The sequence below is a fragment of the Pseudomonas putida genome (assembly GCF_003228315.1).
In the GTDB taxonomy this organism is placed as follows: domain Bacteria; phylum Pseudomonadota; class Gammaproteobacteria; order Pseudomonadales; family Pseudomonadaceae; genus Aquipseudomonas; species Aquipseudomonas putida_S.
Window position 1 is genome coordinate 3935858 of record NZ_CP029693.1, and the last position, 56769, is coordinate 3992626.

Consider the following 56769-nt stretch of genomic DNA (forward strand, 5'->3'; position numbering starts at 1 on the left):
CCAGATCCGCCTGGCGGCTGACCACGATGTTCAAGCGGCCCGGCAACGGACGGCCGAGGGAGTCCCAGGTCTTGCGACCCATGATGATCGGCTTGCCCAGGGTGGTGGCCTTGAAGTATTTGAAATCCCCCGGCAGGTGCCAGGGCATGCTGTTGTCGACGCCGATCACGCGGTTTTCACCGAGGGCCGCGATCAGGCTTAAGGGGAGTGATTTAGTCATGCCGGCGAGGATACCAGAGCCTTGCTTTCGCCGATAAGCGCCACAGCGGTTATGCTCACAGCTCAATTAAGCGACGGGATGCCGCGTGACTGAACTGAATAACCTCTGGCTGACAGAAACCATCCGCCTGCGCGAAGAGCACGCAGGTCCCCTGGAAGACCTGGAAGCCAATCGCCTCGCCCGCAGCGCCGGCGGCGACTTGCCGACACGCATTCAACGCCGGGCCCTGTGGCTGGCCGAACGGGATGGTTTGAGCAGCGCGCTCGTGCATTGGCTGCAGGGCGCGCGACTGGCGCTACTCGTGCTGGCGGTGCTGGCCGTGGTCAGCGGCGCCGGCCTGGCGTTTGCCGCACTGGCTGACGGGCAGACGCCGGTCAATGTGTTCTGGGCCTTGGGCAGCCTGCTCGGGCTCAATCTGATTCTGCTGTTGAGCTGGGCATTGGGCCTGGTGTTTGCCGGCGAACACGGCGCCAGCCTCGGGCGCCTGTGGTTGTGGCTCAGCGAAAAACTCGCTCGCGACGCCAAGGCTGCACAACTGGCGCCGGCCCTTCTGTTATTGCTGCAACGACAGAAACTCAATCGCTGGGCCATCGGTGTGCTGGTCAACGGTTTGTGGCTACTGGCGATGCTCAGTGCATTGGTCATTCTGCTGACGCTGATGGCGACCCGGCGCTACGGTTTCGTTTGGGAAACCACCATCCTCGGTGCCGATACCTTTATCACGGTGACTCAGGCCCTCGGCGCCCTGCCGGCCCTGCTCGGCTTCAGCGTGCCGACCGTCGAGATGATCCGCGCCAGTGGCGATGCCGCGCTGAACATCGAAAGCGCCCGTCAAGCCTGGGCCGCGTGGCTGGTTGGCGTGTTGCTGGTCTACGGCGTGTTGCCGCGCCTGCTGCTGGCGCTGTTTTGCCTGTGGCGATGGAAAACCGGTCGGGCAGCCTTGCATCTGGATCTGAACCTGCCGGGCTACGCGCAATTGCGCGAACGCCTGATGCCCACCAGCGAACGCCTGGGCATCAGCGATGCGGCGCCCGAGCAACTTCATCGGGTCGAAAGCGGGGTCAGCGAAGCGCAGAGTGAAGGTGCCTTGCTGGTGGCCATCGAGCTGGACGACCAGCGCCCATGGCCGCCACAACTGCCGAAAAACGTCAGCAACGCCGGCATTCTCGACAGCCGCGAATCACGAAACAAACTGCTCGAACAGTTGAGCCGCTTCCCGCCGGCCCGCCTGGCCATCGCCTGCGATCCGCGACGCTCGCCAGATCGCGGCAGCCTGGCGTTGATCGCCGAACTGGCTCGCAACGCCAGCGCCACCCGCGTCTGGTTGTTGCAGGCGCCGCCCGGCGAAGCGCTGGATGGCGATCGCCTCGGTGATTGGCATGCGGCGTTGCAACAGCTGGAGCTTCAATTCGCCGATAGCGCGCCGTTGAATTGGCTGGAGACCGGTCATGACTAAGCCACTCAAGCTCGCCGTAGTCGGTCATACCAACGTCGGAAAAACCTCGTTGCTGCGCACCCTGACCCGTGACGTAGGCTTCGGCGAAGTCTCCCACCGCCCCAGCACCACGCGGCATGTAGAGGGCGCTCGTTTATCCGTGGACGGCGAACCTCTGCTCGACCTGTTCGATACCCCCGGCCTTGAAGACGCCATCGCCCTGCTCGATTACCTCGAACGCCTGGAGCGACCCGGCGAACGCTTGGACGGCCCGGCACGACTGGCTCGTTTTCTTGAAGGCAGCGAAGCACGGCAGCGTTTCGAACAGGAAGCCAAGGTGCTTCGGCAACTGCTGACCTGCGATGCCGGCCTTTACGTGATCGATGCCCGCGAACCGGTGCTGGCCAAGTACCGAGACGAACTGGAAGTGCTGGCCGGCTGCGGCAAACCACTGCTGCCGGTACTGAATTTCGTCAGCAGCGACAATCACCGCGAACCGGCGTGGCGTGAGGCGCTCGCGCGTCTGGGCCTGCATGCGCTGGTGCGCTTCGACAGCGTGGCGCCGCCGGAGGATGGGGAGCGCCGACTCTATGAAAGCCTCGCGCTCTTGCTCGAACATGCCCGCCCGCAACTGGAGCGGTTGATTGCCGATCAGCAGGCGCAACGGCTGGCGCGACAGCAAAGTGCAGCGCGGCTGATCGCCGAATTATTGATCGACTGCGCCGCCTGCCGCCGCAGTGTGGTCAGCGATGCCGAGCAGGAACAGCAGGCCATCAACGAACTGCGCAAAGCCGTTCGCCAACGGGAACAGCGCTGCGTCGAAGCCTTGCTCAAGCTCTATGCGTTTCGCCCACAGGATGCGGCGGCCAGTGACTTGCCGCTGCTCGACGGTCGCTGGGGCGATGATCTGTTCAACCCGGAAACCCTCAAGCAATTGGGCGTGCGGGTCGGTGGCGGGATCGCGGCGGGCGCGGCTGCCGGGGCCGGGGTCGACTTGCTGGTGGGTGGCATTACCCTCGGTGCCGCTGCACTGGCCGGGGCTATTGCCGGCGGTGCACTGCAAACCGCACGCACTTATGGCAGTCGTCTGTTGGGCAAGATCAAGGGACAGCGGGAGCTTACGGTGGATGACAATGTGCTGCGGCTGTTGGCGCTGCGCCAGCGGCAACTGCTGCAGGCGCTGGAAGCTCGCGGGCATGCGGCGATGGACAGCATTCAGGTGGCGACGCCTCAGGACAAGACCTGGCGCGAGGGGAAACTGCCGGAAGCCTTGAGCAAGGCGCGGGCGCATCCGCAATGGTCGTCGTTAAATGCCCACGCGAAGCTGAGTCAGTCAGAGCGCCAGGAACAAATCGAAGCGCTGGCACAGCAACTGTAGGAGCGAGCCTGCTCGCGATGGACGTCAACGATAACGCTGGCAGCCTGACGCCCAGCGGCGCTCTCTGGTTCATCGCGAGCAGGCTCGCTCCTACAGTTGACCGGGTTATGCAGCCAATAGCCGCAGTGCCTTTTCCTTCAATAGCCCCAAATCCATCACCGGCACATGCATCTCCTTGGCCAGTTCATCCCACTGGCGCATGCGCAGACTCACTTCGCACAACGGATCCTGCTCGAAGGCATCGGCTTCGGCGTCGGTCATCACCCCGCCCTGATACTCCAGGGTCCGGCGACTGGCTTCACTCAAACGCTCGTAGTACCCCGGCTCTCGGAGCGTCAGATAACGCTTGGCCTGAACGTGGTACTCCACCAGCCGTGCCATGCGTTCGCTGAAACCCGCACTGCGCAGGTAATCGGCGCCCAGCCGCTCATGGCTGACCACGCCAAAGCCGCCCATGTTTTCCGCATCTTCAGCGCAGATGTGCCCGATGTCGTGGAAGAACGCCGCGAGCACCACTTCGTCGTCGAAGCCTTCGGCCATCGCGCACTGCGCGGCCTGGGACATGTGCTCGATCTGCGATACCGGCTCGCCAATGTAATCGGCGGCGCCGAAGCGCTCGTACAGGGCGAAGACCTTGGCGACTGCTTGTTCGTTGGGGTTCATCAGAAGTCTCTCGATGAAGTGAAATGTGTGCTGAATGGTAGACCGTCATCGCGGGCAAGCCTTGCTCCCACAGATTCAGTGTCGATCACAAAAATTGTGTACGACCCAGACTCTGTGGGAGCAAGGCTTGCCCGCGATGGGGCCCTAACAGGCTGCGAAGATCTTACTTGGCCGCCACTTTCTCGGACTTGCCGTCATAGCGCTTGCGCCATTCGGTCAGGATCTCGTCGCGATTCTTCGAGGCCCAGGCAAAGTCGTTCTTGATCAAACGCTGCTCATAGTCGGCTGGCAATTCGGTCTGTGGCTTGGCGATGCCCGGTTGTGCGAGTACGGCGAAGTTCTCTTTGTACAGCTCCATCGCTTGCGGGCTGGCCGAGAAGTCGGCGAGTTTCTTCGCTGCGTCTTCATGCGGGGTGCCTTTGATCACGGCGGTGGCTTCGATCTCCCAACCCAGGCCTTCCTTCGGCAGGATGATGTCCAGCGGCGCGCCCTGGCGCTTGAGTTGAACGGCCGGGTATTCGAAGGAAATACCGATCGGGAATTCACCCGCCGCCGCCAGCTTGCACGGCTTGGAACCGGAGTGGACGTACTGGCCGATGTTCTGGTGCAGGTCGTCCATGTACTGCCAGCCCTGCTTCTCGCCGAAGGTCTGCAGCCAGGCGCTGACGTCGAGGAAACCGGTGCCGGACGAGGCCGGGTTCGGCATCACGATCTTGCCTTTGTATTCAGGCTTGGTCAGGTCCTGCCAGCTCACCGGCTTGGTCAGGCCCTGCTTTTCGGCTTCGACGGTGTTGAAGCAGATGGTCGCGGCCCAGACGTCCATGCCGACCCAGGCTGGCGGGTTGGCGGCGTCGCGGTAGTTGCCGCCGATTTTGCCCAGGTCCTTCGGCGCGTAGCTTTGCAGCATGCCTTGCTGGTCGAGGATCGCCAGGCTCGAAGCCGCCAGGCCCCAGACGGCATCAGCCTGCGGACGCTCTTTTTCCGCCAACAGTTTGGCGGTGATGATGCCGGTGGAATCACGCACCCACTTGATCTCGACGTCCGGGTTGGCCTTTTCGAAGGCTTCTTTATAGGACTTCAGCTGTTCGGCTTCGAGAGCGGTGTACACCGTCAACTCGGTTTTTGCCGCGAAGGCATTCAGGCTGAAAGCGGTGAGGACAGCAGCGGCCAGGGCCATAGGCTTGAACATGATCTTTTCCTGTTTTTTGAGTTGAGGGCTTGGGTTTTCTAAGAACAGCGAATCAATGACCGGGCGCGGTCTGCCGCCAGGCCTGGGAGCGACGCAGCAAGCCGCGCGAAGCCCAGGCCAGCAGCAGGGACACGCCCGCCGAGGTGAACAGAATCAAGGTCGACATCGCTGCCGCGCCGCCGACGTTGCCGGCGTCGTCCATGTTCAGCACGGCCACCGCCGCAAGGATGGTGTCGGGGCTGTAGAGGAAGATCGCCGCCGAGACGGTGGTCATGGCCGAGACGAACAGGTAGCGCACGATGTCCAGTAGCGCCGGCAGGCAGATCGGCACGGTGACCCGCAGGTAGTGCCGGTACAGCGGCGCCTTGAGCGACAGCGCGGCGGCTTCGAACTCGGCGTCGAGCTGGCGCAGTGCCGTGGTGGCGGTCATCTGGGCGGTGGTCAAATAGTGAGCAATGGTGCAGACCACCAGCAGCGTCATGCTCCCGTAGAACACATGAAGCGGGTTGCCGGTGAGGTTGAAAAAGAAGACGTAACCCAGGCCAAGCACCAGACCCGGCACAGCCATCGGTACGAAACTGAGCATGCGCAGGGTCAGATTCAGGCCGCGCTGGCCCCTGGTTTTTTCCATCAGGTAGGCACCGGTGAAGATCAGCGCACTGCCGATCAGCGCCGTGTACAACGCCATCTTCACGCTGTTGCCGTAGGCCAGCCAGCCACCGCCGGCGGTGTCATTAAATTGGTAGTGGTTGAGCGACAGCGACAGGTTGTACGGCCAGAACTTCACCAGCGAGGAGAACACCGCCATGCCGAACACCAGCATCAGCGCGGCGCAGATCAGCAGCACGATGGCCAGGTAGCAACCGTCGCGCAGCTTCGACGGCGCCGGTTTGAAGACCTGCGCCCGGCCGCTCATGGAGTCGCCATGGCGTCGACGCAGCCAGGCATCGACGCCGAAGCTGAACAGCGCCGGCAGCAGCAACACCATGCCGATCAGAGCGCCACGACCGAACTGTTGCTGGCCGACCACGGCCTTGTAGGCTTCCAGCGCCAGTACCTGGTAGTCACCGCCCACCACCACGGGCACGCCGAAGTCGGTGATGGTCAAAGTGAAGACGAGACAGAACGCGGCGAACACCGCCTGACGAGTGGCCGGCCAGGTGATGCTGCGGAAAGCTTTTGCCGGACTGGCGCCCATGCTCGAAGCAGCATCGAACAGGCGCGCATCCGCCAGGGACAGGGCCGACAGCAGAATCATCAAGGCATGTGGGAAGGTGTAGATGACCTCACCCAGAACGATGCCCCAGAAGCCGTAGATATTGTCCGAGAGCAAACCGCGCAGCATGCCCTGGTTGCCGAACAGATAGACCAGCGCGATCCCGGGCAGCATCGACGGTGCCATCAGCGGCAATAGCGAGATGCCGCGCCAGATGCCTTTACCCGGAATCAAGGTGCGTTGCAGGGCGTAGGCAAACAGGTAGGCCAGCGGTACGACGATGGCCGCGACGCTGAGGGAAACCTTCAGGCTGTTGCCCAGCAGCCAGTGGAAATTCTCACTGGTCACCAATTCCTTCGCTGCAACCCAACCGCCTCCCTGTCCGGCTTCGGAACTGAAGCCACGCCAGAAGATCGCGAGCAGCGGCATCAGCACGGCGACGCCGAGCAGCACCAGCAACAGGACCTTGCCGCCGACCACGAAAATCCGGTCGCCGATTTCGGCACGAGAGACCTGCCGCATCTGCTTGCGTGGCAGCGGCAGCGCGATATTCGCGCTCATCAGGCGAACACCTGCAGGCTGCGCGGTGGCAAGGCGACCATGATCTGTTGCGCGCCAAGACGCGGCATGGCTTCCGGCGCCAGTTCGGCCAGCAAGGCGTGGCCTGGCAGATGATCAAGTTCGAAGCTCATGCGGCAGCGGTTGCCGAGGAAGGTGATTTCGCGAACCTTGGCCGGGAACAGGTTTTCTTCGTGCACCAGCGGATTGACGTTGATCGCTTCCGGACGGCAGAACAGACGGCCCGAAGTGGTCTTGGCGCTGCCATCGACCAGGCGCATGTTCATCCCGCCGACCCGTGCGTGGCTGTCGCTACTGCTGTCGAACGGCAACCAGTTGCCCTGGCCGACGAACTCCGCCACGAATAGCGTGGCCGGGCGGTTGTAGATCTCCTGGGGCGTGGCGTATTGCTCGACCTTGCCGTTGTTCATCACGGCGATACGGTCGGCCATCAGCATGGCCTCGTCCTGATTGTGGGTGACCATCAGGGTGGTGATGCCCAGTTCCCGTTGCAGTTGGCGCAACTCGGTGCACAGATGCTCGCGCACGCGGGCATCGAGGGCGGACATCGGTTCGTCCAGCAACAGCAACGACGGCGACGGCGCCAAGGCCCGAGCCAGTGCGACCCGTTGCTGCTGACCGCCGGACAATTGGCCGGGGTACTTTTTCTCGCTGCCACTCAGGCCGACCAGTTCGAGCATCTGCGCCACACGCTGACGCACTTCGTCGCGGCTGGCGTTGGCCAGGCCGTAGGCGATGTTGGCTTCGACGGTGAGATTGGGAAACAGGGCGTAGGACTGAAACAGAATGCCGTAGTCCCGGGCTTGAGGCGCCAGGTGGGAAACGTCGCGATTGCCCAGGTACAACTCACCGCTGTCCTGCTTTTCCAGACCGGCGATGCAGCGCAGCAAGGTGGTCTTGCCGCAGCCCGATGGGCCGAGCAGGCATACCAGCTCACCGGCCGCCACGTCGAGGGACACGTTATCCAGCGCGGTGAAGGCACCGAAACGCTTGTGCACGCCGCGCACTTTCATGGGCGCGCCGGGATTGGTCAGGGCAGGAGCGATCGAGTTGTTCATGGACGGACCTCATATAACAGATGCAGGCCATCCTAGAGTTGTAATGCGTCCGTCATATGGCAGTGAGGCAAAAATGGCCGATAGTGGTATTCGCGTTTTTTGGTTCAGATTTTGTATTGCCTGAACTGCCGCCATCGCGAGCAGGCTCGCTCCTACAGTTGACCGCGCTCCCCCTGTAGGAGCGAGCCTGCTCGCGATGGGGTCAGTGAAGGCAATAGAGATCTCAGGCCGGCGACATTTCCTGCGCCACCCCGAGAAAAGCCGCCGGCAACCGCGCGTTTTTGCGTTCCTTGAGGCAGTACAGGTACTCCGGCAACAACGGTGCATTCTCGATGGTCAGCACTCGCAACTGCGGATCATGGGGCACTTCCTGGCGGGCGATGAGGCTGATGCCGATGTTGCGCAGCACCGCCTCGCGGATCGACTCACGACTGCCGATCTCCAGCAACGGCCCCAGATTCACCCCGGCGCCGGCGAGCAACTCTTCGGTCATGCGCCGGGTGGTCGAGCCCGGCTCGCGCATCAACAAGGTATGCCCGGCCAGCGCGCTGAGTTGCACATGGTCGTGAGCGGCCAGCGGGTGATTGCGATGCACCGCCAACACCAGCGGGTCGCTGCCGAGCACCCGCCGAATCAGTCGCGCATCCTCCAGCAACTGCGAGGACGCCGCGACATCGACCCGGTATTCCTCCAGCGCTTCGAGCACCTGCTGGGAGTTGCCGATCTCCACCGACACTTCCACCTGGGGCAGGCGCTCGCGAAAGGTTTTCACCAGGTCGAGGATGTAATAAGGCGCCGTGGCGGCGATGCGCAATGTGCCGTGGACCTGTCCGCTGTTGCGCAGGAAGAACTCGATGTCGGCTTCCTGTTGCATCAGCGCCTTGACCATCGGCAGCAGCCGCGCGCCCTCTTCGCTGACACTCAGGCGGCGACCGCCACGGTAGAACAGCTCCACTGAGTAATGGCTTTCCAGATTGCGAATCTGAGTCGTCACCGTGGGCTGGCTCAGGCCGAGCTTCTTCGCTGCCAGGGTAATGCTGCCCAGGCGGGCAACCATGTAAAACGCCTTCAGCTCGGCACTCAGCACAACCATCCCTCTTCGTCTATTTGCGCAACAGGCGCAAACCGTTGAACACCACCAACAGGCTCACGCCCATGTCGGCAAACACTGCCATCCACATGGTAGCGAGCCCGGCGAAGGTTACCCCAAGAAAGATCGCTTTGATGACCAGCGCCAGCGCGATGTTCTGCTTGAGGATGCTCGAGGTATCCCGCGACAGGCGAATGAACATCGGGATCTTGCGCAGATCGTCGTCCATCAGGGCGACATCGGCGGTCTCGATGGCGGTATCGGTACCGGCGGCGGCCATGGCGAAACCGATCTCGGACCGGGCCAGCGCCGGCGCATCATTGATGCCATCACCGACCATGCCGACGCGGTGGCCCTGCGCGTACAGATCCTCGATGGCTTGCAGTTTGTCGGTCGGCAGCAAATCACCCCGGGCCTGATCGATACCGACCTGCGCCGCAATCGCCTGGGCGGTATGGACGTTGTCGCCGGTCAGCATCAGGGTTTTCACCCCCAGTTCGTGCAATTGGCCGATGGCTTCGCGGCTGGATTGCTTGACCGTGTCCGCCACGGCGAACAGCGCCAAGGGGCCTGATTGGTCGAGCAGCAGCACCACGGACTTGCCCTGCTTCTCCAGAGCGAACAGCTTCTCTTCCAGAGCCGGCGAGCACAGCCCCAGCTCTTCGACCAGACGATGGTTGCCCAAGTGATAGGTCTGGCCGTTGATATCGCCGCGTACGCCACGACCGCCCAGGGCTTCGAAGTTATCCACAGCCAGCGGGGTGAGCTGCTTATCCACAGCGGCATTGGCGATGGCCAGCGAGACCGGGTGGTCGGAACGCCCCGCCAGCGCCGCCGCCAAGGCCGGAGCCGTGGCGTCGGCAGTCGGGTCGAGGGACAGGTAGTCGGTCTGCACCGGTTTGCCGTGGGTGATGGTCCCGGTCTTGTCCAGCGCCAGATAGTCGAGCTTGAAACCGCCCTCCAGATACACGCCGCCCTTGACCAGAATGCCCTTGCGCGCCGCCGCCGCGAGGCCGCTGACGATGGTCACCGGGGTCGAAATTACCAGTGCGCACGGGCAGGCCACCACCAGCAGCACCAGTGCGCGGTAGATCCAGTCGAACCAGGCCGCGCCCATGAACAGCGGCGGAATGAGCGCCACGGCCAAGGCCAGCACGAAGACCGCCGGGGTGTAGATTGTCGAGAATTGATCGACGAAACGCTGGGTCGGTGCCCGCGCGCCCTGGGCCTGCTCCACGGCATGGATGATCCGCGCCAGCGTCGACTGGTTGGCCGCGGCGGTGACCCGGTATTCCAGCGAACCGGCCTGATTGATGGTGCCGGCGAACACCTTGTCGCCGACGGTTTTCTCCACCGGCAGGCTTTCCCCGGTAATCGGCGCCTGATCGATGGTGGAACTGCCGCTGAATACTTCGCCGTCCAGTGCAATGCGCTCACCGGGCCGCACCCGCACTCGGGCGCCCAGATCGACGCTTTTCACTTCCTGTTCGACCCAATTGCCATCAGCCTGCAACACCGTGGCCTGTTCCGGAGTCATCTGCATCAGGCCGCTGATCGCGTTGCGCGCGCGGTCCAGCGAGCGCACCTCGATCAACTCGGCCACGGTGAACAGGAACATCACCATGGCCGCTTCCGGCCACTGGCCAATCAGGATCGCGCCCGTCACCGCGATGCTCATCAGTGCGTTGATGTTCAGATTGAAGTTCTTCAGGGCGATCCAGCCCTTTTTGTAGGTACCCAGGCCGCCGCTGAGGATCGAGACCAGGGCGATGACCGCCACCACCCAGTTCGGCGCGGCACCGGTGAAGTGGATCACTTCGGCCAGCAGCGCACCGACGCCGGAGAGCGCGAGTGGCCACCAGTGTTTCTTTTCAGGGGCCGGCACCGTTGGTTCGACACCCTCTTCCAGCGGCTCGGCCTGCATGCCGAGGGACTGGATGGCGTCCGTGATGGGCTTGGTACTGGACAGGTTATGGGTCACGCCCAGCACCCGGTTGATCAAATTGAACTCCAGCTGCTGTACGCCGGTCAGTTTTCCTAGCTTGTTCGAAATCAGCGTTTGTTCGGTCGGGCAGTCCATGGCTTCGATGCGGAATTGGCTGCGCCGCGCATCGGCACTTGGCGTTTCGCTCAACCGGACCAGCGCAGGGGATGCAGCCTTCGAGGAACAGCAGGAATCACCGCCGTGGGAATGTTTGTGCACAGGCTTGAGCTTGTGAATGTGGTCGTGTCCGTCGCCGGGTTTGTGAGTGTGCAGGGAATCGCTCATTGGTTGCGTCCATAAGAGTACCTGTTGCCAAGTAAAGACCCTGTAGCGACTATAGGGTCAAGCACCCTTTTTGGAGATCAGCGACATGAAGATCGGAGAATTGGCGAAATTGACGGATTGCGCAGTCGAAACGATCCGCTACTACGAACGCGAAAGCCTGCTGCCGGAGCCGGCACGCAGCGATGGCAACTATCGCGTCTACACCCAGGCCCACGCCGAACGCCTGACCTTCATCCGCAACTGCCGCACCCTGGACATGACTCTGGAAGAGATCCGCAGCCTGCTGGCCTTCCGTGACAGCCCGCAGGACCAGTGCGAAAGCGTCAACGCGCTGATCGACGAGCACATTCATCACGTGAAAGCGCGGATCGACGGGTTGCTGGCGCTACAGACGCAACTGCACGACCTGCGCCAACGTTGCAGCGAAGGGCCGGACATCGATCAATGCGGGATTTTGCAGCGCTTGGAAGTGAGTGGCGGGGTGGTGGCGACGGAGGTGGAGCATTCGCATGTGGGTCGAAGCCACGGCCATTGAGCCCCCAAGAACCAACATGTAGGAGCTGCCGAAGGCTGCGATCTTTTGATCTTGATCTTAAAAATCAAAGTCAAAAGATCGCAGCCTGCGGCAGCTCCTACAGGGGGATTGGTGTTTGGCTTCAGACCGCCATCGGCGCGGTCATTGGCGCGTGGTGTTCGTAACCTTCCAGTGAGAAGTCGCTCGGTTCCACCAGCTCCAGCCACTCCGGCTGATACACACCGGTCTTGGCAAACTCCGGCACACGATCACTGATGACCAGTTTCGGTGCCGCCAACGGCTCGCGCTTGAGCTGCTCGTTGAGCATGTCCAGGTGGTTTTCGTAGACGTGTGCATCGCCGATGAAATAGGTGAACCAGCGCGGCGTATAGCCGGTCAGGCGCCCGATCAGGCTCAACAGCGCGGCGCCTTCGGTCAGGTTGAACGGTGTACCCAGGCCCAGGTCGTTGGAACGGATGTAGAGGGTCAGGGAGATTTCCTTGGTCTCGACGTTCGGGTGGAACTGGTACAGCAGGTGGCACGGTGGCAGGGCCATTTCATCGAGCTGGGCGCAGTTCCAGCCGTGGAACAGGATGCGGCGGCTGCCCGGGTCCTTGATGATGGTGTCGACGCACTGGCGCACTTGATCGATGGCCTTGTACAGCACCACGTAGGCCTGGCCGTCTTCCTCGCCTTCGGCGATCTGCCGGTAGCCTTGTTTCAGAGTCTGCTCGATGGCGGCCGGATTGCTGACCGGGATCTGCTTGTACGCCGGCCATTTGCGCCATTGCACGCCGTAGATTTCGCCGAGGTCGTCGTCGCCCTGACGGAACGGGTTGGCCAGCCATTGGGCGTTTTCGTTGGCGTTCTGGTCCCAGACCTTGCAGCCCAGCGCGCGGAATTCGGCCGCGTTGTTCACGCCACGCAGAAAGCCGCACATCTCGCCGATGGCCGATTTGAAGGCCAGCTTGCGGGTGGTGATCGCCGGGAAACCTTCCTGCAGGTCAAAACGCAGCATCGCGCCGGGAAAGCTGATGGTGTTCACGCCAGTACGGTTGGCCTGTTTGGTGCCGTTCTTGATGACGTGGTCGACCAGTTCGAGATATTGCTTCATGAGTTACCTGTGTCCTTGAACCCGCAGCAACCGCTGCGGGGTTCGAATTTATGCTGCCGCGGGCGCTGCCGGTGCACGGTGATAAGCCAGCCAGATCAGCAACAGACCGCCGACGATCATCGGCACGCACAACACCTGACCCATGGTCAGCCAGTTCCAGGCCAGATAGCCCAGCTGCGCGTCCGGTACGCGGACGAATTCAACGATGAATCGGAAGATGCCATAGAACAGCGCGAACATGCCGGACACGGCCATGGTCGGCCGTGGCTTGCGCGAGAACAGCCACAGGATCAGGAACAGTGCCACGCCTTCGAGCGCGAACTGATACAGCTGCGACGGGTGGCGCGGCAACTGCGCCGGGTCGCTGAATGGCGGGAAGATCATCGCCCATGGCACGTCGGTCGGCTTGCCCCACAGCTCGGCGTTGATGAAGTTGCCGATACGCCCGGCGCCCAGGCCGATCGGCACCATCGGTGCGACGAAGTCCATCAACTGGAAGAACGACTTGTTGTTCTTCTTGCCGAACCACAGCGCCGCCAGCATCACGCCGATGAAGCCACCGTGGAACGACATGCCACCTTTCCAGACCTCGAAGATCAGGGTCGGGTTGGCCAGGTAGGCGTGCAGATCGTAGAACAGCACATAGCCCAGACGTCCGCCGACGATCACCCCCATCGACATCCAGAACACCATGTCGGAGAGTTTTTCCTTGGTCCAGGTCGGATCGAAGCGGTTCAGGCGACGGGAGGCCAGCAGCCAGGCGCCGCCGATGCCGATCAGGTACATCAACCCGTACCAGTGGATTTTCAGCGGACCGATGGCCAGGGCCACCGGATCGATCTGCGGGTAAGGCAGCATTGCGACTCCTTGTAAGCGTTTAATTCTTCAAAATGCCCGGGCGACGCTGCCACCGCAGGATTAAGCCAGGATTGTGCCCTGCGTCAGAACAGGAAACTCAGACCGACGCAGAACAGCAAAGCGGCAAACAGCTTTTTCAGCAACTTTGGCGACAGCTTGTGCGCCAGTCGCGCGCCGATGCGGGCAAACACCATGCTGGTCAGGGCGATGCCCAGCAGCGCCGGCAAATAAACAAAACCGAGACTATGGGCCGGCAGCAGGGGATCGTGCCAGCCCAGAATCATGAAACTTAATGCACTTGCCAAAGCGATCGGCAGGCCACAGGCCGACGAGGTCGCGACGGCCTGCTGCATCGGCACGCTGCGCCAGGTCAGGAACGGCACGGTCAGCGAGCCGCCGCCAATGCCGAAAATCGCCGAAGCCCAACCGATCACACTGCCGGCCACGGTCAGACCGAGCTTGCCCGGCACAGTTCGACTGGCCTTGGGTTTGACGTCCAGCGCCAACTGCGCGGCGATCACCAAGGCGAACACACCGATAATTTTCTGCAGGTTGGGTCCCGATATCGCTTCGGCAGTCAGCGCTCCGAATCCGGCGCCGATCAGAATGCCGACCGTCATCCACACAAAGATCGACCAGCGCACGGCGCCGCGACGGTGGTGCTCACGCACGGCGTTCACCGAGGTGAAGATGATGGTTGCCAGCGAAGTACCAACGGCGAGGTGGGTCAGGATCGACTGATCGAAACCCTGCAGGGTGAAGCTGTACACCAGCACGGGGACGATGATGATCCCGCCGCCCACGCCAAACAGCCCGGCCAGCACTCCGGCACAGGCGCCAAGCGCCAGATAGAGCAGAAATTCCATGCTGTTTCCCCACCCAACCCCAAAACCGGAGCGGCATGGTAACGGATGCATGGCCTCAGGCTCCACTGGATGGCGATGGATACCCGCACGATGTCTGCGTAGAGTGGGCAAAAAACACACAAGGACCACCTTATGTGCCTGATTGTTTTCGCCTGGCGACCTGGGCATGCCCAGCCGCTGATCGTGGCGGCCAACCGCGACGAGTTCTACGCACGCCCTACCCTGCCTTTGGCGCAATGGCCTGAATCGCCGCAGGTGTACGCCGGACGTGATCTGGAGGCTGGCGGTACGTGGCTCGGGATTGGCAGCAACGGACGGTTCGCCGCGCTGACCAACATCCGAGATCCCCAACGTCCGCCGGGGCGCAAGTCCCGGGGCGAACTGGTCGCGCGCTTTCTCACCGGTGAAGTGCCGATTGACGACTATTTGAGCGAAGTTGTTGCACGTTCGCCGGAATATGGTGGCTTTAACCTGCTGGTAGGCAATCACCGTGAGCTCTGGCATTTCAATGCCCGGGAATCGGAAGCGGTGATGCTGCCCCCGGGGGTCTATGGCCTTTCAAACGCGGGGCTGGATACGCCGTGGCCGAAACTGCTCAAGGCTAGAGCGGCGTTGAGTGAAGTGCTGGACGACCCGCAACCCCAGGCGTTGCTGGCCCTGCTCGCCGATGCGCAGCAGGCACCGATTGCCGATCTGCCAGACACTGGAGTGGGTGTAGCGACGGAAACGCTGCTGTCGAGCGTGTTTATTGCCAGCCAGAGCTATGGGACCCGGGCGAGTACGGCGTTGATCGTGCAGGCGGATGGCTCGCGGCATCTGGTCGAAAGGAGCTTCGGGCCGTATGGCGGGCATCTTGGGGAAGTGGAGATCAGGATTTAAATTTGAGCTGTTTGGGCTGGCCCCATCGCGAGCAGGCTCGCTCCTACAGGGTTTTGTGGTGTTCACAAATCCACTGTGGGAGCGAGCCTGCTCGCGATGGGGTCGTCAGCGTTTTAGAGGGCTTTGACCGCAGCCGGATTGACCATCCGCGCCAACCCAAGGTTCTTCAGCGCCAGTTGCAGCGAGCTGTGGATCACCTGCGGGTTGTCGATGGTCATCAGTTCGGCCAGCAACTCCCTGGCCATGCCCAGATTGATCTGACGCAGCATCCACTTCACTTTCGGCAAGTTGGTGGCGTTCATCGACAGGCTGTCGAAACCCATCGCCATCAACAGCACCGCCGCTGCCGGATCACCTGCCATCTCGCCGCAGATGCTCACCGGCTTGCCTTCGGCATGGGCGTCGCGCACGACGGTTTGCAGGGCTTGCAGCACCGCCGGGTGCAGGTAGTCGTAGAGGTCGGCCACCCGCGGGTTGTTGCGGTCCACGGCCAGCAGGTACTGGGTCAGGTCGTTGGAGCCGACCGACAGGAAGTCCACCTGCCGCGCCAGTTCCTTGGTCTGGTAGACCGCCGCCGGAATCTCGATCATCACACCCACGGGCGGCATCGGCACGTCACAGCCTTCGTCACGCACCTCGCCCCAGGCACGGTGGATCAAGTGCAGGGCTTCTTCCAGTTCATGGGTGCCGGAGATCATCGGCAACAGGATGCGCAGGTTGTTCAGGCCTTCGCTGGCCTTGAGCATGGCGCGGGTCTGCACCAGGAAGATTTCCGGGTGGTCGAGGGTGACGCGAATGCCGCGCCAGCCGAGGAACGGGTTGTCTTCCTTGATCGGGAAGTACGACAGCGCCTTGTCGCCACCGATATCCAGCGTACGCATGGTGACCGGTTGCGGGTGGAACGCGGCGAGTTGCTCGCGGTAGATCGCCAGCTGTTCCTTTTCGCTCGGGAAGCGCTGGTTGATCATGAACGGCACTTCGGTACGGTACAGGCCGACACCTTCGGCGCCGCGCTTCTGGGCACGCGCCACATCCGCCAGCAGGCCGGTGTTGACCCACAATGGCATGCGGTGGCCATCGGTGGTCACGCAGGGCAGGTCGCGCAGGGAATCCAGGCCCAGGGCCAGTTGCTTCTCTTCTTCCACCACTTCGGCGAATTGCTTGCGCAGTACTTCGCCGGGGTTGGTGTACACCTCGCCACGGTTGCCGTCGACGATCAGTTCGATGCCGTCGACCTTGGCGTAGGGCAGGTCGACCAGGCCCATGACCGTCGGAATGCCCATGGCTCGCGCCAGGATCGCCACGTGGGAGTTACCCGAACCGAGTACCGACACCAAGCCGACCAGCGTGCCTTCCGGCACCTCGCCGAGCATGGCCGGCGTCAGCTCTTCGCTGACCAGAATGGTTTTTTCCGGGTAGACCAGGTTCTGCTGACGCTCTTCCTGCAGGTAGGCGAGCAGCCGGCGGCCCAGGTCCTTGACGTCCGACGCCCGCTCACGCAGGTATTCATCGTCCATCAGTTCGAAACGGTTGACGTGATCGGTCACCACCTGACGCAAGGCACCCTGGGCCCATTGCCCGGTCTTGATCACGGTGGTGACTTCGCTACCCAGTGCCGCATCGTCGAGCATCATCAGGTAGACGTCGAACAGGGCGCGCTCTTCCGGGCGCAACTGGGTGGCGAGCTTGGCGGACAAGGCACGCATGTCGGCGCGCACGCCTTCGATGGCGGTCTTGAACAGCCCGAGCTCTGCGTCGATGTCGGTGATGGTCTTGTCAGGCACCACGTCCAGATCGGCCGGCGGCAGCATGACCACGGCCGTACCCACGGCCGCACCCGGCGAGCCCGGTACGCCGACGAACTTGGCTTCCTGAATACCCTTGCCCTGACGGCCCAGACCACGGATGGAACCGGTGGCCTCGGCGTGGGCGATAACGCCGGCGAGCTGCGCGCTCATGGTCACGAGGAAGGCTTCTTCACCTTCATCGAACTGGCGGCGTTCTTTCTGCTGGATGACCAACACGCCGACGACGCGGCGATGGTGAATGATCGGCGCCCCGAGGAACGAGGCGTAGCGCTCTTCACCGGTCTCGGCGAAGTAGCGGTAGCGCGGGTGATCCGCGGCGTTTTCGAGGTTCAGGGGTTCTTCACGCGTGCCGACCAGGCCGACCAGACCTTCATTGGGGGCCATGCTGACCTTGCCGATCGAGCGCTTGTTCAAGCCCTCGGTGGCCATCAGCACGAAACGGTTGGTCTCGGGGTCAAGCAGGTAGACCGAGCAGACCTGGCTGCCCATGGCCTCTTTGACGCGCAACACAATAATCCCCAACGCCGCCTTGAGATCCTTGGCGGAGTTAACTTCCTGGACGATCTTGCGCAGCGTATTGAGCATGGCTCGGGGTCGAACTCCGTCGTCAGTCGCGCGCTAAAAGGCGCGGGGCAAGCTCTTTGAGAGCGCGTCGATACACCTCGCGCTTGAATGTCACCACCTGGCCCAGCGGATACCAATAGCTGACCCAGCGCCAGCCATCGAATTCCGGTTTACCGGTCAAATCCATCCGCACCCGCTGCTCGTTGGAGATCAGGCGCAGGAGAAACCACTTCTGTTTCTGGCCGATGCACAGCGGTTGGCTGTGGGTCCGGACCAGACGTTGCGGCAAACGATAGCGCAACCAGCCCCGGGTGCAGGCGAGTATTTCAACATCTTCGCGCTCCAGGCCCACTTCTTCGTTCAACTCGCGGTACAAGGCGTCTTCCGGCGTCTCCTGGGGGTTGATCCCGCCCTGAGGAAACTGCCAGGCATCTTGATTGATTCGGCGAGCCCATAGCACCTGGCCGGCATCATTCGTAAGAATGATCCCGACATTAGGACGAAAACCATCGGGGTCGATCACGGCAACAACCTCGCAAACGCATGTCGCCGCATTGTTCCACAAAGGTCGTGAGGGCAGCAACGCGCCGTCTTACCTTATGTGCACTCTTGTGAAAAGTCCGTATTCTGGACGCCTTTCGACAGACTTTTCAGCGAGTAACTGCAATGCGGCTGGCTTTATTCGACTTGGACAACACACTGCTTGGCGGCGACAGCGATCACGCTTGGGGCGATTACCTGTGTGAACGCGGCTTCCTCGACCCTGTGGCCTACAAGGCGCGCAACGACGAGTTCTATCAGGACTACCTGGCGGGCAAGCTGGACAACGCCGCCTACCTGAACTTCTGCCTGGAAGTCCTTGGCCGTACCGAAATGGCCATCCTGGACCAGTGGCACAATGAATTCATGCGCGATTGCATTGATCAATTGCTGCTGCCCAAGGCTTTCGAACTGCTGGCCAAGCACCGCGACGCTGGCGACAAGCTGGTGATCATCACCGCCACCAACCGTTTCGTCACCGCCCCCATCGCCGAGCGCCTGGGCGTCGAAACCCTGATCGCCACCGAATGCGAGATGCAGGATGGCCGTTACACCGGGCGCAGCACCGATGTGCCGTGCTTCCGCGAGGGCAAGGTGACAAGGCTCAATCGTTGGCTGGAGGAGACCGGGTACAACCTGGAGGACAGTTACTTCTACAGCGACTCGATGAATGACTTGCCGCTGCTGGAGCAGGTGGTGAATCCGGTGGCGGTTGATCCGGATCCCAAGTTGCGGGCCGAGGCCGAGAAGCGTGGCTGGCCGGTGATCAGTCTGCGCGACTGATCACCGAACTGTAGGAGCGAGCATGCTCGCGATGGTCGTTAACGATAACGCGGGGCGCCTGGTTCCCCTTGGCGCTCTCAGGTTTTTCGCGAGCATGCTCGCTCCTACAGCGAATTGCGTTTAAACGGTTAAACGGGCTTGGCACCCATCAGCCCGGCAATGGCGATAAAGCAGACAAAACTGAACAACGCCAGGGCAAAGGTAAACTTGCCCACCCCACCCGGCGTCTTGCGCACCTTGTTCAAGCGCACCAGCAGCCAGAACCACGCCAGCGCCGCGACGGTGTAAAGCACGCTGGAAGCCAACAACCAGGTCTGCCCCAGCGGCCAGCCCACCAGATGCACCATCCACCACCCGGTGAATGGCATGCTCAGCAGTGCCAGCCCCATCAACAACCAGATGAACACACGCGGACTTTGCAGGGTACGGCTTGCCGCCGTCGCGTCGCCATTGCGCCTGGTGCGCCAGACCCAGATCCCCAGGCCCAACGCGCAAAGCAACACGACCACTGTCGCCGCCATGTGCGCGGTCTTGAGGGCAGTTAAGGTTTCCATGGTTCGATCTCCTTATGCATTGCCCTCAGCGTAGCCGGTCAGCCAAGAAACAGCTGATAGGCCGGGTTGTCGCTTTCATCCCAGTACGGGTAACCGATTTCTTCCAGCGCCGCCGGCACCAGATGACGCTCGTCATGAGGCACTTGCAGCCCTGCGACCACACGACCATCCGCCGCGCCATGGTTACGGTAGTGGAACATCGAGATGTTCCAGCGCCCGCCGAGCTTGTTGAGGAAGTTGAACAACGCCCCCGGACGCTCCGGGAATTCGAAGCGCAGGATCACTTCATCCACCACGTGCGCCGCACGGCCGCCGACCATGTGGCGAATGTGCAACTTGGCCAGTTCGTTGTCGGTCAGGTCGACCACCGGGAAACCCTGCTCGCCGAGGCTGGCGATCAGCGCGCTGCGCGGGTCGGTGTCCGGGTGCGTCTGCACGCCGACGAAAATGTGCGCTTCGCTGCCGGTGTTGTAGCGGTAGTTGAATTCGGTGATCTGGCGCTTGCCGATGGCTTCGCAGAAGGCCTTGAAGCTGCCCGGCTTCTCGGGAATGGTCACGGCGATGATAGCTTCGCGGCCCTCGCCCAGCTCCGCGCGCTCGGCCACATGGCGCAGGCGGTCGAAATTGACGTTGGCGCCAGAATCGATGGCGACGAAGGTGTGCCCGCTGATACCGCGCTGCTCGACGTACTTCTTGATCCCGGCGACGCCCAGGGCGCCGGCAGGTTCGGTGATCGAGCGGGTATCGTCGTAGATATCCTTGATGGCTGCGCAGATCTCGTCGGTACTGACGGTGATCACTTCATCGACGTGATCCTTGCAGATATCGAAAGTGTGCTGGCCGATCTGCGCTACTGCCACGCCGTCGGCGAAGATGCCCACGGTCGGCAGTACCACGCGCTCGCCCGCGGCCATGGCGGCTTGCAGGCAGTTGGAGTCGTCCGGCTCGACGCCGATGATCTTGATCTCCGGGCGCAGGTATTTGACGTACGCCGCGATGCCGGCGATCAGGCCGCCACCGCCCACCGGGACGAAAATCGCATCCAGACGGCCCGGGTGCTGGCGCAGAATCTCCATCGCCACCGTGCCCTGCCCGGCAATGGTGTGGGGATCGTCGTAGGGGTGGATGTAGACGTAGCCTTTTTCGTCGACCAGTTTCAGCGAGTAGGCCAGGGCTTCGGGGAACGAATCGCCATGCAGCACCACCTTGCCACCGCGCGAACGCACGCCTTCGACCTTGATCTCGGGGGTGGTCTTGGGCATGACGATGGTCGCCTTCACGCCCAATACTTTCGCGGCCAGCGCCAAGCCCTGGGCATGGTTGCCCGCCGATGCGGTGACCACGCCACGGGCGCGCTCTTCATCGCTCAGTTGCGTGAGTTTGTTGTAGGCGCCGCGAATCTTGAACGAGAACACCGGCTGCAAGTCTTCACGCTTGAGCCAAATCTCGTTGCCCAGCCGCTCGGAGAGCTGGCGGGCAGTCTGCAACGGGGTTTCTACGGCAACGTCATAAACGCGCGAGGTGAGGATCTTTTTGACGTACTGTTCTAGCATCGGAAAGCATCACTGAGCGGGTTGGGCAGGACCAAGGAGTCTAACCCGGCTTTTGGGCGCACGACCACACGAATACAGAGGTTTTAGCCCGGCATGGCGCTATAATGCCGGCCTTTCCGTTCACCTTGCCCGCTTCCGGAGCCCGCATGACCCAGGATCAACTCAAACAGGCAGTGGCCCAGGCCGCCGTCGATTTCATCCTTCCGAAACTCGACGACAAGAGCATCGTCGGGGTCGGCACCGGCTCCACCGCCAACTGCTTCATCGATGCCCTGGCCAAGCACAAGGGCGCGTTCGATGGCGCAGTCGCCAGTTCCGAAGCCACTGCCGCCCGCCTGAAAGGCCACGGCATTCCGGTGTACGAACTGAACACCGTCAGCGACCTGGAGTTCTACGTCGACGGCGCCGATGAAAGCGACGAGCACCTGAATCTGATCAAGGGCGGCGGCGCAGCCCTGACCCGCGAGAAGATCGTCGCGGCCGTGGCCAAGACCTTCATCTGCATCGCCGACGCCAGCAAGCTGGTACCGGTGCTCGGCGCGTTCCCGCTGCCGGTGGAAGTGATCCCGATGGCCCGCAGCCACGTGGCCCGCCAGCTGGTCACGCTGGGCGGCGACCCGGTCTACCGCGAAGGCGTGGTGACCGACAACGGCAACATCATCCTTGATGTGTTCAACATGCAGATCACCAACCCGGTGGAGCTGGAAACGCAGATCAATGCGATCGTCGGCGTGGTCACCAACGGCCTGTTCGCGGCGCGGCCGGCGGATTTGCTGTTGCTGGGGACCAGTGAAGGCGTGAAGACCCTGCGCGCCGAATAAGCCAGACATTCGCATAAACCTGTAGGAGCGAGCCTGCTCGCGATAGCGGTGTAACAGCCAACAGAGATGTTGAATGTTATGGCCTCATCGCCAGCAGGCTCGCTCCTACAGTGTTTTAGTGATGCCGGTCAGGGCTGTGTTGGTTTCTTGAAGACATAAAACAGATTCGGTTCGCTCACCAGGTACATCGCACCGTCGTCATCCATGGCGATCCCTTCCGCTTGCGGCACGGTCTTTTGCAACCCCTGGCTCCCCTTGCGCAAGGCCATGGTACTCAGCGGCCGCCCATCCACATCCAGTTCCAGAATCAGCCGCGACTCGTCGGACAGCGCCAGCAAGTGACCGCTGCGCTCGTCGTATTGCAGGCTCGACAGATCACGCACGAACATCCCGGCATCTCGCTTGGGGTTATTGATGACGTGCACCGCATAGGATTTTTCCGGATTGAAGTGTGGAAACCCGTGCACTTCGTAGATCAGCATCGGGTCGCGCTCCTTGGCCACGAACAGACGCTTGCCCACCGAGTCGTAAGCCAAACCTTCGAAACCCTTGTTGCCATTCAAATGCACGCCCAGCGTCATCTGCTCGGCATCCGCCGCATCGATGAAGGTAGTGTCATGCTCTACATGGACCTTGATCAGGCGATGCTGATATTCATCAGTGATCACGTAGGTGTCGGCACTGATGAACTCAACGGCTTCCGGATCGCCAAACCCGACCAGCGCAATGCGGCGCAGGATCTTGCCGTCGAGAGAGAGTTCGATGAGTTCCGAGTTCTGGTTGGTGACGGTGAACAGGCTTTTTCGTACGGGATCGAAGGTCAAGGCTGACACATCATCGTCCAACCCCTCGATGACCTGCCCTTCCACCACTACCTGATACTGGTCCAGGCCGATGGATTGCTCATTCACAGGCTGCCAAAGCGAATGCAGGTTGAACCAGGCGCGCTCGAACAGGCGCAGGTACTGACCGATCGCGATCAACAGGATCAACGCAATCATCAACACCATGAGAACGAGCGGTTTGGGACGGGCAAATCGGCGCATGGACACAAGCTCGGGATCAAAACAGGCGGATGAAATATCACGCCTGTCTGAATTAAAGCTTAATGGTCACAAACCGAAATAAACGCGGCGGCTACAGCGGGTTACTTCTGTTTTTCGAAGCGATAGAACAGGTTCGGCTCGCTCACGATGTAAATCGTGCCTGCCTCATCCATGGTCACACCCTCGGCGCGGGGGATGGTTTTGCCCAGGCCGTTGAAGCCATGCAGCAGGGTCATGAAGCTGACCTGCTCACCTTTCTTGTCCAGCTCCAGCAACAGGTGCGAATCGGCTGACAGCACCAGCATGTGCCCGGTGCGTGGATCGATGGCGAGGGCCGACAGGTTGCGAACGTCCAGGGCGTGACTGGCCAGCTTGATCTTGTCGCCGCTCAGGGCCTTGCCGTCACTTTTCCAGGTAAACAGTGCCGGTGGGCGCTCTTCGCCCAGCAGCAGTTGCTGATTGCTCGAATCCCACGTGATGGCTTCGAATGCCTTGTTCTGGTCTTTCGAAGGGCCCAGGTCATATTTGGGGAAATTGGCGATATTCAGTTCGCGGGTATCGGCATCGACCTTGACGATGGTGATCAGGTGATCGCGCTCATCGACAATCGCCAGCAGCCCATTGCCCAGCACGGTGACCCCTTCGGGGTTGCTCCACCCCACCAGCGGCATCTTGCGCAGCACGTCGCCCTGCAAGGTCAACTCGACCAGGAACGGATTCTTGCCCATCACCGAAAACAGGGTTTTGCTCTGGGGGTCGTAGGCCAGATCCGAGGCCTCGTCCTTCTCCATGCCCGGCAGCGGCTTGGCGTCGATCACCGCGTGATAGTCCGGCAGCCAGATGCTCTGCTGTTTCTCGGCGGCACTTTCGAAACGCTCCTTCACCCACAGCACGCCACGGTCGTCCCAATGCATGGCGAAGGCCACGCCATAGGCAACTACCACTACCAGCAACAGCCAGATGTACCAACGCAGGGCAAAGCGTGAGCGGCGAGCGGGTTTGAGCGTGGAGAGCGGTTGAGTGGCCATCAGAGAATGGATTCCAGAAAATCAGGCTTGGGGACGTCTGGGAATTATCCAGACACCCTGTGAAAAAATCGGGAAACAGCAGAAGACCAACCTGTAGGAGCAAAGCTTGCTCGCGATGGCGGTGCATCTGACACACCGAGTCATCGTTCATCGCGAGCAAGCATTGCTCCTACAGCGAAGGCAGCGTCCCCGTATCAGCGAACGCTGCTGGTGAAGCTGCTCGCGCCCGGCAACTCCAGAACGATCTCATCGCCAACATTCAGCGGACCCACGCCCACCGGCGTGCCGGTCAGGATCACGTCACCGGCCTGCAGCGAGAAGCACCCGGCCATGTGCTGGATCATCGGCACGATCGGGTTGAGCATGACGCTGCTGTTGCCGTCCTGGCGGACTTCACCGTTGATGGTCAGGCGAATGCCAATGTCGGTCAGGTCGGCGAAGGTGCTCGGCGACACGAACGGAGCAATCACCGCCGCGCCGTCGAAGGACTTGGCGATTTCCCAAGGCAAGCCCTTGGCTTTCAGCTCGGCCTGCTTGTCGCGCAGGGTCAGGTCCAGGGCCGGCGCGAAACCGGAAATGGCGTCGAGCACTTCTTCACGGCTCGGCTTGGTCGACAATGGCTTGCCGATCAACACGGCGATTTCCGCTTCGTAATGCACCGAACCGCGATCGGTCGGAATGCTGAAGCCCCCTTCCAGCGGCACGACACAACTGCCCGGCTTGATGAACAGCAACGGCTCGGTAGGCACCGGATTGTCCAGTTCCTTGGCGTGTTCGGCGTAGTTACGGCCGATGCACACCACTTTCCCCAGCGGGAAATGAATACGCGTACCGTCGACATACTGGTGCTGATAGCTCATGGACCGACTCCTGGTTCGTAGCTTTTTAATTCGAATGTCAAACAGCGAAAATCTTGCCCGGGTTCATGATGCCGTTCGGGTCGAACACCGCCTTGACCGCTTTCATGTACTCGATCTCGACCGGCGAGCGGCTGTAGGTCAGGTAATCGCGCTTGGTCATGCCCACGCCGTGCTCGGCGGAGATCGAACCGTTGTACTTCTCGACGGTTTCGAACACCCACTTGTTGACGGTGGCGCACTTGGCGAAGAACTCGTCCTTGCTCAGGTTATCCGGCTTGAGGATGTTCAGGTGCAGGTTGCCGTCGCCGATGTGGCCGTACCAGACCACTTCGAAATCCGGGTAGTGCTCACCGACGATCGCGTCGATTTCCTTGAGGAACGCCGGGACTTTCGACACGGTGACTGAAATGTCGTTTTTGTACGGTGTCCAGTGGGCGATGGTTTCGGAGATGTACTCGCGCAGCTTCCACAGGTTCTGCAGCTGGGTTTCGCTCTGGCTCATCACGCCATCCAGCACCCAACCCTGCTCCACGCAGTGCTCGAAGGTTTCCAGGGCCAGATTGGCCACTTCTTCGGTGGTCGCTTCGAATTCGAGCAGGGCGTAGAACGGGCAATCGGTCTCGAACGGCGCCGGTACGTCGCCACGGCCCATGACTTTGGCCAGGGCCTTGTCGGAGAAGAATTCGAACGCAGTCAGGTCGAGCTTGCCGTGGAACGCGTGCAGGACCGGCATGATGGAGTCGAAATCGGCGGTGCCGAGGACCATTGCGGTGAGGTTTTTCGGGGCACGATCCAGACGCATGGTGGCTTCGACGACAAAACCGAGCGTGCCTTCGGCGCCGATGAACAGGTGGCGAAAATCGTAGCCGGTGGCGTTCTTGATCAGGTCGCGGTTCAACTCGATCAGGTCACCCTTGCCGGTGACCACTTTCATGCCCACCACCCAGTTGCGGGTCATGCCGTAGCGAATGACCTTGATTCCGCCGGCATTGGTGCCGATATTGCCGCCAATCTGGCTGGAACCGGCCGAAGCGAAGTCCACCGGGTAATACAGGCCGTTTTCTTCGGCGACGTTCTGCAGATGCTCGGTGACCACGCCCGGCTGACAGACGGCAGTGCGGTCAGTCAGGTTCACGTCGAGGATCTGGTTCATGTAATCGAAAGAGACGACGACCTCGCCATGGGCGGCCACCGCGGCGGCGGAAAGCCCGGTACGACCACCGGAAGGCACCAGCGCGACCTTGTGTTGGTTGGCCCACAGGACAATGGCCTGGACCTGTTCGATGGTCTTGGGAAACACAATGGCCGTGGGGGCCGGGGCGTAATGCTTGGTCCAGTCCTTGCCGTAAGCGTTCAGGGAGTCGGCGTCGGTCAACACCTTGCCCGACTCAACCAGGGTCTTCAGCTCTTCAATCACGGCAGGACTGGTCATCGACAGAACTCTCGAACAATTCATGGTCATCCTGAGAACGCTTCACGTCGCAGGAATGAGTGTTTAGCGGGGCGCATATGCTAGCATACCGACCCCGCAGGATAGTGCCCAACGGCTGTTCTGCGGCGACGGCTTTTCCTGCCGCTCGGGTCAGCGTCTGTTGACCATTTCCTGCCATTTTTCTCCGGGATACAGGTTTACGCAGATGAGCAAGACTTCTCTCGATAAGAGCAAGATCAAGTTCCTTCTTCTCGAAGGCGTCCACCAATCGGCTGTCGACGTCCTCAAGGCGGCGGGCTACACCAGCATCGAGTACCTCACAGGTTCTCTGCCGGAAGCCCAGCTCAAGGAAAAGATCGCTGATGCTCACTTCATCGGCATTCGCTCCCGCACTCAGCTGACCGAAGAGATCTTCGATCACGCCAAGAAGCTCGTGGCTGTAGGGTGTTTCTGCATCGGCACCAACCAGGTCGATCTGGACGCGGCCCGCGAGCGCGGTATCGCCGTGTTCAACGCCCCGTACTCCAACACCCGCTCCGTGGCCGAGCTGGTACTGGCCGAAGCGATCCTGTTGCTGCGCGGCATCCCTGAGAAGAACGCTTCCTGCCACCGTGGCGGCTGGATCAAGAGCGCGGCCAACTCCTTCGAAATCCGCGGCAAGAAGCTGGGCATCGTCGGCTACGGTTCGATCGGTACTCAACTGTCCGTGCTGGCCGAAGGCCTGGGCATGCAGGTTTACTTCTACGACACCGTGACCAAGCTGCCGCTGGGCAACGCCACTCAGGTCGCCAACCTGCACGAACTGCTGGGCATGTCCGACATCGTGACCCTGCACGTTCCTGAAACCGCAGCCACCCAGTGGATGATCGGCGAGAAGGAAATCCGCGCCATCAAGAAGGGCGGCATCCTGATCAACGCCGCGCGCGGCACCGTGGTCGAGCTGGACCACCTGGCCGCCGCGATCAAGGACAAGCACCTGATCGGCGCGGCCATCGACGTATTCCCGGTGGAGCCTCGCTCCAACGACGAAGAATTCGAAAGCCCGCTGCGTGGCCTGGACAACGTGATCCTGACCCCGCACATCGGTGGCTCCACCGCCGAGGCGCAGGCCAACATCGGTCTGGAAGTGGCAGAAAAGCTGGTCAAGTACAGCGACAACGGTACCTCGGTATCGTCCGTGAACTTCCCGGAAGTGGCCCTGCCGGCTCACCCTGGCAAGCACCGCCTGCTGCACATCCACGAGAACATCCCGGGTGTGATGAGCGAGATCAACAAGGTCTTCGCCGAAAACGGCATCAACATTTCCGGTCAGTTCCTGCAGACCAACGAGAAAGTCGGCTACGTGGTTATCGACGTGGACGCCGAATACTCGGAACTGGCGCAAGAGAAGCTGCAGCACGTCAACGGCACTATCCGTAGCCGCGTGTTGTTCTGATCGAACGCGTTGCGCTGTAAAAAAGGGAGCTCTCATGAGCTCCCTTTTTCATGCCGGCCGTAAAGTCATTTCACTGTGATGGTGATTTTTTCCGAGACGATCGGCGGGTCGAACGCCATGTGGTTCTTGTCACCCAGCTCCAGTTGCAAGGTGTGCTTGCCTGGCTTGAGTTCCAGCTCGGTTTCGGTCTGGGCCTTGCCGAAGTGCTTGTGGTTGTCATCCACAGGGATGGCAGCACCTGCCGGAACGATGCTCTTGGCATCTACCAGCAGATGGTGATGGCCGGTGTTCGCGGTAGCATCACCCGCCGGAGCCAGCGCAATGCCCTTGACTTCAAACTTGACCTTGAACTTGCCATCGACAACGGCACCGCTGGCCGGCTCGACGATGCTCACCGAAGCGCCAACAGGAGCCGGCGTAGCCGCACTGGCCAGCACTGAAACACCCATCAGCAGGCCAGCCAAGGCAGCACGTGACATAAAGGTTTTCATTCTCTTCTCCAGTTTTTCCGTAAAATTCGCATGGCCATCACAACTTCATGACCATTCGTTGTCGAAGGCACTCGACAACCATAGCAAAGCGAGCCTGAATCAAAGGGTCGCCATAAAAAATATCAAAGGAGTGACCATGCGCTTTCTGCCTGGCCTGATCTGCCTGCTACCCCTTTTGAGCCCTTTGGCTCACGCCGAACTGATTGACGATGTAAACGACCGCGGCGAATTGCGCATCGCTCTTGAGGCTAATACACCCCCCTTCAATTTCAAGAAAGACGACAAGCTGGAAGGCTTCGAAGTCGAATTGGGTCAGCTTTTGGCCAACGAACTGGAAGTTCGCGCCGACTTTGTCGTTACCGACACCAACGATCTGCTGGCCGGGGTTGAAAGCGGCAAGTACGACATCGCCCTCAATCACATTACAAAGACCGCGGCGCTCACGGATCGTTTCGACTTCAGCGAGCCTTACATTCGCACCAGCGCGCAATTGATCGCGCAGAAAGACGAGCAACCGCAGTCCATCCTTCTGGTGCAGTCGCTGACAGAAGAAAAACCCAAGGCCTCGCCGACGGTGAACCTGGCGATACCGTTTCAGAAGGGCAACCCGGCGTTCCACGCCAGCCTGGAAAACGCGCTGCAGCGGATCAAGGCCGATGGCCGGTTGCAGGCGCTGGAGGAGAAGTGGTTTGGGGCGGAGTCGGGTGAAGAACCCAAGCCCTGAGAGCTTTGAGGAACAAACTGTAGGAGCGAGCCTGCTCGCGATAGCGGAGTGTCAGTTGCAACATCATTGACTGACACACCATCGCGAGCAGGCTCGCTCCTACAGTGGTTTTTTGGTGATTTTCAGTCCTGTGTTGCCAACGCCTGCGCCGCCTCAGCCAGCTCCAGCTCACTGAACACCAGCACCCCATGACGCCTGAGCAACGCCGCCGTCACCCCTTCGCCACTGACCTTCACCCCGCTGAAGGTCCCGTCATAGGTCTGCCGATTACCGCAGGACGGGCTGTTGGCCTTTAGCACGGCAATGCGGATGCCATGCGCTTGCACCAACTCCAGCGCTTGCCGAGCCCCGGACAGAAACTGCTCGCTGACGTCGATGCCATCGCTGGTGATCACCGCTGCCCGCCCTTCCAGCACGTCAACGCCCTGCCCACCCGGAATCTCCGCAGCCGCCCGAGGCGTCGGCAAGCCGCCGGCGACTTCCGGGCACAAGGGCACGACCCGGCCTTCGTCGAGCCACAGTTGCAACTGATCGAACGGCCCGCTGGCACCGCCGTCGTAACGGACGCGGTGGCCGAGTAGGCAACGGCTGACCAGAATTTTCTGCATGATCAGAACGGCTCGTTGCCGCGACGCCGGAACCAGCCGGTCAAGGACAGGCGTTCGCGGGTCGCCGGCAGGACTTCGTGGGGCACTTCACCCGACAGGAACACCACCAGGCAGCCGCCAGTCGGCACCACATCGTGTTGCGTGTCCTCGCCAAGATACATGCGCAACTGGCCACCGTGCTCCGGCAGCCAGCCGTCATTGAGGTAGACCACCGCCGACACCGCGCGCCGGTCGTCATCGCGAAAGCGGTCGACATGTTTGAGATAGAAAGCGCCGGGCGGGTACATCGCGAAGTGGCACTCGAAATCTTCCAGGCCCAGGAACAGATGGCGGTTCATCGCTTCGCGCAGGCTGTCCATCAGCTTCAGGTAGCTGTCGCAGGCCTCGGCCTGGCCCGGCTCGATCCACTGGATGTGATCGCCGCGAATGCCCTCGCGGATCTCAGTGGATGGCCCGCGCCCGACTGCCGCTGGCGCCAGTTCGCCCTCGGCGTCGCGTTTACGGCACTCGGCCGCCAGCGCGCGGGTCAGATCCAGAGGCAGGAAAATATTTTGCCGCGACCAGCCATGGGCGGCCAGGTCATCGACGATTCGTAACAGCAATGGGTGATCAGAAGATATTTGCATGGCGCGCATAGTATTCCTGCGCCTGAAAATCCGACAGAGCCACGCGGCGGGTTGATACGAATTCTCGACAAGTCCGTATGCCACACGGAGAATAGTCGCCTGCTGACAGGAGTCCCTATGCGCCGTTTGCTTTTCTCTCTGCTGATGTTCTGCGTTTTGCCCGCCTGGGCAGACGGCCACGACCAGTTGTACAAGGTCGCGGGCTGGCCGGAACAACGCGCGCATTTCAATGACGCCCTCTCCGCCGCCCAGCAACGCTACCAGAGCAGCCTGCCGCCAGCTGTGTTCCAGGCCCTGGTCAACAACAGCAATCAGCGTTTCGATCCCAAGGCCGTCGATCAGCGCGCCGAAGCGCAATTGCGCAAGAACCTCGCCGACCCCAAGCCTGCCCTGGCGTTCTTCCAAGCCCCGCTGGGCAAGAAAATCGTCGCGGCCGAGCTGCTGGCAACCCGTCGAGATCAACTGGCGAAGAACGCCAAGGGCCTGCCGAAGATGACCGCCAGCGACAGCCGCCTGCTGATCATCGGCCACCTGGCCCAGGCGCTGCCGGCGCGCGAGGCTGGTGCCGAAGTCAGCCTGGCGATTGCCGGTGTGGCCGCCGACAGCCTGAGTTCGATGATTCCCGGCCTGCTGGGTGCAGGCCAGGCGCAGGGCATGTTGAACGGGCAGCGCCAGCGCCTGATGGATCAGATCGGCAGCGACCTGAACAACACACTGTTGTACGTCTATCGCGATTTGTCGGATGAAGAGCTGGAAGAGTTCGCCACCTTTGCCGAATCGGCCGAGGGCAAGGCGTATTACCAGGCGGCATTGGCGGCAATCAAGGCGGGGTTGGCGGTGGGGCAGGCCAATCCCCAGTGAACTTCAGCGCCTGAACGGACGCCATCGCGGGCAAGCCTTGCTCCCACAGAACTTGCGGCGCATGACCTGTGGGAGCAAGGCTTGCCCGCGATGGGGCCCTGACTACCGCTAGAGATTGCGACCCTTGATCCGCTTGCTCAAAAACCCGAAAAACTCCCCCCGCAACACCGCCGCTTCATTCGCCAGATGATGCCGCGCGTCCGGCAGCATCAACACCTGGGGCCGATCGAACTTGGCCTTCAACACCTCAAGGTTGTGCTGCCAATCCACCGTCATGTCCGCCTGCCCCTGCACCACCAAAGGTCGCCGGGGGCTGGCCGGTGCAGCTTCCACACGCTTGATCCAGCGTGCCAGCGCTCCCACCCACGCCGTCGGCAAACGCAGCGGTTGCAAGGGATCGGCCTGCAGGAAGGGCAGGAAAGCCGGGTCGTTGGAGTTTTCACTGAAGCGCCGGGCGATGGCTTTGACGAATGGCCTGAGCAAGTAATAACTGAGCTGCGACCAGCCCCATGACCGCGGTCGCACCAGCGGCGCCAACAGGATCACCTGGCCCTGTGCCGGACTGTCCGCCCCCGCATGCAACACATGATCGATCACGATCGCACCGCCAGTGCTCTGTCCGCATAGATGCCACGGTTGCGGCAGGTCCAGGGATCGCGCTTCGGCAAACAGCCCTTGCAAGGTGTCCTGGTATTCGGCGAAATCCTTGATGCTCGCCCGCTCACCGCTGGACAGCCCATGCCCCGGCAAATCGCAGGCGATCACCGCAAAATCCTGCTCCAGCGCCCACTCGATCACATGCCGGTAGAGGCCGGTGTGATCGTAGAAACCGTGGATGAGAAACAGCGTCGCCTTCGGCCGCTCGGGCCACCAGACCTGGCTGACCAGTTCATAACCGTCGACCTGAAAGCGGCCCAGCCGACTGCTGACGTTACGCGCGGAAAAGTCCAGCCCGTAAAACCGCTGATAGGCCAGTGCCTGCGCAGACAGCGGCTGTCCCTCGCTCAGGGGCCGCAGGCTGGCACGCAGTTGATCAGGGTCGAAGGTGGCAGGCATGGACGATTCCAGAGCGCAAAACGGGCTTGATTGACCTGCGATATTCATCTGTCGAGGCAAGCATGGCAAGCTAGCCGACCTTCGAGGATTGAACCCATGCGATCGCCCCTGCGCGCCACCTTGTTTGTCAGCCTGCTTGCCCTGCTGTGCGCCGCGGTCCTGTGGGCGGCCTATGACTGGTTCCAGGGACGCTATCTGCGCGCGTTCAGCGAGCACACGGCGCTGTTCTCCGGCGATCCGCTACGTCTTCCCGACAGCCTCGCCGGCCCTGGTGCCATTCGCCTCGTTCACTTCTGGGACCCGGCTTGCCCGTGCAATGTCGGCAACCAGCAACACCTGAGCGAACTGGTCGAGCAGTACGGCCCCCAGGGCGTCGAATTCTATTCGGTGCAAAAAGCCGGCAGCCACGGCCAGTTGCCCTCCACCCTGAGTAGCCTGAAAACCCTCAGCAGCCTGCCCGGCTCCGAGCAGGTCCCCGCCAGCCCCGCCGTGGCGATCTGGGACCGCAGCGGCAAACTGGCGTACTTCGGTCCCTACAGCGAAGGCCTGACCTGCAACTCCAGCAACAGCTTCATCGAGCCGATCCTCAAGGCGCTGAACGAAGGTCGCCCGGTGAGTGCCACGCACACACTCGCGGTGGGGTGTTACTGCCCCTGGCCGGTCGACCGCGCCCGATAAGGTCAATCCCCGCGCCGCGAATCCCTCCTACGGGCGATGCATGCATTCGGTGAGCCGTGTTAAACAGTGGCACCGTCTTAGACAGTGGCTATGGAACTGCTGCCACCCATAACAACAAGGAGTCACCATGAAACGTAGCCTGACCGTTCTCGGATTGCTGATCGCCGCACTCGCCGCAGGGGCCGGTGGCTACCTCTACAGCAAGCAACCGACACGTCAGGGCATGGTGGAACTGCAGCACCTGCAAGGCTCGGTCACCGTGCGCTACGACGAGCGCGGCGTCCCGCACATCCGCGCTGAAAACGAACCCGACCTGTACCGCGCCCTGGGTTACGTGCATGCCCAGGACCGACTGTTCCAGATGGAAGTCCTGCGGCGTCTGGCCCGTGGCGAGCTGGCCGAAGTGCTTGGCCCGAAACAGCTCGACACCGACAAGCTGATGCGCAGCCTGCGCATTCGCGAACGCGCCGAAACCTACCTGGCGAATCTGGACAAGCAATCGCCCACCTTCATTGCCATGCAGGCCTATCTGGATGGCATCAACCAGTATCAGGACAGCCACGCCAGACCCGTGGAGTTCGATGTACTGGGTATTCCCAAACGCCCTTTCACCGCACAGGACACCATCAGCATCGCCGGCTACATGGCCTACAGCTTTGCCGCGGCATTTCGCACCGAACCGCTGCTGACCTTCGTGCGAGATCAACTCGGCCCCAATTACCTGAGCGTGTTCGACCTCGACTGGCAACCAAAGGGCATGCTGACCGACCACGAGAGCAACGCCGCACCAGCGCTGGCCAGTGTCGACTGGAAAGACCTCAACGCCCTCGCCCGCCTGAGCGAGCAGGCCTTGGCCGATAACGGCCTGCCACAGTTCGAGGGCAGCAACGCCTGGGCCGTTTCCGGCAGTCGCACCAAAAGTGGCAAGCCGCTGCTGGCGGGTGACCCGCATATCCGTTTTTCCGCACCGTCGGTGTGGTACGAAGCACACCTGTCGATGCCCGGTTTCGAACTCTATGGTCACTATCAGGCGCTGATGCCGTTCGCCTCGCTGGGTATGAACCGGGATTTCGGCTGGAGCATCACCATGTTCCAGAACGATGACCTCGATCTGATTGCCGAGAAGGTCAACCCGGACAACCCCAACCAGGTCTGGTATCGCGGCAAGTGGGTGGACATGGTGACCAGCGAACAGCAGATCGCGGTCAAGGGCCAGCCCCCGGTGACACTGGTACTGCGCCAGTCGCCCCACGGCCCGATCGTCAACGATGCGCTGGGCAACAGTGTCGGCAAGACGCCCATCGCCATGTGGTGGGCCTTTCTCGAAAGCCAGAACCCGATCATCGACGGCTTCTACCAGCTCAACCGTGCCGACACCCTGGCCAAGGCCCGTAGCGCCTCGGCGAAAATCCAGGCGCCCGGCCTGAACATCGTCTGGGCCAACGCCAAGGGCGACATCGGCTGGTGGGCCGCCGCTCAACTGCCAAAACGCCCGGCGGGTGTACGCCCGTGGTTCATCCTCGACGGCAGCACCACTGACGCCGACAAGGATGGCTTCTACCCGTTCAGTGCCAACCCCCAGGAAGAAAACCCGGCGCGCGGCTACATCGTCTCGGCGAACTTCCAGCCACTGTCACCGACGGGCATGGAGATCCCCGGCTATTACAACCTCGCCGACCGTGGCCAGCAACTCAACCAGCAGTTGGGTGACAAGAACGTCAAATGGAGTCTGGAATCCAGCCAGGCCCTGCAACTGGGTACGACGACAGGCTACGGCCCGCGCTTGCTGGCACCGCTGATACCGGTGCTGCGCAGCGTGGTGACGGATCCCGCCGAATTGAAACTCGTCGAACAACTGGCCCAGTGGAAAGGCGATTACCCACTCGATTCGACCAACGCCACACTGTTCAACCAGTTCCTGTTCAATCTGGCCGACGCGGCGATGCACGATGAACTGGGCGATGGTTTCTTCGACACCCTGCTCTCGACCCGTGTGATCGATGCCGCGCTGCCGAGGCTGGCAGCCGACCCAGACTCACCCTGGTGGGACAACCGCAATACCCTCGGCAAGGAAACCCGTGCCGATACGGTCAAGGCGGCTTGGCAGGCCAGCATCGCCCACCTCAAGAACACACTCGGCGCGGATTCCGCGCAATGGCAATGGGGCAAGGCGCACACCCTGACCCACAGCCATCCACTGGGCCAGCAAAAGCCGCTGGACCGGCTGTTCAATGTCGGCCCGTTCGCCGCGCCCGGCACCCATGAAGTGCCGAACAACCTCTCGGCGAAGATCGGCCCGGCGCCCTGGCCGGTGACCTACGGTCCTTCGACACGACGCTTGATCGACTTCGCCGACCCGACCCACAGCCTGACCGTCAACCCGGTGGGCCAGAGTGGCGTGCTGTTCGACCGGCACTATGACGACCAGGCCGAGGCGTATATCGAAGGGGTTTATTTCCAGGCGCATCTGAATGATGAAGAGGTGACGGCGAATACTCGCAGTACCTTGAAGCTGTTGCCGGCGCGGTCGGGACAATGAATCTCCGCAGGCTGGGTGGACGCTATCGCGAGCAGGCTCGCTCCTACAATGGGTCTTCCTGCACCGGACCACTGTAGGAGCGAGCCTGCTCGCGATGAGGCCCGGATAAACACCGCAAATTTCGGCTCAAACCATCGCCGCAAAATGCTGCCTGAACTGCTGCGGCGTCACCCCCAGCCTCCGATTGAACACACTGCGCATGTGCTGGGCATCGCGGAACCCGCACTGATAGGCCACCGTCTTGAGCGGCGCAGTGGTGCTCTCCAGCAACACCCGCGCCGCATCCACCCGTGCCCGCTCGACGAATTCGGCCGGGGTGACTTTCGCCTCCTTGGCGAACACCCGGGAAAAGTTGCGCGCACTCATGTTGGCGGCATTGGCCAGGTCGGCAATGGTCAGGTCGCCGGTCAGGTTGGCCAACACATAATGCTGGACCATGGCCACTGCTGAAGTCGGTTCGGCGTGGGGCGTGAGGAACGGGCTGAACTGTGACTGACCGCCCGCACGCTGGGTGAACACCACCAGCCGCTTGGCCACGCTCAGCGCCACCTCAGGGCCGTGATCGCGGCCCAGCAGGTACAACGCCAGGTCGATCCCCGCCGTGACACCGGCCGAGGTGTAGAGCTCGCCATCCTGCACATACAGCCGATCCGCTTCCACCTTGGCCTTCGGGCACAGCGTTGCCAGTGCCGCAGCGTCATCCCAGTGGGTCGTCACCGTGCGCCCATCCAGCAAGCCCGCGCGGGCGAGCATGAAGGCGCCGTTGCAGATCGAGCCAAAACGCGCCGCCCGCGCGCAGGCATCACGCAGCCAGGTGTCGAACGTCGCGCCGAATTCCAAGAACGGCAATTGCGGGCCGCCGGCGACCAACAGCAAGTCGTAGGCCTGCATCGCTTCGCTGAAATGCCGGTGGGCGTTCAGCGCCAGACCGTTGGAACAGGCCATCACTCCGTGCTCGACACCAATCACCTCCAACCGATAGTGATGCTCCGGTGACAGAAAACGATTGGCCTCGGAAAACACATCCATGGGACCGGTGACATCCAGCGACTGGACGCCGGTGAATACGACGATGGCAACGGTTTTACTCATGACGCGAATCGCCTTCTATGGATCTGAATGCACCGTCCCCTGTAGGAGCGAGCCTGCTCGCGATGGTCGTCAACGATGACGAGGGCTGTCTGGATGTACGCGGTGTTCTTACGTTCATCGCGAGCAGGCTCGCTCCTACAGTGGACAAGGAAACTGCGTGCAAACTTAGCCAATCCGGGGGCAACAAGCGAGGTTGGCACGATATGGATGCTCATTGGCCGGGATCGCAGCCATGGATCGATTGTTCGGTTTGGGGTGCACGAACACACTGAAACCCTCAGCGCCGCACCGGCGTCTAGCACGAGGAAGCCCCCATGAGCAGCACCATTGCCGGCATCAAAATCCCCGACAGTGCACTGGCCAATGCCGTCACCGAATACATCCGCGACGTCGAGTCCGATCTGCTTTACCACCACTCCCGCCGAGTGTTTCTGTTCGGCGCGTTGAGCGGCGAACGCAAGCAGCTGGCCTACAACCCGGAGCTGTTGTACGTCGGTGCGATGTTCCATGACCTCGGCCTGGTGGAGGGCTATCGCAGCGACACCGAGCGCTTTGAAGTCGATGGTGCCAACGCGGCGGCAGCGTTCCTCAAGCCTTACGGTTTCAGTGATGACGATATCGAACAGGTGTGGCTGTCGATCGCCCTGCACACCACACCGGGCGTGCCACAGCATCTGCGCCCGACCGTGGCATTGGTGACGGCCGGTGTTGAAATGGACGTGCTGGGCATGGACTACGCGGCGTTTTCCACAGTGCAGCGTGAAGCGGTGGTGCATGCGCATCCACGGGGTGAAGGGTTCAAGGAGTGCATCATCTGCGCCTTTGCCAACGGCTTGCGCCATCGTCCGCAGACCACGTTCGGCAATGTGAAGACGGATGTGCTGGTGGATCAGGAGCCGGGGTTCAAGCCGATGAATTTTGTCGAGGTCATTCGCAATTCACCGTGGGTTTCCTGAATCCAATGTAGGAGCGAGCCTGCTCGCGATAGCAGTGAATCAGGCAACACTTCAGTCGACTGACACTCCGCCATCGCGAGCAGGCTCGCTCCTACAGTTTGGATTTGGGTTGATCACGAAGATGTGATCAACCCATCAGGCTCAAGCCGCTTCCGGCGCCTGCGCGCGGCGCACTTCCGGTTGCTTCCAGGAGTCGGCTGCACCTTCTTCGATGGCTTGCTGGATCGCACGCTTGCGCGCTTCTTCGGCGCGACGACCGAAGAACCAGACCAGGAAGGTCATCAGCGATACCGCCAACAGAATCAGGCTGGCCACGGCGTTGATCTCGGGCTTCACGCCCAGGCGCACCGCCGAGAACACTTCCATCGGCAAGGTCGTGGAACCCGGACCGGACACGAAGCTCGCCAACACCAGGTCATCCAGGGACAGGGCGAACGACATCATGCCGCCCGCCGCCAGCGATGGCGCGATCATCGGGATGGTGATCAGGAAGAACACCTTGAACGGCTTGGCACCCAGGTCCATGGCCGCTTCTTCGATGGACAGGTCCAGCTCACGCAAGCGCGCCGACACCACCACCGCCACATACGCCGCACAGAACGTGGTGTGAGCGATCCAGATCGTCACGATGCCGCGCTCCTGTGGCCAACCGATCATCTGCGCCATCGCCACGAACAGCAGCAACAGCGACAGACCGGTGATCACTTCCGGCATTACCAGCGGCGCGGTGACCAGGCCACCGAACAGCGTGCGGCCCTTGAAGCGGGTGATGCGGGTCAGGACGAATGCCGCCAGGGTACCCAGTGCCACGGCTGCCACCGCCGTGTAGCAGGCGATTTCCAGCGAGCGCACCACCGAGCCCATCAGTTGCGTGTTGTCCATCAGGCCCACGTACCACTTGATCGACCAGCCGCCCCACACCGTCACCAGTTTCGAGGCGTTGAACGAGTAGATCACCAGGATCAGCATCGGCAGATAGATGAACAGCAAACCCAGTACCAGCATCAGGCTGGAGAAACGGAAGCGTTTCATTCTTTACCCTCCATTTCCTTGGCCTGACTGCGGTTGAACAGGATGATCGGCACGATCAGGATCGCCAGCATCACCACCGCCAGGGCGGACGCCACCGGCCAATCACGGTTGTTGAAGAACTCTTGCCAGAGCACTTTACCGATCATCAGGGTTTCCGGACCGCCAAGCAGTTCAGGGATCACGAACTCGCCCACCACCGGGATGAACACCAGCATGCAGCCGGCGATGATGCCGTTCTTGGACAGTGGAATGGTGATCTTCCAGAAGCTGTTGAAGGTGCTCGAACCCAGGTCCGACGCAGCCTCAAGCAAGCTTGCATCGTGCTTCACGAGGTTGGCGTACAGCGGCAGGATCATGAACGGCAGGTACGAATACACGACGCCGATGTACACCGCCAGGTTGGTGTTGAGGATCTGCAGCGGTTCGCTGATCCAGCCCATGCTCATCAGGAAACCGTTGAGCAGACCGTTGTTGCTGAGGATACCCATCCACGCATACACGCGGATCAGGATCGCGGTCCAGGTCGGCATCATGATCAGCAGCACCAGTACCGTCTGCAGCTCTTTGCGGGCACTGGCGATGGCATAGGCCATCGGGTAGCCGATCAACAGGCACAGGATGGTGCTGAAGAACGCCATCTTCAACGAGCCCAGGTAAGCCGAGATGTACAACTCGTCGGCGCTGAGCATGGCGTAGTTGCCGAGGTTGAGCAGCAGTTGCAGCTTCTGCTCGGCGTAGCTGTAGATTTCGGTGTACGGCGGAATGGCCACGTCCGCTTCGGCGAAGCTGATCTTCAGGACGATGAAGAACGGCAACATGAAGAACAGGAACAGCCAGACGAAAGGAACCCCGATGACCAGTTGGCGGCCACCGGGAATTATTCGATTGAGGCGGCGTTTGAATTTGCGCATGTTCATGAGCGAAGTACCACGCCGCTGTCGTCTTCCCAGTACACGTAGACCTGGTCACCCCAGGTCGGACGTGCGCCACGGCGTTCGGCGTTGGCGACGAAGGACTGGACGATCTTGCCGCTCGGCAGTTCGACGTAGAACACCGAGTGCCCGCCCAGGTAGGCGATGTCGTGGACCTTGCCGCTGGACCAGTTGTATTCGCAGGTCGGCTGGGTCGGGGTCACCAGCAGTTTTTCCGGACGGATCGCGTAGGTCACGGACTTGTCCTGCACCGAGGTGCTGATGCCGTGGCCGACGTAGATCTGGCGATCAAGGTCCTTGCAGGTGATGGTCGCGTGGCCTTCGGCATCATCGATCACTTCACCGTCGAAGATGTTGACGTTGCCGATGAATTCGCAGACCAGGCGGCTGGTCGGGGTTTCGTAGATATCGATCGGGCTGCCGATCTGGGCGATCCAGCCCAGGTGCATGATCGCGATGCGCTCGGCCATGGTCATGGCCTCTTCCTGGTCGTGGGTCACCATGACGCAGGTCACGCCAACGCGCTCGATGATCTCTACCAGTTCCAGCTGCATCTGCGAACGCAGTTTCTTGTCCAGTGCACCCATCGGTTCGTCGAGCAGCAGCAGTTTCGGACGCTTGGCCAGCGAACGGGCCAGGGCCACACGCTGACGCTGACCACCGGACAACTGGTGCGGCTTGCGCTTGGCGTACTGGGTCATTTGCACCAGCTTGAGCATGTCCGCCACGCGGGCATCGATCTCGGCGGCAGGCAGCTTGTCCTGCTTGAGGCCGAAGGCGATGTTCTGCGCCACGGTCATGTGCGGGAACAGCGCATAGGACTGGAACATCATGTTGATCGGCCGCTCGTAGGGCGGCATGTCAGTGATGTCTACGCCATCGAGGAAAATCCGCCCTTCGGTCGGACGCTCGAAGCCGGCGAGCATGCGCAGCAGTGTGGATTTGCCCGATCCCGAACCGCCGAGCAGGGCGAAAATCTCGCCTTTCTTGATTTCCAGGGACACATCGTCCACGGCAATCGTCTCGTCGAACTTCTTCGTGACCCGGTCGATTTTGACCAGCACCTGCTTAGGTTGCTGGTCGCCCTCGAGGGCTTTCTTATAGGCGCCGGAGGCAACTGCCATTTACGAAACTCCCAAAAAAAGACTGCAGTTCGCTCAAGGTGAGCCAACCTTGGATAGTTTGAGCCTTGAAGCTATTTGCCCGTCTTGACCGTGGTCCAGCTGCGGGTCATCAAGCGTTGAATGTTTGGCGGCAACTCGACCGACACGTAAGTCTTGTCGAGCACCTCTTGCGGTGGATAAACCGCTTCGTCGGTACGAATGGACTGTTCCATCAGTTTGTCCGACCCCGGGTTAGGGTTGGCATAGCCGACGTAATCACTGACCTGGGCAATCACCTCAGGCTTCAGCAAATAGTTGATGAAGGCGTGGGCCTCCTTGACGTTCTTCGAATCCTTGGGGATCGCCAGCATGTCGAACCAGAGCGCACCACCCTCTTTCGGAATCGAGTAGGCGATGTTCACGCCTTTCTTGGCTTCTTCGGCACGGTGTTTGGCCTGGAAGATGTCGCCGGAGAAACCGATCGCCACACAGATGTCGCCGTTGGCCAGGTCCGCGATGTATTTGGAGGAGTGGAAGTAGGTCACGTAAGGGCGCACCGAGAGCAGCTTGTCGGTGGCCTTCTTGTAGTCGTCAGGGTTGGTGCTGTTGGCATTGAGGCCCATGTAGTTGAGGACGGTCGGCATCATTTCATCCGCCGAATCCAGGAACGCTACGCCACAGCTGTGCAGCTTCTTGATGTTTTCCGGCTCGAACAGCACGCCCCAGGAATCGATCTTGTCGACACCCAGTACGGCCTTGATCTTGTCGACGTTGTAACCGATGCCATTGGTGCCCCACAGGTACGGCACGGCATAGAGGTTACCCGGGTCGTTCTGCTCCAGACGCTTGAGCAGAACCGGGTCGAGGTTGGAATAGTTGGTCAGCAGCGACTTGTCGAGCTTCTGGAACGCGCCAGCCTTGATCTGCTTGCCCAGGAAATGGTTGGATGGCACGACCACGTCGTAGCCGGTACGCCCGGCCAGCAACTTGCCTTCCAGGGTTTCGTTGGAGTCAAACACGTCATAGACCGGCTTGATCCCGGTCTCTTTCTGGAAGTCGGCCAGGGTGGTCTCGCCGATGTAATCGGACCAGTTATAAATATGCACGGTGCCGGCGGCCTGGACACTGGCGGCAAGCGTCAGTCCGGCGCCGAACAGCATGGCATTGCGCAACAAAGAAGAAATAGGCAAGTGGAGGTCCTCTAAAATTAGTTGGGCCCAAGTTGCCCCGCGTTACATGACAGCCGTGGCTGCATGGCAACAAAACCGGCGCGCAACTTACCCTCGAAAAACCATTCCAGCAAAACTTTTATACGGATAACTGTAGGAGCGAGCCTGCTCGCGATGGTCGTCAACGATAACGCTGGGTGCCTGACACCCAGCGGTGCTCTCAGGTTCATCGCGAGCAGGCTCGCTCCTACAGGGTTTTACTTATTACTTACCGGACTTAATGGTGGTCCAGGTACGGGTCATGATCCGCTGGGTCGCAGCCGGCAAGTCGGCAATGGCGTACAGCTTGGCCAGTACATCAGCCGGTGGGTAAACGCCCGGGTCGCTGGTGATGTCTTTATCGACCAGTGGCGTGGCAGCGGCGTTACCGTTCGGGAAACGTACGGCGTTGGTGATCTCGGCCATGATTTCCGGCTTCTGCAGGAAGGTCATGAACTTGTAGGCGCCTTCGACGTTTTCGGCATCTTTAGGGATGGCGACCATGTCGTAGAAGCTGCCAGCACCTTCTTTCGGAATGTTGTAGCTGACTTTCACCTTGTCACCGGCTTCAGCCGCGCGGGACTTGGCCTGGTACACGTCACCCGAGTAACCCACGGCCACGCAGATGTTGCCGTTGGCAAGGTCCGAGATGTACTTGGACGAGTGGAAGTAAGCGATCGAAGGACGAACCTTCATGATCAGGTCCTGGGCTTTCTTGATGTCTTCCTGCTTCTGGGTGTCGGTCGGCAGGCCCAGGTAGTGCAGCGCCACCGGAATCATCTCGGTTGGCGAGTCCAGCAGGCTGATGCCGCAGGACTTCAGCTTGGCGGCGTTTTCAGGCTTGAAGATCAGGTCCCAGGAGTCGACTGGAGCGTCGGCGCCCAGTGCGGCCTTGACCTTCTCGGCGTTGTAGCCGATGCCGATCGAGCCCCACATGTAAGGGAAGGCGTGTTCGTTACCCGGGTCGCTGACCGATACGGCCTTGAGCAGATCCTTGTTCAGGTTATCCCAGTTAGGCAGCTTGGATTTGTCCAGCTTCTGGTAAACGCCGGCCTTGATCTGCTTGGCCAGGAAGTTGTTCGACGGTACGACGATGTCGTAGCCGGACTTGCCTGCCAGCAACTTGGCTTCCAGGGTTTCGTTACTGTCGAAGACGTCGTAGACCACTTTGATGCCCGACTCGTCTTCAAACTTCTTGATGGTGTCCGGAGCGATGTAGTCGGACCAGTTATAGACGTGCAACACCTTGTCGTCCGCCTGGACCGCACCCGCCATCACGCCCATCAGGGACATGGCGAGGAGAGTCTTGCCAGCAAGCTTTTTTCCGAATGCCTTCATGCGTAATGCTCCAAATTTTTCTTTTTTTGAACCACTTTGTTCAGCGGCCGAACCTGGACGACTGGAACCGCGGCTAGTCTGGCAAGATCCACGGCGGTCTTTCAAGGAAAGGCCGCCGTTTAAGGATGCCCTGTGCGAAAGTTTCATCTATCCCGCTCAGAGCCTAGCACTTAGCCCTGCAACGCACTCAGGGTCAGGTCCAGGCACTTGCGGGCCTTGGTCACCAACTCATCGACCTCTTCTTTGCTGATCACCAGCGGTGGCGCGATGATCATGGTGTCGCCCACGGCGCGCATGATCAGCCCGTTATCAAAGCAGAACTGCCGGCAGATCATGCCAACGCCCTTGCCTTCGTAGCGCTTGCGCGTGGCCTTGTCCTGAACCAGTTCGATGGCCCCCAACAGACCCACGCCACGCACTTCGCCCACCAGCGGGTGATCGTTCAGCTCGCGCAGACGTTTCTGCAAATACGGTGCCGTTTCCGACTTGACGCGCTCGACAATTTTCTCGTCGCGCAGGATACGGATGTTTTCCAGACCCACAGCGGCCGCCACCGGGTGACCGGAGTAGGTGAAGCCGTGGTTGAAATCGCCACCTTCGTTGAGCACCGCCACCACTTCATCGCGCACGATCAGGCCACCCATCGGGATGTAGCCGGAGGTCAGGCCTTTGGCGATGGTCATCATGTCGGGCTTGAGGTCGTAGAAATCGCTGCCGAACCACTCACCGGTACGGCCGAAACCGCAAATCACTTCGTCCGCCACGAACAGGATGTCGTACTTGGCGAGGATTTCCTTGATGCGCGGCCAGTAGGTGTCTGGCGGAATGATTACGCCACCGGCGCCCTGGATCGGCTCGGCAATAAAGGCACCGACGTTGTCGACGCCGACTTCCAGAATTTTCTCTTCCAGCTGATTGGCCGCCCAGATGCCGAACTCTTCCGGGGTCATGTCGCCGCCTTCGGCGAACCAGTACGGCTGGGCGATGTGGACGATGCCCGGGATCGGCAAGTCGCCCTGCTCGTGCATGTAGGTCATGCCGCCCAGGCTCGCGCCGGCCACGGTGGAACCGTGATAGCCGTTCTTGCGGCTGATGATGACTTTCTTGTTCGGCTGGCCCTTGATTGCCCAGTAGTGGCGAACCATGCGCAGCATGGTGTCGTTGCCTTCGGAACCGGAACCGGTGAAGAACACGTGGTTCATGCCCTCTGGCGCGACATCGGCGATGGACTTGGCCAGTTCCAGGGCAGGCGGGTGCGCGGTCTGGAAGAACAGGTTGTAGTAAGGCAGCTCGCGCATTTGCTTGCTGGCAGCGTCCGCCAGCTCATCGCGACCGTAGCCGACCGCCACGCACCACAGGCCGGCCATGCCGTCGAGAATCTTGTTGCCTTCGCTGTCCCACAGGTAAACGCCCTTGGCATTGGTGATGATCCGCGGGCCTTTCTCTTTCAGCTGTTTGAAGTCGCTGAACGGAGCCAGGTGGTGATCGTTGCTCAGGGCTTGCCATTCACGGGTTTGCGGGTTGTTGCTGGTCATACGAATCTCCTAAAAAAATCAGGTTAAAGCGCTGCCCGATAGCGGCAGCGCCCGGCGCATCAGACGGCGAATAGCAGGAATTCCCGTTCCCACGAACTGATGACGCGCTTGAAGTTTTCATGCTCGGCCCGCTTGACCGCGACGTAGCCAGTGATGAAGTTTTTGCCCAGGTATTTCTCGATGGTCGAGCTGTTTTCCATGCGCTCCAGCGCATCTTCGATGGTCAGCGGCAGGCGCAGGTTGCGACGCTCATAACCACGGCCCACCACCGGCGCGCTCGGGTTGATGCCTTCAACCATGCCGATGTAGCCGCAGAGCAGGCTCGCGGCGATTGCCAGGTACGGGTTGGCATCGGCGCCCGGCAGGCGGTTTTCCACCCGACGGTTTTGCGGCCCGGCATCCGGAACCCGCAGGCCCACGGTGCGGTTCTCTTCGCCCCACTCCACGTTCACCGGTGCCGAGGTGTCCGGCAGGAAGCGGCGGAACGAGTTCACGTTCGGGGCGAACAGCGGCAACAGCTCGGGAATCAGTTTCTGCAGGCCACCGATGTGCTGCAGGAACAGCTGGCTCATGGTCCCGTCTTCGTTGGAGAAGATGTTCTTGCCGGTCTCGATGTCGATGATGCTCTGGTGCAAGTGCATGGCACTGCCCGGCTCACCGGTCATCGGCTTGGCCATGAAGGTCGCCGCCACGTCGTGCTTGAGCGCGGCTTCGCGCATGGTGCGCTTGAACACCAGGATCTGGTCGGCCAGGGACAACGCATCGCCGTGACGGAAGTTGATTTCCATCTGCGCCGTGCCGTCTTCGTGGATCAGCGTGTCGAGGTCCAGTTCCTGCAGTTCGCACCAGTCGTAGACGTCTTCAAACAGCGGGTCGAATTCGTTCGCCGCTTCGATGGAGAACGACTGGCGCCCGATTTCAGGGCGTCCGGAACGACCGATCGGCGGTTGCAGCGGATAGTCCGGGTCGTCGCTGCGCTTGGTCAGGTAGAACTCCATTTCCGGCGCCACGATCGGCTGCCAGCCCTTGTCGGCATAGAGTTTCAGGACCTTCTTGAGCACGTTGCGCGGCGACAGCTCGATCGGGTTGCCCTGCTTGTCGTAGGTGTCGTGGATGACGATGGCGGTCGGCTCGATGGCCCAGGGCACCGAGTACACGGCGTTCTGGTCGGGGCGGCAGATCATGTCGATGTCGGCCGGGTCGAGCAGCTCGTAATAGATGTCGTCTTCGACGTAATCGCCGGTCACGGTCTGCAACAGCACGCTCTCTGGCAGACGCATGCCTTTTTCGGCGATGAATTTGTTGGTCGGCGAAATCTTGCCCCGGGTAATCCCGGTCAGGTCCGCGATCATGCATTCGACTTCTGTGATCTTGTGGCTTTTCAGCCAATCAGTGAGCTGGTCGAGGTTGTTACTCATAAATGCCTCTAGGCTTTGAGTTTCCTGACACCTGTGTGTCAGGCGATGTTTGACGCATCGGCGTCGCGTTGAACTATGTATCTACCACAGGCTATCGAATCATTTGCAGACAGCCCGGCAAATACAGGGCGTGCAGAATCGAGAGCGGAACCCTGCACGAAGGCCGAGCCGCTATTGTGAATCGGTTCTATATTGATTGGAGTAACCGTAATGGGTGTGCCATCGACGCCGTCCAGAATAACGGACGGGGATGAGCCCTTCGCCGGGGAAGCGGAGATTGCCGACAGGCCCTTGGCCGCGAAGGCCCGGGTGTCGACCAGAAGGTCGCCATGGATGTGATAAGCATGCAAACCGTTCTGCGCAGAGCAGGCGGTGACGCCGATTATCGGCAGGCGAGACATGAAGCACCCCGGTATTATTGCTGTTATGGGTTTGATCCGAGCTTAGCCTTGTTCATTTTTTTACACAACACCCCCGTAAAAAATACAACACGGCCCGCTCAAGCCTGCGGAAGTCATAGCGTCAGTGGCTATAAAAACGCCCCAAAGTGCCTCAAAAAAGCCACACGAGCCCTTTTTGAGGGCAAAAAAGGCCTCGCTTGACTTCGGCATGCCGTTCGGGTTGACTGGAATCCGAAAAGATCAATGATTGATATTTTTAACAACAAAGGTGTTGCATCATGTCGGTACCCCCGCGTGCCGTTCAGCTCAACGAAGCGAACGCGTTCCTTAAGGAACATCCTGAGGTTCTGTACGTTGACCTTCTGATTGCGGATATGAATGGTGTGGTGCGCGGCAAGCGCATCGAACGCACCAGCCTCCACAAGGTTTACGAGAAAGGCATCAACCTGCCGGCCTCTCTTTTTGCTCTGGATATCAACGGTTCGACGGTGGAAAGCACCGGCCTGGGCCTGGACATCGGTGATGCTGACCGAATCTGCTATCCAATCCCCGATACCCTGTGCAACGAGCCATGGCAGAAGCGCCCGACCGCGCAACTGCTGATGACCATGCACGAACTCGAAGGTGACCCTTTCTTCGCCGACCCGCGGGAAGTCCTGCGCCAGGTCGTGACCAAGTTCGACGAGCTGGGCCTGACCATCTGCGCCGCGTTCGAACTGGAGTTCTACCTGATCGACCAGGAGAACGTGAACGGCCGTCCACAGCCGCCGCGCTCGCCGATCTCCGGCAAACGCCCGATCTCGACCCAGGTGTACCTGATCGACGACCTGGACGAATACGTCGACTGCCTCCAGGACATTCTGGAAGGTGCAAAAGAGCAAGGCATCCCGGCCGACGCCATCGTCAAGGAAAGTGCGCCGGCGCAGTTCGAAGTGAACCTGCACCACGTGGCCGATCCAATCAAGGCCTGCGATTACGCGGTCCTGCTCAAGCGTCTGATCAAGAACATCGCCTACGACCATGAAATGGACACCACCTTCATGGCCAAGCCGTACCCAGGCCAGGCGGGTAATGGTCTGCACGTCCACATCTCGGTGCTCGACAAAGATGGCAAAAACATTTTTGCCAGCGAGGATCCCGAGCAGAACGCCGCACTGCGTCACGCGATCGGCGGTGTGCTCGAGACCCTGCCGGCGCAGATGGCTTTCCTCTGCCCGAACGTCAACTCCTACCGTCGTTTCGGCGCACAGTTCTACGTGCCGAACTCGCCAAGCTGGGGCATCGACAACCGTACCGTGGCCGTACGCGTACCAACCGGTTCGCCGGACGCCGTGCGTATCGAACACCGTGTCGCCGGTGCCGACGCCAACCCGTACCTGCTGATGGCTTCGGTCCTGGCCGGCGTGCATCACGGCCTGGTCAACAAGATCGAGCCGAACGCCCCGGTGGAAGGCAACAGCTACGAGCAGAACGAGCAGAGCCTGCCGAACAACCTGCGCGATGCACTGCGCGAGCTGGACGACAGCGAAATCATGGCCAAGTACATCGATCCGAAATACATCGATATCTTCGTCGCGTGCAAAGAGAGTGAGCTGGAGGAATTCGAACACTCCATCTCCGACCTTGAGTACAACTGGTACCTGCATACCGTTTAAGCGGTTGCTGTAAAAAAGAACGCCGCTGGCCGATAAAGCCTGCGGCGTTTTTTTATGGCCGCCTTCGGCGGATCGCGAGCAGGCTCGCTCCTACAGTTAATCGCGCTGCATGGACGGGCACCGTTCCCTGTGGGAGCGAGCCTGCTCGCGATGGGGGCCGACAAGACAACACAGATGCCTGCTCGTACAATGCCCCCTGCCCCGCAGGAGACTCCCATGACGCGCACCGCCAGCCCCCGCAAACCCCGCGCAGCCAGCCAGGCCCGGATCGACTCGATTCTCGAGGCGGCCCGCACGCTGTTGGCAGCCGAGGGCGTGGCCTGCCTGTCGATCTACAGCGTCGCCGAGCGCGCGCAGATCCCGCCCTCCTCGGTCTACCACTTTTTCGCCAGCGTCCCGGCCCTGCTCGAAGCGCTGACTGCCGATGTCCACGCCGCCTTCCGCGCCTGCCTGCAAGCAACCATCGATCACCAAACGCTCAACAGCTGGCGTGACCTGTCGCGACTGGTGGAACAACGCATGCTGGATATCTACAGCGCCGACGCCGCCGCCCGCCAGTTGATCCTCGCCCAGCACGGCCTCACCGAAGTCACCCAGGCCGACCGTCAGCACGACATCGAACTGGGCGACCTGATGCACAAACTGTTCGATCACCATTTCGAATTGCCGAAGCTGCCGGACGATGTCGATGTGTTTGCCCTGGCCATGGAGCTGGGGGACCGGGTCTATGCACGCTCGGTGCAACAGCACGGGCAGATCACCCTGCGCATGGCCGAGGAAGGGATGCGGGTGTTTGATGCGTATCTGGGGTTGTACTTGCCGCCCTACCTGCCAAAACGGCTGAGGCCTTAAATCTGCATTCGGAATGAGCCGATGGCTGCCAGTGCCAACTCCAGCTCGGCGCCTCCCAGCAAGCTTGCATAATGCTCACGAAGTTCCGCTTCCCAACCGATCACTCCATCCAGGTGATCGGCCGTCTGCTGAGGCGTGAGCGCAAAGTGCGTGCAATGACTCAGCAAGTTCTCTCGACTGATGACTCTTCCATGCCGTCCAACCGCCATCGAAAGATTGGGCGGGGATGAACCATCCAGCCCAGGCACCACGTCATACATCGGCGCCAATCGCCAGCGGCCTTCAAGCCAGAGAATCGCGTGGTTCTTCGGGTGATCGTCGTCGTTGCCCACCAATGCGTTGAAGCACATGCGAACGAACAATTCATGCAAGTCTTCGTCCGGCACTCCCCGGCGCTTCATCTCGTTGGCCAAACCGGCATAAGCCCAGGCGCTGCGGTCATTGGTTTTCCATTCGGCGTCCAGCAACGTCAAGGCACTGAGCATGGGCACGCGTCGTCCGGCGTCTGCCGGGGGCTGACGGTCGAAGCGCTTTATCAACAGCGTCGAGGGCACCCCGGCATACAGCCCGGTCCTGGCAACGTTCAATCCCTTGAGCGCGGCAAACGTCATGCAGGCATGCTCCATCGCCGGGACATCGCAAGCGTCATAACGGTCACGTGGCTTGACCAGAATCAACACCCCCTGATCCTGCAGAGTTCGTTTCGGTCTTGCGCCACCGAGTGATGAACGTTGCTTGCGAAGTTTCAGCGTTTTGATGGCTTCGTCATCGAGCTGATTATCAAAAATCGCTTCGGTCGCTTCGATAAAGGGAGCCAGGCCTTTGAGTGTCGGCAATGCTTCTTGCCCGATGCCTTCAGGCGGATGCCGTGTCTGCCCGGCCATCAAGTTCCCGGCGCGATCATTGTTGGGGGATTTGAGCAGGTAATCGAGCGTATCCAGATCGGTTCGATGCAGGTCATGCAGCACCCGCTCACCCCAGCCATCAGGCATGGCATCGTTGATGAACCCGGGCACGCCACGATTTTTCGTGATGCCCGAGAAAGGCTGCGCGCGCAGCGGGTATCGAATGTGATCTGGCACCCAACCCTTCGTGGCCACGTAATCGGGGTCGTAGGTGAATTCACCCACACCATTGCTGAGAATCAGCCGTCCGAGCGTAATCACCTGCCCGGTTTCAGGATGCTCCATGTAGATGTAGGCCCTGGCCATCAAAAATCCTCCCTGGCTTTGGGCAGGCGGACGCGCCGGGCGTTCGAGGAGTCAAAGGCATTAAGCACAGTGATCGGTTTGGCCTGAAGGTTCTGAAACACCTCTTGGACCAGACCCAATTGCCACAGCACCAACATGAAAGAACGCAGCTCCACCGAAGGATCGCCGGCCTCGATTTTCCTCACGGTCCTCTCGGACATCGACAGGCTTGCCGCAAGGTCTTTTTGCCGCTGCTTATGCTGTAGGCGCCGCTGCTTGACCAAAAGCCCGATGGAATAGAGGCTATCAGCACATTCGAGAGGAAAAAAATCGCTCATAAAGCGCATCCTGATGCTGTTAAAACACGTTAAGCAGCACTATAGCACCTCATAAAACCAACAGAGATGTGGTTATCCCTGGACAAAGCTACTTATCGAGCGCCCTGAAATAAAAAACCCCGAAGGGCTCAAACCCTTCGGGGTTGTCGTTTACGCACAGGCTTACAACTTGGCGATCGATACCTCGGTGGATTTCACGAAGGCGATCACTTCGCTGCCCACCGCCAGTTCCAGCTCTTTCACCGAGCGGGTGGTGATGACCGAAGTGACGATGCCGGAGGCGGTCTGCACGTCGATTTCCGACAGCACATCGCCCAGGACGATTTCCTTGATGGAGCCTTTGAACTGGTTGCGTACGTTGATGGCTTTGATAGTCATGATGTGATTCCTGTCGTGGGATAAGGCTTGAGTTATTGGGCCCAACGCAACTGCGTAGGCAAGGGTGAAACAGGTTCCGGTTCCGGCGGTTGACCGGGCAGTGACAGCACGCGATTGAGCACTTCGGTTTCCAGCGCCGCCAGCCGATGGGAACCGCGAACCCGAGGGCGCGGCAGTTCCACGTGCAGGTCGAGGCCGACTTCGCCGTCTTCGATCAGGATCACCCGATCGGCAATCGCCACCGCTTCGCTGACGTCGTGGGTGACCAGCAACACCGTGAAGCCGTGCTGCTGCCAGAGCCGTTCGATCAATTGCTGCATCTCGATGCGGGTCAAGGCGTCCAGAGCGCCCAGCGGCTCGTCGAGCAACAACAGACGCGGTTGATGGATCAGCGCGCGAGCCAGCGCCACACGCTGCTTCTGCCCGCCGGACAACGCCGCCGGCCACTCATTGGCACGATCCGCCAGGCCGACGGCCTCCAATGCCTCAAGTGCCTGGGGCCGCCAGTTGCCCTTGAGCCCCAGGCCGACGTTATCGATGATCCTTTTCCAGGGCAGCAGACGCGCTTCCTGAAACATCAGTCGTGTGTCTTCCCGTGCCTCGCTCAGCGCCGCGGAGCCGGCCAGCAATTGACCGCCCGTGGGCTGGTCGAGACCGGCCAGCAAGCGCAGCAAGGTGCTTTTGCCGCAGCCACTGCGGCCGACCACGGCAACGAACTGACCGGCGGGAATGTGCAGGTCGATCTCGCGCAGCACCTGCCGCGAGCCAAAGGTTTTTTGCAGCTTGCGCACCGCCAGCGGAATCCCGCGCAGCAGGCGTGGAGGTTGTTGAGCGGTCATGCGGCACCTCCCTTGGCGACCTGATAGGCCGGGTGCCAGCGCAACCACACACGCTCAAGTCCACGGGCCGCGAGGTCGGCCAGCTTGCCGAGCACCGCGTACAGCAGAATCGCCAGCACCACCACGTCGGTCTGCAGGAACTCCCGGGCATTCATCGCCAGATAACCGATGCCGGAACTGGCGCTAATGGTTTCCGCCACGATCAACGTCAACCACATGAAGCCCAGGGCGAAGCGCACGCCGACCAGAATCGAAGGCAGCGCCCCCGGCAGAATCACCTGGCGGAACAGGCTGAAGCCGGACAAGCCATAGCTGCGCGACATTTCCACCAACGCCGGATCGACGTTACGAATACCGTGATAGGTGTTGAGATAAATCGGGAACAAGGTCCCCAGCGCCACCAGGAAAATCTTCGCCGACTCGTCGATGCCGAACCACAGGATCACCAGTGGAATCAGCGCCAGATGCGGCACGTTGCGGATCATCTGCACCGAGCTGTCGAGCAGGCGCTCGCCCCATTTCGACAGGCCGGTGATGAAGCCCAGTGCCAGGCCGATACTGCCGCCGATGGCGAAGCCCAGCGCGGCGCGCCAGCCGCTGATGGCCAGGTGCGTCCAGATCTCGCCGCTGCGCACCAGGCTGATGCCGGCTTCGATCACCGCGATGGGCGCCGGCAGAATCCGCGTCGACAACCAGCCCGCCGACACCGACAACTGCCACACCGCCAGCAACAACACCGGTAACGCCCAGGGCGCGAGGCTGTGAATGATTTTCTTCATGGCGCGCCTCAGCTCTGGGACGCCGCTTTGGGAAGAATGTCGTTGGCCACCATCTCGCCAAACGGGCTGACGTAACCCGCGCTCTTCGGCAGCTCGGGGCGCTCGACATCAAGGTGCGGGAACAGCAGTTCGGCGACGCGGTACGACTCTTCCAGGTGTGGATAACCGGAGAAAATGAAGGTGTCGATGCCCAGGTCCGCGTACTCCTTGACGCGAGCAGCCACGGTCGGACCGTCACCCACCAGCGCCGTCCCGGCACCGCCGCGCACCAGGCCGACACCGGCCCACAGGTTGGGGCTGACTTCCAGGTTGTCGCGACTGCCACCATGCAGCGCCGCCATGCGTTGCTGACCCACAGAGTCGAAACGCGCAAGCGAAGCCTGGGCCCGGGCGATGGTGTCGTCGTCCAGGTGCGAGATCAGGCGATCCGCCGCTTGCCAGGCCTCGGCATTGGTTTCACGCACGATCACATGCAGGCGAATACCGAAACGCACGGTACGCCCGAGCTTGGCGGCCTTGGCGCGCACCTGCGCGATCTTCTCGGCGACGGCGGCCGGTGGTTCGCCCCAGGTCAGGACCATTTCCACCTGCTCTGCCGCCAGGTCCTGCGCCGCTTCCGACGAGCCACCGAAATACAGCGGCGGACGCGGTTGCTGGATCGGCGGATAGAGCAGCTTGGCGCCTTTCACGCTGATGTGCTGGCCGTCGTAATCGACGGTTTCGCCTTCCAGCACTCGACGCCAGATGCGGGTGAATTCCACCGAAGCCTGATAGCGCTCTTCATGACTGAGGAATAGACCGTCGCCGGCCAATTCTTCCGGATCGCCGCCGGTCACCAGGTTGAACAGCGCCCGCCCGCCGGACAAACGATCGAGGGTCGCCGCCTGACGCGCCGCCACCGTCGGGGAAATGATCCCGGGGCGCAGGGCGACCAGGAATTTCAGGCGCTGGGTCACCGGGATCAGCGACGCCGCCACCAGCCACGAGTCTTCGCAGGAGCGACCGGTCGGGATCAGCACCCCGCCGAAGCCCAGGCGATCGGCCGCTTGCGCGACTTGTTGCAGATAGCCGTGGTCGACGGCTCGGGCGCCTTCGGCGGTGCCAAGGTAATGGCCGTCGCCGTGGGTGGGCAGGAACCAGAAAATATTGAGGCTCATGGAGTGGTCTCCTTGGGGGAATCGGTTACGGGGCTATCGTTATTGAGATTTGGCAACGGCCGCCGGCGGCGTCCAGATCACGTCTTTGATGCTCAACGGCTTAGGAATCAGCTTGAGCTGGTAGAAGCTGTCGGCGATTTTCTGCTGCGCGGCGACCACTTCCGGGGTGAGGAACAGCGCACCGTAGCCCTGGCGTTTAACCGAGGTCAGGGTGATGTCCGCCGGCAGGCCCAGCAGTGGCGACACCTGTTGCGTCACGTCCTGCGGGTTGGCCTTGGACCACTCGCCGACCCCACGCACTTCTTCCACCAGGGTCTTGATCACCTCGGGATTCTTTTGCGCGTAAGGCTTGGTCGCCAGGTAGAACTGATGGTTGTCGACGATGCCCTGGCCATCGCGCAGGGTGCGCGCTTGCAGTTGCTGTTCGGCGGCGGCCTGGTACGGGTCCCAGATGACCCAGGCATCAACGCTGCCGCGCTCGAACGCCGCACGGGCATCGGCCGGTGGCAGGAATACGGTCTGGATATCGGTGTACTTGAGGCCGGCGTCTTCCAGCGCACGAACCAGCAGGTAGTGCACGTTGGAGCCTTTGTTCAGGGCGACTTTCTTGCCCTTGAGCTCGGCCACCGATTTGATCGGCGAGTCTTTCGGCACCAAGATCGCTTCGCTGTGGGGCGCTGGCGGTTCGTAGGCGACGTAGAGCAGATCGGCGCCGGCCGCTTGAGCGAACACCGGCGGGGTTTCGCCGGTCACGCCGAAGTCGATGGAGCCGACGTTCAGGCCTTCGAGCAGTTGCGGGCCGCCGGGGAATTCAGTCCATTGCACGTCCACGCCTTGGGCGGCGAGGCGTTTTTCCAGGGTGCCTTTGGCTTTGAGCAGCACCAGGGTGCCGTATTTCTGATAGCCGATTCGTAGCGTTTCAGCTTGGGCTTGAGTAATGGCGCCGAAGGTGACAGCCGCAGCAAACAGAGCGACCAGACCACGACGCAAAATGACAGGGCGCATGGCGCTCTCCTTTTTGCAGTTGGGTTTTGGCTGCACCTGCTTGCCCGTTGGCGGGCGAGTAAGGCCAGTACTTCAATTTTTGGGTGGGGCGTATTTCGCGTAAGGCTCAAATGCTCCAGCGAGCACTTAATAAACGGTCACTCAACAGGTTCGGATCAAGCGGTTTGGGCCGTCTGGCCATGGCGTGGAAAAACAGCTCCAGCGACTCGTTCAAGCGATGCTCCAACTCCGGAGCGAGCTGCGCCGCCACACTGCCTTCGCCATAAGCGATCTGGCTGTCGACCGCGAATATCCCCTGCAGCAGCTCTTCGGCTTTCAGGGCCGACAACACCGGCTTGAGCGCGTAATCCACCGCCAGCATGTGAGCGATGCTGCCTCCGGTCGCCATCGGCAGCACCACCTTGTGGCTCAGAGCGCGCTCGGGCAGCAGGTCCAGCACGGTTTTCAGCGCGCCGGAAAAAGAGGCCTTGTAAACCGGCGTGGCGATCAGCAGGCCATCGGCGTTTTCAATCTGTTGCAGCAGGTCGAGCACCTTCGGGCTGTCGAAGCGTGCATGCAGCAAGTCTTCGGCCGGGAAGTCCCGTACCTGGTAACTCACCACTTCCACACCCTGCCCTTGCAACCAACCTTTGGAGCGCTCCAGCAGCACCCCTGAACGGGAGCGCTGACTGGGACTGCCACCGAGTGAGACAACCAGCATTCAGACAATTCCTTGAACGGTGTTGGCGATTCGCGGTTTGCGATCTCGCTTTGATGGAGTGACCTTAACAGCTGATTTATATATCCATAAATCATATTTATTCATTTGGTTATTCATTTAAGAAATATGCGTTTTGGTTTTCTCCAGGCAAAAAAACAGGCCGTCGAAACGGCCTGAAGTCCCCCTGCTTTGTGTATCTGTACACGCCTCCTGTAGGAGCAAGGCTTGCCCGCGATGGCGTCCTCCATGACGACCGAAATACCGCGTCGTATTCATCGCGGGCAAGCCTTGCTCCTACAGGTTCGCGCTATCGATTGGGCTGCGGCGTCAGGCGAAGGTAAGGCTTCACCGCGCGATAGCCCTTGGGAAAGCGCTGTTTGATTTCCTCTTCATCCTTGAGCGAAGGCACGATCACCACCTCGTCACCGTCCTGCCAGTTGGCCGGGGTGGCCACCTTGTAGTTGTCGGTGAGTTGCAGCGAATCGATCACCCGCAGGATTTCATTGAAGTTGCGGCCCGTGCTGGCCGGGTAGGTGATGGTCAGCCGCACCTTTTTGTTCGGGTCGATCACGAACAGCGAGCGCACGGTCAGGGTGTCGTTGGCGTTGGGATGGATCAGGTCGTAGAGGTCCGAGACCTTGCGGTCGGCGTCGTCGAGGATCGGGAAGTTGACGACGGTGTTCTGGGTTTCGTTGATGTCTGCGATCCAGCGATGGTGCGAATCCACCGGGTCGACGGACAGCGCGATGGCCTTGACCCCACGCTTGGCGAATTCATCTTTCAGTTTCGCGGTGAAGCCCAGCTCGGTGGTGCACACCGGTGTGAAGTCGGCCGGATGGGAGAACAGCACACCCCAGCTATTGCCCAGCCACTGGTGGAAACGGATGGTTCCGGCGCTGGAATCCTGTTCGAAATCGGGGGCGATGTCGCCGAGTCTGAGGCCCATGGTGCTGCTCCTTTTGAGTGCTTGTATGGGCCAACTGTGCCTGCATTTCTTATCTATTAAAAAGAATAAATATCGATTTATTTAGACCATAAAGAAATATTAAACATCTGTTCACTGGACGCGATCGGCCATCGCGCCGAACATCGCCAACAAGGTTCGAGAAGGCCTTGAGTAGCTGCAAAAAAGGGGATTTCAAGGCGGGTTTACGGGGGTGACCCCGTCTTGAAACGCAAAAGCCCCGCCCGGCGAGGTGCCGGGCGGGGCTTTTTTTCGGTCACTCACTGTAGGAGCGAGCCTGCTCGCGATGGCGCCGTGTCAGCCACAAACCTGCTGAATGACACACCGCTTTCGCGAGCAGGCTCGCTCCCACACGCTGTTACAACAGCGGGATCGAGTAGCTGACGATCAGGCGGTTTTCGTCCTGGGAACGGGTGTTCGGCAGGTCGGTACGCCAGGTGGCGTTTTTCCACATCACGCCCAGGTTCTTCAGGGCGCCGGACTGTACGACGTAACCCACGGTCAGGTCGCGTTCCCACTCGGAAGCACCGTTGGCCGCCTGGCGACCGGCAGCGTTGACGGT

55 protein-coding genes (2 of these 55 only partly in view) are annotated in these 56769 nt (G+C 60.9%); 14 read left to right on the forward strand and 41 right to left on the reverse strand.

All coding sequences use genetic code 11. The features are described 5' to 3' along the window. Positions 1-220, reverse strand: the start of a protein-coding gene (locus DKY63_RS18375) for a dihydrofolate reductase (protein WP_110965376.1). 293 nt of this gene lie to the left of the window's left edge; 220 of the gene's 513 nt are visible here — the first part of the coding sequence; it begins with the start codon at positions 218-220; the stop codon falls past the left edge of the window. A gap of 85 nt (positions 221-305) precedes the next feature. On the opposite strand from DKY63_RS18375, the gene DKY63_RS18380 reads away from it, so the two are divergent. Both DKY63_RS18380 and DKY63_RS18385 read left to right on the forward strand, forming a co-directional pair. Next, positions 306-1676: a DUF2868 domain-containing protein gene (locus DKY63_RS18380; RefSeq protein WP_110965377.1), complete on the forward strand. Its 1371-nt coding sequence runs from the start codon at positions 306-308 to the stop codon at positions 1674-1676. Next, positions 1669-3033 carry a GTPase/DUF3482 domain-containing protein gene (locus DKY63_RS18385; RefSeq protein ID WP_110965378.1) on the forward strand — a complete coding sequence of 455 codons (1365 nt, stop codon included), beginning with the start codon at positions 1669-1671 and terminating at the stop codon, positions 3031-3033. Before DKY63_RS18380 ends, DKY63_RS18385 begins: the two co-directional genes overlap by 8 nt. Positions 3034-3138: 105 nt before the next feature. On the opposite strand, the gene DKY63_RS18390 is transcribed toward DKY63_RS18385, so the two are convergent. From DKY63_RS18390 to DKY63_RS18415, 6 genes are all read right to left on the reverse strand, one after another. Further along, a complete protein-coding gene (locus tag DKY63_RS18390; protein WP_110965379.1) occupies positions 3139-3696 on the reverse strand; it encodes a phosphonate degradation HD-domain oxygenase in 558 nt (185 codons plus the stop codon). A 163-nt stretch (positions 3697-3859) separates the two neighbouring features. Next, a complete protein-coding gene (locus DKY63_RS18395) occupies positions 3860-4885 on the reverse strand; it encodes a putative 2-aminoethylphosphonate ABC transporter substrate-binding protein (RefSeq protein WP_110965380.1) in 1026 nt (341 codons plus the stop codon). A gap of 52 nt (positions 4886-4937) precedes the next feature. Then, entirely contained in the window at positions 4938-6662 is a 1725-nt protein-coding gene (locus tag DKY63_RS18400; RefSeq protein ID WP_110965381.1) for a putative 2-aminoethylphosphonate ABC transporter permease subunit, read from the reverse strand. Further along, positions 6662-7738 (reverse strand): putative 2-aminoethylphosphonate ABC transporter ATP-binding protein, encoded by a 1077-nt coding sequence (locus DKY63_RS18405; RefSeq protein WP_110965382.1) that lies wholly within the window; start codon positions 7736-7738, stop codon positions 6662-6664. Before DKY63_RS18405 ends, DKY63_RS18400 begins: the two co-directional genes overlap by 1 nt. Before the next feature lie 223 nt (positions 7739-7961). After that, positions 7962-8825 (reverse strand): LysR family transcriptional regulator, encoded by an 864-nt coding sequence (locus DKY63_RS18410; protein ID WP_110967943.1) that lies wholly within the window; start codon positions 8823-8825, stop codon positions 7962-7964. A 16-nt stretch (positions 8826-8841) separates the two neighbouring features. Next, positions 8842-11097 (reverse strand): heavy metal translocating P-type ATPase, encoded by a 2256-nt coding sequence (locus DKY63_RS18415; protein ID WP_110965383.1) that lies wholly within the window; start codon positions 11095-11097, stop codon positions 8842-8844. An 85-nt stretch (positions 11098-11182) separates the two neighbouring features. Between DKY63_RS18415 and cadR the strand changes: the two genes are divergently transcribed. Further along, entirely contained in the window at positions 11183-11632 is a 450-nt protein-coding gene (gene cadR / locus DKY63_RS18420; protein WP_110965384.1) for a Cd(II)/Pb(II)-responsive transcriptional regulator, read from the forward strand. Positions 11633-11753: 121 nt separating this feature from the next. Here cadR and DKY63_RS18430 read toward each other — a convergent pair whose 3' ends face one another. The 3 genes from DKY63_RS18430 to DKY63_RS18440 all read right to left on the reverse strand — a co-directional run bounded on the left by DKY63_RS18430 (position 11754) and on the right by DKY63_RS18440 (position 14449). Next, a complete protein-coding gene (locus DKY63_RS18430; RefSeq protein WP_110965385.1) occupies positions 11754-12725 on the reverse strand; it encodes a thymidylate synthase in 972 nt (323 codons plus the stop codon). Between the two features lie 48 nt (positions 12726-12773). Beyond that, the gene (lgt, locus tag DKY63_RS18435; RefSeq protein WP_110965386.1) at positions 12774-13583 is read right to left on the reverse strand and encodes a prolipoprotein diacylglyceryl transferase; all 810 of its coding nucleotides are present in this window, start codon (positions 13581-13583) and stop codon (positions 12774-12776) included. Positions 13584-13666: 83 nt separating this feature from the next. After that, on the reverse strand, positions 13667-14449 hold the full coding sequence (locus DKY63_RS18440) for a sulfite exporter TauE/SafE family protein (RefSeq protein WP_110965387.1): 783 nt from the start codon (positions 14447-14449) through the stop codon (positions 13667-13669). 132 nt (positions 14450-14581) lie between these two features. Here DKY63_RS18440 and DKY63_RS18445 point away from each other — a divergent pair, with 132 nt between their 5' ends. Further along, positions 14582-15328, forward strand: a complete 747-nt coding sequence (locus DKY63_RS18445) for an NRDE family protein (protein ID WP_110965388.1) — start codon at positions 14582-14584, stop codon at positions 15326-15328. A gap of 113 nt (positions 15329-15441) precedes the next feature. Here the strand turns inward: DKY63_RS18445 and ptsP are convergent, their stop codons facing one another. Together ptsP and DKY63_RS18455 are read right to left on the reverse strand one after the other, a co-directional pair. Then, positions 15442-17721, reverse strand: coding sequence for a phosphoenolpyruvate--protein phosphotransferase (gene ptsP, locus DKY63_RS18450; RefSeq protein ID WP_110965389.1), 2280 nt, complete (start codon positions 17719-17721; stop codon positions 15442-15444). A gap of 22 nt (positions 17722-17743) precedes the next feature. After that, entirely contained in the window at positions 17744-18223 is a 480-nt protein-coding gene (locus DKY63_RS18455; RefSeq protein ID WP_007897732.1) for an RNA pyrophosphohydrolase, read from the reverse strand. 143 nt (positions 18224-18366) lie between these two features. Here DKY63_RS18455 and DKY63_RS18460 point away from each other — a divergent pair, with 143 nt between their 5' ends. After that, entirely contained in the window at positions 18367-19023 is a 657-nt protein-coding gene (locus tag DKY63_RS18460) for an HAD family hydrolase (RefSeq protein ID WP_110965390.1), read from the forward strand. 128 nt (positions 19024-19151) lie between these two features. Here the strand turns inward: DKY63_RS18460 and DKY63_RS18465 are convergent, their stop codons facing one another. After that, positions 19152-19577: a DUF2269 domain-containing protein gene (locus tag DKY63_RS18465; protein WP_110965391.1), complete on the reverse strand. Its 426-nt coding sequence runs from the start codon at positions 19575-19577 to the stop codon at positions 19152-19154. Between the two features lie 38 nt (positions 19578-19615). Next, positions 19616-21130 (reverse strand): threonine ammonia-lyase, biosynthetic, encoded by a 1515-nt coding sequence (gene ilvA / locus DKY63_RS18470; RefSeq protein ID WP_110965392.1) that lies wholly within the window; start codon positions 21128-21130, stop codon positions 19616-19618. Between the two features lie 146 nt (positions 21131-21276). Here ilvA and rpiA point away from each other — a divergent pair, with 146 nt between their 5' ends. Next, positions 21277-21951, forward strand: coding sequence for a ribose-5-phosphate isomerase RpiA (rpiA, locus tag DKY63_RS18475; RefSeq protein ID WP_110965393.1), 675 nt, complete (start codon positions 21277-21279; stop codon positions 21949-21951). 128 nt (positions 21952-22079) lie between these two features. Here the strand turns inward: rpiA and DKY63_RS18480 are convergent, their stop codons facing one another. The 4 genes from DKY63_RS18480 to DKY63_RS18495 all read right to left on the reverse strand — a co-directional run bounded on the left by DKY63_RS18480 (position 22080) and on the right by DKY63_RS18495 (position 26317). Next, positions 22080-22997, reverse strand: a complete 918-nt coding sequence (locus tag DKY63_RS18480) for an SdiA-regulated domain-containing protein (protein WP_110965394.1) — start codon at positions 22995-22997, stop codon at positions 22080-22082. A gap of 101 nt (positions 22998-23098) precedes the next feature. Next, a complete protein-coding gene (locus DKY63_RS18485) occupies positions 23099-24025 on the reverse strand; it encodes an SdiA-regulated domain-containing protein (RefSeq protein ID WP_110965395.1) in 927 nt (308 codons plus the stop codon). A 194-nt stretch (positions 24026-24219) separates the two neighbouring features. After that, the gene (locus tag DKY63_RS18490; RefSeq protein WP_110965396.1) at positions 24220-24885 is read right to left on the reverse strand and encodes a fumarylacetoacetate hydrolase family protein; all 666 of its coding nucleotides are present in this window, start codon (positions 24883-24885) and stop codon (positions 24220-24222) included. Between the two features lie 37 nt (positions 24886-24922). Beyond that, a complete protein-coding gene (locus DKY63_RS18495) occupies positions 24923-26317 on the reverse strand; it encodes an FAD-binding oxidoreductase (protein WP_110965397.1) in 1395 nt (464 codons plus the stop codon). Between the two features lie 205 nt (positions 26318-26522). Here DKY63_RS18495 and serA point away from each other — a divergent pair, with 205 nt between their 5' ends. After that, entirely contained in the window at positions 26523-27752 is a 1230-nt protein-coding gene (gene serA, locus DKY63_RS18505; RefSeq protein WP_110965399.1) for a phosphoglycerate dehydrogenase, read from the forward strand. 65 nt (positions 27753-27817) lie between these two features. On the opposite strand, the gene DKY63_RS18510 is transcribed toward serA, so the two are convergent. After that, entirely contained in the window at positions 27818-28243 is a 426-nt protein-coding gene (locus tag DKY63_RS18510; RefSeq protein ID WP_110965400.1) for a DUF4399 domain-containing protein, read from the reverse strand. A gap of 136 nt (positions 28244-28379) precedes the next feature. Here DKY63_RS18510 and DKY63_RS18515 point away from each other — a divergent pair, with 136 nt between their 5' ends. After that, positions 28380-28967: a transporter substrate-binding domain-containing protein gene (locus tag DKY63_RS18515; RefSeq protein WP_110965401.1), complete on the forward strand. Its 588-nt coding sequence runs from the start codon at positions 28380-28382 to the stop codon at positions 28965-28967. A 122-nt stretch (positions 28968-29089) separates the two neighbouring features. On the opposite strand, the gene DKY63_RS18520 is transcribed toward DKY63_RS18515, so the two are convergent. Both DKY63_RS18520 and DKY63_RS18525 read right to left on the reverse strand, forming a co-directional pair. Next, complete coding sequence (locus DKY63_RS18520; protein WP_110965402.1) at positions 29090-29575, reverse strand: DUF523 domain-containing protein; 486 nt, start codon at positions 29573-29575, stop codon at positions 29090-29092. A 2-nt stretch (positions 29576-29577) separates the two neighbouring features. After that, positions 29578-30210 (reverse strand): 2OG-Fe(II) oxygenase, encoded by a 633-nt coding sequence (locus tag DKY63_RS18525; protein WP_110965403.1) that lies wholly within the window; start codon positions 30208-30210, stop codon positions 29578-29580. 108 nt (positions 30211-30318) lie between these two features. On the opposite strand from DKY63_RS18525, the gene DKY63_RS18530 reads away from it, so the two are divergent. After that, complete coding sequence (locus DKY63_RS18530; RefSeq protein ID WP_110965404.1) at positions 30319-31062, forward strand: DUF2059 domain-containing protein; 744 nt, start codon at positions 30319-30321, stop codon at positions 31060-31062. Between the two features lie 108 nt (positions 31063-31170). Here DKY63_RS18530 and DKY63_RS18535 read toward each other — a convergent pair whose 3' ends face one another. After that, positions 31171-32118, reverse strand: a complete 948-nt coding sequence (locus tag DKY63_RS18535) for an alpha/beta hydrolase (RefSeq protein WP_110965405.1) — start codon at positions 32116-32118, stop codon at positions 31171-31173. Between the two features lie 96 nt (positions 32119-32214). Between DKY63_RS18535 and DKY63_RS18540 the strand changes: the two genes are divergently transcribed. Next, the gene (locus DKY63_RS18540) at positions 32215-32796 is read left to right on the forward strand and encodes a DUF6436 domain-containing protein (RefSeq protein ID WP_110965406.1); all 582 of its coding nucleotides are present in this window, start codon (positions 32215-32217) and stop codon (positions 32794-32796) included. 127 nt (positions 32797-32923) lie between these two features. After that, entirely contained in the window at positions 32924-35335 is a 2412-nt protein-coding gene (locus DKY63_RS18545) for a penicillin acylase family protein (protein ID WP_110965407.1), read from the forward strand. Between the two features lie 126 nt (positions 35336-35461). Here DKY63_RS18545 and DKY63_RS18555 read toward each other — a convergent pair whose 3' ends face one another. Then, on the reverse strand, positions 35462-36427 hold the full coding sequence (locus tag DKY63_RS18555; protein WP_110965409.1) for a GlxA family transcriptional regulator: 966 nt from the start codon (positions 36425-36427) through the stop codon (positions 35462-35464). A gap of 314 nt (positions 36428-36741) precedes the next feature. Here DKY63_RS18555 and DKY63_RS18565 point away from each other — a divergent pair, with 314 nt between their 5' ends. Next, positions 36742-37383, forward strand: a complete 642-nt coding sequence (locus DKY63_RS18565) for an HD domain-containing protein (protein WP_110965411.1) — start codon at positions 36742-36744, stop codon at positions 37381-37383. Positions 37384-37524: 141 nt separating this feature from the next. On the opposite strand, the gene DKY63_RS18575 is transcribed toward DKY63_RS18565, so the two are convergent. The 8 genes from DKY63_RS18575 to DKY63_RS18610 form a co-directional block, all read right to left on the reverse strand. After that, positions 37525-38415 (reverse strand): ABC transporter permease subunit, encoded by an 891-nt coding sequence (locus tag DKY63_RS18575; RefSeq protein ID WP_110965412.1) that lies wholly within the window; start codon positions 38413-38415, stop codon positions 37525-37527. After that, entirely contained in the window at positions 38412-39293 is an 882-nt protein-coding gene (locus DKY63_RS18580; RefSeq protein WP_204354360.1) for an ABC transporter permease subunit, read from the reverse strand. The genes DKY63_RS18575 and DKY63_RS18580 overlap by 4 nt, the downstream gene beginning before the upstream one ends. Positions 39294-39328: 35 nt before the next feature. Further along, a complete protein-coding gene (locus DKY63_RS18585; protein ID WP_110965414.1) occupies positions 39329-40471 on the reverse strand; it encodes an ABC transporter ATP-binding protein in 1143 nt (380 codons plus the stop codon). A gap of 71 nt (positions 40472-40542) precedes the next feature. Beyond that, complete coding sequence (locus tag DKY63_RS18590; RefSeq protein ID WP_110965415.1) at positions 40543-41640, reverse strand: polyamine ABC transporter substrate-binding protein; 1098 nt, start codon at positions 41638-41640, stop codon at positions 40543-40545. A 243-nt stretch (positions 41641-41883) separates the two neighbouring features. Further along, positions 41884-42996 carry a polyamine ABC transporter substrate-binding protein gene (locus DKY63_RS18595; protein WP_110965416.1) on the reverse strand — a complete coding sequence of 371 codons (1113 nt, stop codon included), beginning with the start codon at positions 42994-42996 and terminating at the stop codon, positions 41884-41886. 170 nt (positions 42997-43166) lie between these two features. Beyond that, entirely contained in the window at positions 43167-44531 is a 1365-nt protein-coding gene (locus tag DKY63_RS18600) for an aspartate aminotransferase family protein (RefSeq protein ID WP_110965417.1), read from the reverse strand. Between the two features lie 59 nt (positions 44532-44590). Continuing rightward, positions 44591-45949 carry a glutamine synthetase family protein gene (locus DKY63_RS18605; protein WP_110965418.1) on the reverse strand — a complete coding sequence of 453 codons (1359 nt, stop codon included), beginning with the start codon at positions 45947-45949 and terminating at the stop codon, positions 44591-44593. Positions 45950-45987: 38 nt separating this feature from the next. Then, positions 45988-46350 (reverse strand): hypothetical protein, encoded by a 363-nt coding sequence (locus DKY63_RS18610; RefSeq protein ID WP_110965419.1) that lies wholly within the window; start codon positions 46348-46350, stop codon positions 45988-45990. Positions 46351-46628: 278 nt separating this feature from the next. On the opposite strand from DKY63_RS18610, the gene DKY63_RS18615 reads away from it, so the two are divergent. Next, positions 46629-48005 (forward strand): glutamine synthetase family protein, encoded by a 1377-nt coding sequence (locus DKY63_RS18615; protein ID WP_110965420.1) that lies wholly within the window; start codon positions 46629-46631, stop codon positions 48003-48005. A 216-nt stretch (positions 48006-48221) separates the two neighbouring features. Continuing rightward, a complete protein-coding gene (locus DKY63_RS18620) occupies positions 48222-48857 on the forward strand; it encodes a TetR/AcrR family transcriptional regulator (RefSeq protein WP_110965421.1) in 636 nt (211 codons plus the stop codon). On the opposite strand, the gene DKY63_RS18625 is transcribed toward DKY63_RS18620, so the two are convergent. From DKY63_RS18625 to DKY63_RS18675, 10 genes are all read right to left on the reverse strand, one after another. Then, positions 48854-50068 carry a type II toxin-antitoxin system HipA family toxin gene (locus DKY63_RS18625; protein ID WP_110965422.1) on the reverse strand — a complete coding sequence of 405 codons (1215 nt, stop codon included), beginning with the start codon at positions 50066-50068 and terminating at the stop codon, positions 48854-48856. The two genes, DKY63_RS18620 and DKY63_RS18625, sit on opposite strands and share 4 nt — an antisense overlap. After that, positions 50068-50385, reverse strand: a complete 318-nt coding sequence (locus DKY63_RS18630) for an XRE family transcriptional regulator (protein WP_110965423.1) — start codon at positions 50383-50385, stop codon at positions 50068-50070. The genes DKY63_RS18625 and DKY63_RS18630 overlap by 1 nt, the downstream gene beginning before the upstream one ends. Positions 50386-50547: 162 nt before the next feature. Next, complete coding sequence (locus DKY63_RS18635) at positions 50548-50763, reverse strand: TOBE domain-containing protein (protein ID WP_007967989.1); 216 nt, start codon at positions 50761-50763, stop codon at positions 50548-50550. 32 nt (positions 50764-50795) lie between these two features. Continuing rightward, complete coding sequence (gene ssuB / locus DKY63_RS18640; RefSeq protein WP_110965424.1) at positions 50796-51602, reverse strand: aliphatic sulfonates ABC transporter ATP-binding protein; 807 nt, start codon at positions 51600-51602, stop codon at positions 50796-50798. Further along, positions 51599-52381 (reverse strand): aliphatic sulfonate ABC transporter permease SsuC, encoded by a 783-nt coding sequence (gene ssuC / locus DKY63_RS18645; RefSeq protein ID WP_110965425.1) that lies wholly within the window; start codon positions 52379-52381, stop codon positions 51599-51601. Before ssuC ends, ssuB begins: the two co-directional genes overlap by 4 nt. An 8-nt stretch (positions 52382-52389) precedes the next feature. Continuing rightward, on the reverse strand, positions 52390-53538 hold the full coding sequence (gene ssuD, locus DKY63_RS18650) for an FMNH2-dependent alkanesulfonate monooxygenase (protein ID WP_110965426.1): 1149 nt from the start codon (positions 53536-53538) through the stop codon (positions 52390-52392). A 39-nt stretch (positions 53539-53577) separates the two neighbouring features. After that, positions 53578-54543, reverse strand: coding sequence for a sulfonate ABC transporter substrate-binding protein (locus tag DKY63_RS18655; protein ID WP_110965427.1), 966 nt, complete (start codon positions 54541-54543; stop codon positions 53578-53580). A 106-nt stretch (positions 54544-54649) separates the two neighbouring features. Beyond that, entirely contained in the window at positions 54650-55243 is a 594-nt protein-coding gene (gene ssuE, locus DKY63_RS18660) for an NADPH-dependent FMN reductase (RefSeq protein WP_110965428.1), read from the reverse strand. A gap of 307 nt (positions 55244-55550) precedes the next feature. Continuing rightward, on the reverse strand, positions 55551-56189 hold the full coding sequence (locus tag DKY63_RS18665) for a peroxiredoxin (RefSeq protein ID WP_110965429.1): 639 nt from the start codon (positions 56187-56189) through the stop codon (positions 55551-55553). Positions 56190-56565: 376 nt separating this feature from the next. Further along, positions 56566-56769 carry the end of an OprD family porin gene (locus DKY63_RS18675; protein WP_110965431.1) on the reverse strand. Its footprint extends 1158 nt past the window's final position, so 204 of the gene's 1362 nt are visible here — the last part of the coding sequence; its start codon lies beyond the right edge, outside the window; its stop codon occupies positions 56566-56568.

Coding starts and splice junctions, on each gene's coding strand:
- DKY63_RS18385 (WP_110965378.1), top strand. CDS start 1,669: ATGACTAAGCCACTCAAGCTCGCCGTAGTCGGTCATACCAACGTCGGA.
- DKY63_RS18390 (WP_110965379.1), bottom strand. CDS start 3,696: ATGAACCCCAACGAACAAGCAGTCGCCAAGGTCTTCGCCCTGTACGAG.
- DKY63_RS18395 (WP_110965380.1), bottom strand. CDS start 4,885: ATGTTCAAGCCTATGGCCCTGGCCGCTGCTGTCCTCACCGCTTTCAGC.
- DKY63_RS18400 (WP_110965381.1), bottom strand. CDS start 6,662: ATGAGCGCGAATATCGCGCTGCCGCTGCCACGCAAGCAGATGCGGCAG.
- DKY63_RS18405 (WP_110965382.1), bottom strand. CDS start 7,738: ATGAACAACTCGATCGCTCCTGCCCTGACCAATCCCGGCGCGCCCATG.
- DKY63_RS18415 (WP_110965383.1), bottom strand. CDS start 11,097: ATGAGCGATTCCCTGCACACTCACAAACCCGGCGACGGACACGACCAC.
- cadR (WP_110965384.1), top strand. CDS start 11,183: ATGAAGATCGGAGAATTGGCGAAATTGACGGATTGCGCAGTCGAAACG.
- DKY63_RS18430 (WP_110965385.1), bottom strand. CDS start 12,725: ATGAAGCAATATCTCGAACTGGTCGACCACGTCATCAAGAACGGCACC.
- lgt (WP_110965386.1), bottom strand. CDS start 13,583: ATGCTGCCTTACCCGCAGATCGATCCGGTGGCCCTGGCCATCGGTCCG.
- DKY63_RS18440 (WP_110965387.1), bottom strand. CDS start 14,449: ATGGAATTTCTGCTCTATCTGGCGCTTGGCGCCTGTGCCGGAGTGCTG.
- DKY63_RS18445 (WP_110965388.1), top strand. CDS start 14,582: ATGTGCCTGATTGTTTTCGCCTGGCGACCTGGGCATGCCCAGCCGCTG.
- ptsP (WP_110965389.1), bottom strand. CDS start 17,721: ATGCTCAATACGCTGCGCAAGATCGTCCAGGAAGTTAACTCCGCCAAG.
- DKY63_RS18460 (WP_110965390.1), top strand. CDS start 18,367: ATGCGGCTGGCTTTATTCGACTTGGACAACACACTGCTTGGCGGCGAC.
- DKY63_RS18465 (WP_110965391.1), bottom strand. CDS start 19,577: ATGGAAACCTTAACTGCCCTCAAGACCGCGCACATGGCGGCGACAGTG.
- ilvA (WP_110965392.1), bottom strand. CDS start 21,130: ATGCTAGAACAGTACGTCAAAAAGATCCTCACCTCGCGCGTTTATGAC.
- rpiA (WP_110965393.1), top strand. CDS start 21,277: ATGACCCAGGATCAACTCAAACAGGCAGTGGCCCAGGCCGCCGTCGAT.
- DKY63_RS18480 (WP_110965394.1), bottom strand. CDS start 22,997: ATGCGCCGATTTGCCCGTCCCAAACCGCTCGTTCTCATGGTGTTGATG.
- DKY63_RS18485 (WP_110965395.1), bottom strand. CDS start 24,025: ATGGCCACTCAACCGCTCTCCACGCTCAAACCCGCTCGCCGCTCACGC.
- DKY63_RS18490 (WP_110965396.1), bottom strand. CDS start 24,885: ATGAGCTATCAGCACCAGTATGTCGACGGTACGCGTATTCATTTCCCG.
- DKY63_RS18495 (WP_110965397.1), bottom strand. CDS start 26,317: ATGACCAGTCCTGCCGTGATTGAAGAGCTGAAGACCCTGGTTGAGTCG.
- serA (WP_110965399.1), top strand. CDS start 26,523: ATGAGCAAGACTTCTCTCGATAAGAGCAAGATCAAGTTCCTTCTTCTC.
- DKY63_RS18510 (WP_110965400.1), bottom strand. CDS start 28,243: ATGAAAACCTTTATGTCACGTGCTGCCTTGGCTGGCCTGCTGATGGGT.
- DKY63_RS18515 (WP_110965401.1), top strand. CDS start 28,380: ATGCGCTTTCTGCCTGGCCTGATCTGCCTGCTACCCCTTTTGAGCCCT.
- DKY63_RS18520 (WP_110965402.1), bottom strand. CDS start 29,575: ATGCAGAAAATTCTGGTCAGCCGTTGCCTACTCGGCCACCGCGTCCGT.
- DKY63_RS18525 (WP_110965403.1), bottom strand. CDS start 30,210: ATGCGCGCCATGCAAATATCTTCTGATCACCCATTGCTGTTACGAATC.
- DKY63_RS18530 (WP_110965404.1), top strand. CDS start 30,319: ATGCGCCGTTTGCTTTTCTCTCTGCTGATGTTCTGCGTTTTGCCCGCC.
- DKY63_RS18535 (WP_110965405.1), bottom strand. CDS start 32,118: ATGCCTGCCACCTTCGACCCTGATCAACTGCGTGCCAGCCTGCGGCCC.
- DKY63_RS18540 (WP_110965406.1), top strand. CDS start 32,215: ATGCGATCGCCCCTGCGCGCCACCTTGTTTGTCAGCCTGCTTGCCCTG.
- DKY63_RS18545 (WP_110965407.1), top strand. CDS start 32,924: ATGAAACGTAGCCTGACCGTTCTCGGATTGCTGATCGCCGCACTCGCC.
- DKY63_RS18555 (WP_110965409.1), bottom strand. CDS start 36,427: ATGAGTAAAACCGTTGCCATCGTCGTATTCACCGGCGTCCAGTCGCTG.
- DKY63_RS18565 (WP_110965411.1), top strand. CDS start 36,742: ATGAGCAGCACCATTGCCGGCATCAAAATCCCCGACAGTGCACTGGCC.
- DKY63_RS18575 (WP_110965412.1), bottom strand. CDS start 38,415: ATGAAACGCTTCCGTTTCTCCAGCCTGATGCTGGTACTGGGTTTGCTG.
- DKY63_RS18585 (WP_110965414.1), bottom strand. CDS start 40,471: ATGGCAGTTGCCTCCGGCGCCTATAAGAAAGCCCTCGAGGGCGACCAG.
- DKY63_RS18595 (WP_110965416.1), bottom strand. CDS start 42,996: ATGAAGGCATTCGGAAAAAAGCTTGCTGGCAAGACTCTCCTCGCCATG.
- DKY63_RS18600 (WP_110965417.1), bottom strand. CDS start 44,531: ATGACCAGCAACAACCCGCAAACCCGTGAATGGCAAGCCCTGAGCAAC.
- DKY63_RS18605 (WP_110965418.1), bottom strand. CDS start 45,949: ATGAGTAACAACCTCGACCAGCTCACTGATTGGCTGAAAAGCCACAAG.
- DKY63_RS18610 (WP_110965419.1), bottom strand. CDS start 46,350: ATGTCTCGCCTGCCGATAATCGGCGTCACCGCCTGCTCTGCGCAGAAC.
- DKY63_RS18615 (WP_110965420.1), top strand. CDS start 46,629: ATGTCGGTACCCCCGCGTGCCGTTCAGCTCAACGAAGCGAACGCGTTC.
- DKY63_RS18620 (WP_110965421.1), top strand. CDS start 48,222: ATGACGCGCACCGCCAGCCCCCGCAAACCCCGCGCAGCCAGCCAGGCC.
- DKY63_RS18625 (WP_110965422.1), bottom strand. CDS start 50,068: ATGGCCAGGGCCTACATCTACATGGAGCATCCTGAAACCGGGCAGGTG.
- DKY63_RS18630 (WP_110965423.1), bottom strand. CDS start 50,385: ATGAGCGATTTTTTTCCTCTCGAATGTGCTGATAGCCTCTATTCCATC.
- DKY63_RS18635 (WP_007967989.1), bottom strand. CDS start 50,763: ATGACTATCAAAGCCATCAACGTACGCAACCAGTTCAAAGGCTCCATC.
- ssuB (WP_110965424.1), bottom strand. CDS start 51,602: ATGACCGCTCAACAACCTCCACGCCTGCTGCGCGGGATTCCGCTGGCG.
- ssuC (WP_110965425.1), bottom strand. CDS start 52,381: ATGAAGAAAATCATTCACAGCCTCGCGCCCTGGGCGTTACCGGTGTTG.
- ssuD (WP_110965426.1), bottom strand. CDS start 53,538: ATGAGCCTCAATATTTTCTGGTTCCTGCCCACCCACGGCGACGGCCAT.
- DKY63_RS18655 (WP_110965427.1), bottom strand. CDS start 54,543: ATGCGCCCTGTCATTTTGCGTCGTGGTCTGGTCGCTCTGTTTGCTGCG.
- ssuE (WP_110965428.1), bottom strand. CDS start 55,243: ATGCTGGTTGTCTCACTCGGTGGCAGTCCCAGTCAGCGCTCCCGTTCA.
- DKY63_RS18665 (WP_110965429.1), bottom strand. CDS start 56,189: ATGGGCCTCAGACTCGGCGACATCGCCCCCGATTTCGAACAGGATTCC.